Genomic DNA, 57,671 nt, shown 5'->3' on the forward strand with positions numbered 1-57,671 from the left:
GTGCGCACCACATTGGTCGATACCGCCACGCCGCGGATTTCCTCGATTTCGCCGCGGGTCAGCGGCCCTTTGTAGGCGATGATCGCCAGCGTTTCCATCACCGCCCGCGAATAGCGCGGCGGCTTTTCCGGCGCCAGCCGGTCGAGATAGGGCTGAAACTCGAGCCGGGCGCGAAAACGCCAGCCAGAAGCCAGCCGCACCAGCTCCACGCCTCGACCGACCCAATCGTCCTGGATTTCCTGCAATAGATCGTTGAGCAGCTCGGCCTTCAATTCCTCGGCGAACAGGCGTTTCAGGTCATGCAGCGACAGGGGTTCCTGCGCTACCAGCAGCGCAGTCTCAAGTACGGTCTTGATATGGCGGAGGTCGTGGATCAGCGGTTGCATAGTCGATTCAGGCAGCGGCGAGCCGGACATAGATCGGTGCATAGGGCTCGGCCTGATTGACCTCGATCAGGCCCTCTTTGACCAGCTCCAGCACCGCGATGAAGCTGATAACCAAAAGCGGCACGCCACGCCCACAATCGAACAGCTCGGCGAATTCGACGAAGCGGCCACCGGCGAGGCGCTTGAGTATCTCGCCCATCTGCTCGCGCACGGTCAGCTCATCGGGCCGCACCGTATGGTGGCGGTGGTGGCGGGCACGGGCCAGCAGGGACAGCCAGGCCGACTTGAGGTCGGCCGGACGGACCTTGGGCAGTTGCGGCGCCAGTTCGCGGTCGAACCATACCGCGACCCAACTGAAATCGCGGCCGGCATGGGGCAGCTGATCGAGTTCAAAGGCAGCGAGCTTGATCTGCTCGTATTCCATCAGGCGCCGCACCAGTTCGGCGCGCGGATCGACCCCGTCGCCCTCGACCAGTTCGACCGGCCGTGGCAGCAGCAGGCGCGATTTGATCTCGATCAGCAGGGCCGCCATCAACAGGTATTCGGCCGCCAGTTCGAGCCGCGACGAGCGCATCGCTTCAACGTATTCCATATATTGGGCCGTCACCTGGGCCATCGGAATATCGAGAATGTCGAAGTTCTGCCGCCGAATCAGATAGAGCAGCAGATCGAGCGGCCCCTCGAAACTCTCAAGCAGCACGCGCAGGGCATCGGGCGGGATATACAGATCCTGCGGCAGCTCCGTGACCGGCTCGCCGAACACCCGCGCCAGCGGCGTGGCGGTCTGCTCCACGCTCAGAACAGCCGGGTCACCATGGCGCCGACCAGCTCGGGCGCCAGCGGCACCAGCACCCGATGGCCATTGCCGGGTGCCACCTCGATCGGCACACCGTCGCGATTGCGCATCTGCACGATGGCCATCGTGCGGTTGCCGCCGGCGTGGACCAGCTCGATCTGGTCGCCCACCGCAAAGCGGTTCTTGACCTCGATCTCGGCCCAGCCGTCGCTGACGCTCAGCACATCGCCGACATACTGGCTGCGTTTGGCCTTGGAATGGCCATCGAGGTAATTCTGCTGTTCGTGGCTATGGTGGCGCTGGTAGAAACCATCGGTGTAGCCACGGTTGGCAAGGCTGTCGAGATCGGCCAGCAGGCTCGGGTCGAACGGCCGACCGGCCACGGCGTCGTCAATGGCTTTGCGGTACACCTGGGCGGTGCGCGCCACATAGTATTTGGACTTGGTACGGCCTTCGATCTTGAGCGAATCGACACCGATCCTGACCAGACGCTCGATATGCTCGACGGCGCGCAGGTCCTTGGAATTCATGATGTAAGTACCGTGCTCGTCTTCCATGATCGGCATCAGTTCGCCCGGACGGCTGGCCTCTTCGATCAGATAGACGCGGTCGGCCAAGGGATGGCGTGGCGTGTCGCCGGCGGCGGCAAAGTGCTTTTCGGCGCCTTCCATCGCGGCTTTGAAATCGAATTTGATGACCTGGGCATCGCCTGCATCGTCTTCAAAGCTGTCGTGGACCTTGTAGTCCCAGCGGCAGGCGTTGGTGCAGGTGCCCTGGTTGGGGTCGCGGTGGTTGAAGTAGCCCGACAGCAGGCAGCGGCCCGAGTAGGCGATGCACAGCGCGCCATGGACGAAGACTTCAATTTCCATATCGGGGCAGCGCTGGCGGATTTCCTCCACCTCATCGAGCGACAGCTCGCGCGACAGGATCACCCGGGTCAGGCCGAGCTTCTGCCAGAATTTCACCCCCATCCAGTTGACCGTGTTGGCCTGGACGCTCAGGTGGATCGGCACTTCGGGCCAGCGCTCGCGCACCATCATGATCAGGCCGGGGTCGGCCATGATCAGTGCGTCGGGCTTCATGGCGATCACCGGCTCCATATCGGCCAGATAGGTTTTGACCTTGGTGTTATGCGGCAGGATATTGCTGGCAACGAACAATTGCTTGCCGCGGGCATGGGCTTCTTCGATGCCGCGCTGCAGGTTCTCCAGCTTGAAATCATTGTTGCGGGCGCGCAGGGAATAGCGCGGTTGGCCTGCATAGACGGCATCGGCGCCGAAATCATAGGCGGCGCGCATCCGTTCGAGGTCGCCGGCAGGCAGCAGCAGTTCAGGGGCTTTCAAGGTCATCGCGGCGTTCCAAACAACGACGCCCCAGGCAAACGCCATGGGGCCGGCAAAGCCGCGATTCTACATCAATCCGCCCGCGCTCCCACGACGGGCGCCGAACGGCGCTTGACAAGCCGGGTCGATCCGGCGAGCATGCCGCCCGCATACGATCTTCGCTTCGTCATCGATATAAGGAGACCGCCGATGACTACCGCTACTTCCCTGTCCCTGTAAGCTCGCCCTCCGGTCCGTTGCGACCCTGTCGGGTCCGACCGCACGGCAGCCTATCATTCAAGACAGCCCCGTCCGCCCATCACTTGGGGCCGGACTGCCCGCGCCCTGGCGCGTCCGGCTGTCGTACTGTTTTCTTACCCGAGCCGTTTGCGCCCTGTGGCGTTCCGTGGATGCCGTGCGCCCAAACGGTCGGGTCATCAGGAATCTCCTGCTGTATGCCTATTCTCACTACCCTCAACAAGGGCCGGGTGCCGGTCAAGGTCTGGACCGCCGACATCGAAGCCCCGGCCATCGAACAACTGGTCAATGTGGCCAATCTGCCCATCATCCATGGCCATATCGCGGCCATGCCCGATGTGCATATGGGCATCGGCGCTACCGTGGGCTCGGTCATCCCAACCCGTGGCGCCATCATCCCCGCCGCCGTCGGTGTCGATATCGGCTGCGGCATGAATGCGGTCCGCACCACCCTGACCGCTTCCGACCTTCCCGACAATCTGCTGCGTATCCGCTCCGCCATCGAGGCGGCGGTGCCGGTCGGTTTCGAGGAACACGAATGGGACAAGGTGCGCGGCTCCGCCCACGCCCGCTCGGCCCGTCCGCTCGAAGCGAGACTCGCTGCCATCGTCGGGCGCCACCCCGGCATTGCCAAGATGCAACGGCATTTCGAGCGCACCTGGATTTGCCAGGCCGGCACGCTGGGTGGCGGCAACCACTTTATCGAGCTGTGTCTCGATGAATCCGACCGGGTCTGGGTGATGCTGCACTCGGGCAGTCGCGGTCTGGGCAATGTGATCGGCCGCTATTTCATCGCGGCGGCGAAAAAGGATATGGAGCGCAACCAGCGCCACCTGCCCGATGCCGATCTCGGCTATTTCTGCGAAGGATCGACACTGTTCGACGACTATGTGGAAGCCGTCGGCTGGGCCCAGGACTATGCCCTGCTCAACCGGCGCGAAATGATGCGTCTGGTGGTCGAGGCAATGCGGCGCTTTCTGCCGGCGTTCCAGCTCGATAGCGAAGCGATCAACTGCCACCACAACTATGTGGAACAGGAAACCCACTTCGGCGAGCAACTGTTCGTCACCCGCAAAGGCGCGATCTCGGCCCGCGAGGGTGAACTCGGCATCATTCCGGGGTCGATGGGCGCGAAGAGCTATATCGTGCGCGGACTGGGCAACCCGCAGTCCTACTGCTCCTGCTCACATGGTGCCGGCCGCAAGATGAGCCGTACCGAGGCCAAGCGCCGCTTCAACCGGCGCGATCTCGAAGAGCAGACCCGTGGCGTCGAATGCCGCAAGGATGGCGGGGTGCTCGATGAAATCCCGGGCGCCTACAAGGATATCGATCTGGTGATGGCCCAGCAGACCGATCTGGTGGAAGTCGTCCATACCTTGAAGCAGGTGGTGTGCATCAAGGGTTGACCGGATAGAGGTCTGGAATAGATATTTATTCATGTTTATTTCCAGCACCCTATCTAGCAGCCATTTTGCTTAATTTTTTATCCAATACCGGGGCGGCCTCTGAATGGGTCGCCTCGGCCGGAGCCCGCCATGGCCAACAAAACGCTGGGCACGCGCCAGAAACTGCCCGCCCGCCATCACGCCAGCAGCCGACCTGTCCAGACCCCTGTCAGCGCGCCCGACGACCCCCACCCATCGGCCGCTCCCGCACCGCCTCCCACCTCCCCCAGCCCCCTGCTGCGTCGCCTGCTCAAACCGCTGGCACGCTAGATTGCCCATTTTTTAGGCAGACGCAAAAATCCCTTTCTTTTCAAGACACTGATCAACTTATCAACAGGCGATACACATCATTGTCCCGCTTGGCGGTGCAAAACCGCGCCAAATCTGGATTTCCTTCTACAGACCTCGATTGCACAAAATTTAGGCAACCCGACAAATCTCTTTTCTTTCAGACACCTGCAAATTCTATCCACAGGCGATACACAGCCTTGTCAGGCGCTACTGTGGAATATTCACACGGGCTTCGCGCTCGATCTGAGCGTCCAGACCCACCATAGCGTCCTGCTAGCCAAGTCGGCACCATGCCTCTCCACCTTCAGGGTCCGGACACACTGACTCGGGATTGTCTGGCAATGCGCTAACTTCGCAGCAGCCGGCGCAGCCAGTCGAGCAGGACGGTTGGAAGCAGGTCCGGCTTGGGGAGCAGGGCGTAATGGTGGAGACCGAAGATGCCGGGCACATAGTTGGCTGCCTGGCGATCGACGGTCAGGCAGAACGGCTGGATGCCTTGCAGCTTGGCTTCGGTCACGGCCTGGCGGGTGTCTTCGATGCCGTAGCGTCCTTCGTACTCGTCGGCGTCATTGGGCTTGCCGTCCGATAGCATCAGCAGCAGTCGATGCTGGGCCGGCTGTTGCAGCAGCGCCGTGGTGGCATAGCGGATCGCAGCGCCGGCGCGGGTGTAATGTTCGGGCTCAAGTCGTGCGATCCGGCGCGAGATGGTGGCATCGAACGGCTCGCCGAAGCGCTTGACCACCCGCACCACCACACCATGCGCCCCTTCGCCCGAGAAGGCATGGATCGCATTACGCTCCGCCATCCCTTGCAAAGCGATCGATACCAGCAGCAGCGCTTCCCTTTCGACATCGATCACACGCTTATTGGCGGAAATCCAGCCATCGGTCGAGCCGCTGATATCGACCAGCAGCAGGATGGCCAGGTCTCTTCGCTGCTGGCGCAGGGTCTGATACAGCCCTTGCGGCATAGGCAGGCCGGCCTGGAAATCGGCGTAGGCCGCGATATAGGCATCGAGGTCCAGCTCATCGCCGTCGAGCTGCCGGTACAGCCGGGTTCGCTGCGCCCGCAGCATTTCAAAGCGGCGCCTGACCAGATTGACGGTGGTGCGGTACTGCCTGAGCGTGGCCTCGACCCAGGCAGGCTCGCCTTGTTCGGCCGTGCGGATATGGACCGTTGCGCCGTTTTCGCGATACGCCTGCACACGGTAATCCCACTCGGGATAGCGGATAAGCTGCTGGCCCGGCTCGGCCGGCGCGGTCAGCCGCTTGGTCTGAGGGTCCGGCGCATCGTCCGACAGCAGCACTTCCCTGGCCCGACCCGGCGTCGTCACCAGACGCGCCTCGGGCAGCTCGGACAGGGCGTCGGCAAACTCTTCGGCCGCCACGGCTTCATCGCGATCGGTCGGCCGTTGCAGACCGACCGGGTCTTCGGCCTGCTCATGCGGTTGGCCTGTCTGCACCATCCAGGTGCCTGGAGACTGGTCGTCCTCGTCATCCGACGCCTCCCGCACCTCAGGCCGCCGGCTCAGCCGGGCACTGCGTGGCGTGGCCGGGTCTGCTTCGTCCAACGGCCCGGACCCCTCGATATAGCGCACCGCCGCCGGCAAGGGACGGACTTCGCCGGTCCACAGATCGCGGTAGAGAAGCCGTCCGCTTGTCCGCACCACGCCCTGCCGCCGCAAATCCGCCGCCAGCGCCTGTGCCTGCGCCAGACATTGCGCGGAGGACAGCACGGTTAGCGCCTCCACCTGCTGCGTCAGCAAGGCACGCGCCAGGCGCTCGAGCGGGACCCGATAGTCAGGCAGCAGGGACAGCGGCGGACGCGCCGCCAGCGCTGTGGCGCGCATCGTTTGCAGCGCCTGCTTGATGCCCGGAAGCTGCCTGACCAGCGCCGCATCGGCTGCCTGCGCCTCCAGCAGCAGATAGACGGCACGCTCAAGTGGATCGGTCAAGCCATGCCAGCGTGGCACCCAGGCACGTGTGGCCCGCTGGGCCTGTTGCAGCGCCAGGACGCGGAATTGTTGCAGGCCGGATAGTTGCGCCGAAGTGGACAGCAGAGGCGGCAGCCAGATGCTGTGGCCATCGGTCGCCGGCAGGGCGGCGGTGGTGCGGGGGCCTTCGGCGCGGCGAAAGACCTTGCTCAGAAAAGTTGCCGGTGCCGGCGGCTGCGCCGCACGCAGCAGAAAACGCCGGCCGAACACGGCGCTGAGCAGCAGATCAAGCCGCTGGGCCGTATCGCGCAGCGCAGTCAGTTCGGGGCCGGGGGCATCCTTGCGCTGACGCCGCCATAGATCGCGCACAAAGATGGTGGCATGGCGAGCGACATCGGTAATGACCTCTTCGGCTTCCGCCACCCCAGCCTCCTACACGAATGTGGCATCGACCAGGTCGCGCATCGCCCCGACCAGGGACTCGTCGTCCGACAGTGGGGAAACGATGGCGGTGTAACACGCCTCTCGGACTTCCACCCCACTCGCGGCCAGCCGGGCAGCCGCAATCAGCAACCGGGTGCTGGGCACTTCGGCCAGGCCGCGATCCTGCAAGGCCCGCACACGCTGCGCCAGCGCCACCAGGGCTTGCGCCAGGGCATGATCGGCCCGGCCTTCGCGCTGCACGATAGCCGCTTCCTGCTCTGTGGCGGGAAAGGTGAAGTCGAGTGCCACGAAGCGCTGGCGCGTGCTGGGTTTCAAATCCTTGAGCAGGCGTTGATAGCCCGGATTGTAGGAAACCACGAGCTGAAAGCCCGGCGCCGCCTCGATCAGCTCGCCGGTCTTGTCGATGGGCAGCAGACGGCGATGGTCGGTGAGCGGGTGCAGCACCACCACGGTGTCTTGCCGCGCCTCGACGATTTCATCGAGATAACAGATCGCCCCTTCGCGTACCGCCCGGGTGAGCGGGCCATCCTGCCATTGCGTGCCGTCGAAGCGGACCAGAAAGCGCCCGATCAGATCGCTGGCACTGAGGTCGTCGTGGCACGACACCGTGATCAGCGGCCGCTTGAGCCGCCACGCCATATGCTCGACAAAGCGGGTCTTGCCGCAACCGGTCGGGCCTTTCAGCATCAGGGCCAGATTGCTGGCGTGGCATTGCTCGAAGATTTGAATCTCCTGCCCGACGGGCAGGTAGTAAGGCTCTGTGGTCGCGCCGTTCGATGGCTTGGTCACCCGCTCATGCCCCTGGCTGTCCGACCGCCCCGCCGACCGGCTCAACATCGCGAGTCAGTTCGAATTTGGGTGCATAACGGAAGAAGTCGATGATGAACAGGGCCACCCCGACGGCAAACAGCGCCCCGGTGACGATCAGCATCAGGAAATGCACCTGGATCTTCAGCTGCGCATCGAGATAACCCAGCCCAAGAATCCGCTCCAGATAGACCTGACCGATACCGGCGGTGGCAAACGACAGGGTCATGCCGAACATGCCGGTGATCTGTAGCCAGAAAGACCAGTAGCCCAGCGTCGTGCCCTGTTCGCGCCGGCCCGGGGCCATCGCGGGCAAGGCATAACTGATCATGGCCAGCACGATCATGGCGTAGGCGCCATAGAAAGCGGCATGGCCATGCATGGCGGTGATCAGCGTGCCGTGGGTCCATTTATTGACTGCAGGCCAGGTATGGGCCAGCCCGAGCAGCCCCGCGCCGAACAGCGTGTAGACGGCGCTGCCCACGGTCCAATGCAGTGCCAGCGTATTGGGATGGGCCATGCCTGAGCGGCGGATGGCCGAATAGGCATAGATGGCCATCCCCACCAGCGCCACCGGCTCCAGCGCACTGAAAATACCGCCGATGGGCAGCCAATAGCCCGGCACACCGATCCAGTAGTAATGGTGGGCCGTGCCCAGAATGCCGGCGATAAATACCAGACCGACAATTACATACAGCCATTTCTCCATCACTTCGCGGTCGGCACCCGACAGCCGAATCAGCAGATAAGCCAGAAAGCCGCCTTGTATCATCTCCCATACCCCTTCCACCCATAAATGGATGGTCCACCAGCGGTAGAAGATGGAGACGACATAATTCTTGTATTCGAATAAGGCCGGGAAAAACAGCACCGCTGCACCGCCCACTCCTAACAGCAGCACGCCTTCGGTGGTGGTAAAACGGCCGGATTTTTTAATGGTCATACCGATGTTGTAGAGAAATATCAACATCACCACCACGATGACCAATTTATGCGGCAATGGCTGCTCCAGCAGCTTGTTGCCGGTCCCGTAGCGAAATAGATAACCCACCACGGCCGTCACGCCCATGGTCACCCACAATCCCAACTGGATATAGGCCAGTTTGACGCTATGGAGTTCGGTGCGCGATTCGTCGGGCACCATCCAGTAAGTCGCCCCCATAAAGCCGGTCAGTACCCACACAATCAGCAGATTGGTATGGATGACCTTGGTGACATCGAACGGCAATAGATAGAGCAGCGGGTCCGGACCAAGATATTTGGTCGCCGACAGCAGACCAAAGACAATCTGCAGCCCAAAAAGCACCATGGCTACAGCGAAATACCAATACGCGACAGACTGAGATTTATATCTCATCGTGGCTCCTCGGTTATTTCAAGCTCATCAAATAAGCGGTGAGCTGTTCGATTTGTTCGGGTTTGAGCGACTGGCCATACGTGTTCGGCATGAAGGAAACCCCATCGGCCGAATACATGGCGCCCGGCACGATATGCGCGCTCGGTTCGAGAATGGCTTCGCGGATATAAGCCTGGGCGTCTTTCGCCTTACCCTTATAACCGGGTGTGGCAATCGCCTGGAGTGCCCGGCTGCCCACTCCGGCCAGCGAAGGACCGGCCATATTGACGCCGGGCGCCACTGAATGACAGGCATTGCAGGCCGGCGAGGTGGACCGGAACACCCGCTCGCCCAGCGCCATCGGATTCTCGCCCCCCGTGACCGGACGCGCCGCCGGCGGCGCCATCGCGCTGGCCGACTCGACCTTCTGCGAAGCCGTGGTGTCGGTGCCGGGGATCGTGGCCCCCGTCACCAGAATCGGCCGGGGCGGCCAGCCTTGATTGTCGACATTGCTGACCCAGGCGAGAAAGGCAATCAGATTCTTGATTTCCTGATCGCTCAAATCCTGTTTAGGCATCAGTCGCCTATGCCGCTGTTCATCGTAGAACTGGGCCGGATTTTTCATATAGGCCGTCAGGTATTGTTCACCGCGCAATTGGGTGATTTTGGTCAGATCGGGCGCATAATAGGCACCTTCACCAAATAAGGTGTGACAGTTGATGCAATTGAATTTATGCCAGACATCCTTGCCCGCCACGACTTCGGGCGTTAATTTGTCGGCGTTGGTCAGGGTGGGAAATTGCCGATGACTGTCAACGGTCAGCCCTAAAAATACCAGCGTTGCCACAGCCGTCGAGCCGATTGCAAAGAGTCTTGTTTGCCGTTTATTCATGACGCCCTTTCCTTCAGACGCCGATACCGGCCCAATAAGTGACCGACATATAAGCGGCGTAGATCACGGCCACGGCCATCAGCAGCACAATCAGGTAACTCAGGGTCTTGAGTGCTCCGAGCACACGCGCCTCCATTATGAATTTCTTGCCATGGAATAAACCGTAGTACAGAGTCTTGGCAATGTGAAGAAATCGACTGTTTTTCGTCTTTACCATCCCAGCCATAACATTACCGCAATCGGGAATATTAATTGCTCAGGAAGCAACGCTATCAATTGATGTCAGATTTTCCTCGAACCCGTCACAGCATCCTTTTTCCATATTGCCTCCGGTTAGGGCATTGCGTCGATTGATAAATATCCAGAAATAGATGAGCTTTCTTTTTTGTTGACCGGAGTCAAGTCGATGAAATCCAGCAGGTATCTCTATCCACCTTGAAAATATATTTAATATATGAATATTTAATATATAATCCGTCCAAACACACGAAAACTCCACTGTCCATCCCCATCCGCCGCCCCCTTCCCTATTCTGCCGCGAAGTTTGACCATTTTTTGTGCAAGCAAAAAAAGCCTTGCTCGATCAAAAAGATAAGAAAGTTATTCACAGGCCGTTCACATGACTATCCCGCTCGGCTGTGGAATCTTTGGGCTAAACGCAGAGAAACCGGCAAACAGCACCGGGTGGAACCAAAGGAACAGTGGATGGGTTGGAGGTGGAGGTGGAGGTGGAGGTGGAGGTGGAGGTGGAGGTGGAGGTGGAGGTGGAGGTGGAGGTGGAGGTGGAGGTGGAGGTGGAAATAATAGATTTTTTATTTATCTTGGGGATTACCACTTGTCTTGCACAGGGATTTCCTGAAATTTTCCATTTCCTCCTCCCTTCCCTTTCACCCCTCCTGCATCTCAAGCACCGCATCGCCTCGACGCGAACGCGCGGTGCCGAGCAATTCATAGAAGCGCTGGTATTCGGCCTCGGGCAGCTTATGCCCCACCCAGTTCAGATAGCAGGCAATCTCGTGGGCGCGCGTCACCGAGCCTTCCTGGCTGAAGAACAGCTTGTCGTGTACGGCAATGGCCCGGATCACAAAGCACGGCAAGGGTGCCTGCATCGGCCGAAAGCGATCGGAATGCACCCCGGGCACCGGGCTGTGCGGGCGGAATTCGCCCAGCATCAGACCGGCATTCATGAACAGCGGCTTGGTCACCGCATGGGCCAGATCGATGAATTGATAGTGCTGCTCGCTATCGAGGCCCTCGATAAAGATCGTCAGCGAGAACAGATCAGGCGAGGCACCGCTTTGGGCAGACAGCCGCTTGAAGGCGTCCGGCAACTGCAACAGCACCTGGATAAACGACTCGAACGACAGCCCGGTGGCATCGAGACTAGAGAAATACATGCCGCCCACATTATGCGAAGGCCGGGCAAACGGGCAGACTGCCCCTTTGCGACCCAGATCGGGATGGGCTTGCATGATGAAGCGCTCTATCCATTGCCAGCCTTCCTGGTACTGCATCGACCAGCGCTCCCGGGCCGCGGCCTCATTGGTCGCGACGGCCGACTCCTCCAACTCGGCAATCAGGCGGGCGATATCCGGTGCGCCCACCGGGGCACCAGGGCCCAAGGTCATTTCACACGACATGATTTATCTCTTTGTAAAAACGGATTTTTATTGGGTTGTCGAATCATGCACAGCAAGCAGCCCGGGCAGGAGCATGGCGCTCCGGGCCGGCAGGCAGGCGTCTCCGTGCCTCGGGGACGCCACCTCTGCCTATGTCGGATCACGCGCCATCTCCCCGACTCAGGCTTGTTTTTCCACGGCCCAGCTACGCGATTCCGCCAGCAGGCTGTACAGCAGCGACAGCGCCGCCACACCCAGCAGCGCCGCCAGCGCAAAGAACGCCTCACTGACCCCGATCCGCGCCAGCGTGCCGCCGACGATAAAGAAACCGACCGGCACGAGCAGCGTGCGGAAGGCCGAGTAGGCCAGCATGATCCGGCCGATCAGATGGGGCGGCGAGCTGTTCTGCATCAGGGTCTGTTCGAGCGGCCCGAGGTAGCCAACGCTGGCACCGATCAGGAACAGACCGATATAGGCGACGTAGCTGCCGGCCAGCGGAATCAGCACAAAGGCCGCCAGGGCCAGCAACACCGAGGCAAGCAGACTCTGCAGCGGCGGCAGCGGGCTGTTTTTCCAGGTGTAGAGCAGCGAAGCGAGGAAAGCGCCGACGCCGAAACAGGAAATCAGCGAGCCTACCCCCAGCGCACTGCCGCCTGCTTGCTTGACCATCACTGGCAGCAGCAGCACCAGCAGCGGCGTAATCACCATATTGATGATGGCGCTGATAAAGGTGACGGTACGCAGCACCGGATCGCGGCCGATTTCGCGGATACCGCCCAGATAGGTGGTCCGCAGCGTCTCGGTCTCGGCCTGTGGGGCCGGCGCGGGCTTTTTGCCGCGAGCAACGAACAGCAGCAGCAACACGGCGGACAGGACAAACGAGACCCCATCGATTGCCAGCGCACCGACCGCGCCAAAACCCGCGATCACTAGGCCGCCGATGGCGGGCCCGGCCAGATCGCCGAAATTGTGGAAGGTGCCGATCAGACCGTTGACCCGCTGATTGGTGACACCGTTGTCCTCGACCAGCTCGGGAATCATCGACGAGCCCGCCGCTTCCGAGAAACTGCTGACCACCGCGGCAAACGCCAGAATCAGCGCCACCATCAACGGAGTCAGCAGACCGCTCAGATAGAGCGAGATCAGGGCAAAGGTGGCACCGGCCAGCAGCAGATCGCAGCCGATATAGACGCGGCGCTTTTCATACCGGTCAAGGAAAGGCGTGCCGAAGATCGCGGCCAGCACCGCCGCGCACGACTGCACGGCAAACACGCCGGCCATCTTGTCGGGGCCGACCTGGGCCTCGAGCAGCAGCCAGGGAATGGCAATCGCCGCAATGGCGCTGCCCAGGATGGAAAGTATCTGGGCAGAGAGCATGGCCAGAATCGATGCGTTCAAGAGCGTCCTTTCCTGCCTCCACCGCGCAATCCGCGGGCGGAGTGATGAGATCGACAAGCGGTGGATTGGCTGCCACGGCAAACCAAAAAATCACCGGTTTTTTAAAGGGCCGCGAGGATAGCAGCGGCCCCCTGACCGGTACAGCCTGGGCACCGGCCCATCCCTTACTGGGCGCGGGTCGTCAGCTTGAATTCCACCCGACCCAGTGGCTCCAGACAGAGCTTGTTCTGCGTCGCCAATTCGCCCGGGGCGCACAGGGCGATCCGGTACTGGCAGACGAATTCGCTCAGCACCATGCCGATGCTCATCAGCGCCAGCCGCTCGCCGATACAGCGATGGTGGCCGCCGGCAAACGGGAAGAAACGGTACTGGGCATAGGCTTGCGCCACTTCCGCCGAGTCGGCGAAACGCGAGGGCAGGAAACGCTCCGGCTCCGCCCACTGCCGCTCGATCCGATGGGTGACGTAGGGGCTGACGCAGACGCGCGCACCGGCGGGAATCTCGATGCCGGGTTCCAACTCGACCTGTTCCATCATCTGCCGGTACATCGCCCAGCCCGAAGGATAGAGCCGCAAGGTTTCCAGAATCACTTCCGCCACCGGCGTATCGCGCCGCAGCGAGAACTCGCTTGCCGCCACGTCCGAGGTGGTGATCCAGCCGTGCAGGCGCTCCTGCTCTTGCGGATGGCGCGCCAGTTCATACAGCGCCCAGAAGATCGAAGCCCCGGCCGTCTCCAGACCGCTGCCCAGCAAGGACAGCACTTCGCCATTGAGATCGGCATGGCCGACCTCGTTGTCCTTCAGGGTCTGGGCCAGCTCCACCACCAGCGGCACATAGGCGCCCTCTGTGGCCACATGGCGGGCGACGACCGTGGCGATATGGTCGTGGATGGCCTGTTTCGCCCCGCTGAAGGTCGGGTCGGCCAGAATGCCCTCGACCCCTACCCCATTGAAGAAGCCGTCGGTCATCCCGCGATGCATCTCCGACACGGCCGCGACGATGGCAGGCGGCACATCGAGCCCGAACATGGCGATGGTGTTGATATAGACACAGCTCTTCTTGGCTGCCTCGAACAGACTTTCGCTATCGACGGCCTCGCCGCGGACAAACTGTTCGGCCAGATAGCGGCGCAGCGGTGCGGCGATCAGATGCGAGATTTCGCGGATCTTGGAATTGCTGTAGACCGGCTGGATCGCCTGGCGCGTCTCCTTATGCTGCGGCGAGGACGATACCGAAAACAGCCCATCGCCCATGATGTCGTTGAGCGGTTTGCGGTGGTTGCGGTGGCCGCTGGCGAAGATCGACTTCACATCGGCCGGCCGGGCGCACAGATAGAGCAAATTGGCGCCGCTGCGCAGCAATACCCGGTCGCCGCTGGTCTTGGCCAGATGCAGGAACAGCTCGTGCAGGCCGCGCTGGCGGACGGCTTTCAGGGCGTCGTTGCCGTCCAGTACCACTTCTTTAAATTCCATTGTTTCGATCCTCCTTGTCTGTCGGCGGGGTCCGGTGCCGCTTGCTGTGCCAGCCACGGGAAGGTGGCGCCCAGCGTGTCCCAGATCCGCGGCCATTGTTCGTTGAGATAGAAATGCCCGCCGGGCAGGCTGAGCAGCCGGGTCGGTCCGCGGGTCACGCTGCGCCAGCCAGCCAGGGCGGCAGGTGGGGCCAGTTCGTCATCCTGGCCTGCCAGCAGCAGCAGCGGCAGATCGAGCAGCGGTACCTCGGTCTCGTGATAAGCAGCCGCCGCGCGGCAGTCGGCGCGGTAGGCGCCGAGGAACAATTCCTCGAATTCAGGCAGTTCGAGCAGGGCCGGCTCGACCCCGCCCATCCGGCGCAATTCGGCAATCATCTGGGCCGGTTCGCGACACGCCACCTGGCGCATCCGGGCAAAGAACGGCGTCGGCGCCTGGGCACCCGACAGCACCAGCCCGGCCGGTGCCTTGCCTTGACGCTGCAAGGCGACACAGCAGTGATAGGCCAGTACCGCCCCCATGCTGTGACCGAAGAACAGCGCCTTATCAAGGCTGTCGAGCCCGGCCAGCGCCTCGCTCAACTGGCTGACCAGTTGCCAGAAATCCTCCCCGGCCGGCTCGGCCATCCGCGGCGGCCGCCCCGGCAGCGCGGCGACCTGGACCCGGGCGGCGTCAGCAGCGACCCGCGCCAGCGGTCCGAAGAAATAGGGATTGCCACCCGCTGGCGGAAAACACACCAGCACCGGCGCGTCCGGGCCGGGCCGCCCCAACGCCGGCAAGGGATAGAGCCAGTCGCTCATACCGTCACCTCCTCATCGATCTCCAGCCCCAGCGCCATCTCGGGCTCGGCCAGCCCTTGGCGCAAGGTGTCCACGAACAGTGCCACCACCCGGTCGGCATCGAGCAGCCCCAGCCGGACAAACAGCGTGCAGGCCACGCCATCGGGCTGTTCCGAAGCCACCAGATACAGATCGTTTTCCGCCGGACGGGCAATGCTGCTGCTGAGCGGCGTCATGGTCAGGCCCGCTTCCACGGGGGCTGCTTGACGCACGCTTTGCAGATAGTTGAACACCGCCCCCACCGGCGGCGTCGCGAATTGCTGTGTCAGCCGGTCGATCAACAGGGCATAGGGCAGATGGCGCAGCTGGTGCGCCACAGCCATGGTCTGACGCACCGACTGGAGCAGATCGGCAAAGCTCGGCCCCTTGCGCAGATCAGCGGCCAGCACGGCCATATTGACCGTGCGTGCCACCATGCCTTGCAGCAGCGGCTCGTCGCGGCACTTGAGCGGTGTGCCGACCAGGAAATGCCGCTGCCGCGACAAGCGCGCCAAGGTAAGTTGCCAGGCCGCCATCAGCACGATGAACGGCGTCACCCCGCTGCGCCGCGACAGCGCCACGATGCTGGCGAACGTGGCGGAATCGAGGCCAAAGCGTCGCCGCTCAGTCGCGGTGTCCGTCACTCGTGCGCCCAGCACCAATGGCTGCGCCCCGGCAAGCCCGCCCAGACACTGCTCGAGCATCTGCCCGGCGCGGCCTTGGTCCAGATAGGCGCGTTCCCAGGCGACGAAATCCTTCTGCTGCAAGGGCTGCGGCGGCAGCGGACTGCCGCTGCGCAGCGATTCATAGATCCGCGCCAGATCAGCCAGCACCTGGGCCGCACTGGCGCCGTCGTCGATCAACTTATGCAGCGACAGATAGAACACCGCCTCGTCCGGCCCCGCTTCGAGCAGGATGGCGCGGAACGGCTGCCCTGCAGCCAGATCGATCGGTCGGCGGAATTGCCGCTGACACCAGCCGTCGAGGTCAAAACCGGCCAGGCTGTCGAGCCTGACCCGCTCCAACTGGCCGGGCCTGGGCGCCAGCACCGTCTGCACCGCCGTGTCGCGCCCGCCGCCAAAGCGGGTCCGCAGCGCTTCATGGCGCTCGACGGTCAGATCGACCGCCCGGGACAGCAGCTCGGGATCGAACGGACCGTGCAAACGCCGCAGCGTCAGGCTCTGCTGGAGTTCCGGCAGCAGCGCATCCTGCACCCAGCGCCACATCCAGCGCTGGCGCCAGGACAGCGGCTGAGTGGGGTCAAGATCCGGTTGGGCGCGCAGTTGCGGGACGCATAGCGCCTGTTGCTCGCGCCGCAGCAGATAGTCGGCCAGACGGCGCACCGTGGGATGCTCGAACAGTACCCCGACCGACAGATCGAGCGAAAACTGCTGCTTGAGGTGTGCCACCACATGGATGGCCTGGAGCGAATTGCCGCCGAGCATAAAGAAGTCGTCATCGGGCCCCAGCGCCGCCACGCCCAGCGTCTTGAACCAGATCGCCTCGACCGCCTGCTCGAAGGCATTGCCCGTGCCGTCGCGGCGCGGTGCGGCCTCGGTCGCCAGCCGGGCCAGCCTCTTCTCGTCGAGCTTGCCGTTGGCGGTGGTCGGCAGTTCGGCATGGATGAACAGCGCCGACGGCACCATATAGCGCGGCAGCCGCGCTTCGAGCAGATCGAGCAGTTGCTGCACCGTGACGGTGGCAGCGGGATAAAGCGCCACATGGGCCGTCAGCGTTGCCGATTCGTGGCTGACCACCACGCCGGCGGCACGGACCTCGGGATGGCTGTTGAGCTGGGCGGCAATCTCGCCCGGCTCGATCCGATAGCCGCGCAGCTTGAGCTGGCCATCGAGCCGACCGGCATATTCGATCTGACCGTCGGGCAATACCCGGCCAAGGTCGCCCGTGCGATAGAGCCGCGCGCCGGGATGATCGCTGTGGGGATCGGGCAGGAAGCATTGGGCAGTCCTGGCAGGATCATCGAGATAGCCTCGCGCCACCCCCACCCCACCGATGCAGATCTCGCCCAATACCCCAGGCGGCACCAGCCGCAGTCGCCGGTCGCACAGATAGACCCGCTTGCCGGCAATCGGCCGGCCGATCGGCACCGTGCCGTGGACGGCATCGCGGTCGGAGCGCCACGAGGTGGCATCGATGGCCGTTTCGGTCGGTCCGTATTGATTGAACACCACGGCCTGAGTACGGGCCCGGACCGATTCCAGCAAGGGCACGCCCAGTGCCTCGCCGCCGCAGAACAGTATCCGCACCCCGGCCAAGGCATCGGCTTCGGTACTGGCCAGGAAAGCCGCCAGCATCGATGGCACGAAATCGACCACGGTGATGGCATGGTCGGCGATCAGGCGGGCCAGCCGGGCCGGGTCGCGGCAGTCGCCATCGCTGGCAATCGCCACGCTGGCGCCGGCGAGCAGCGGGCCGAACAGTTGCCAGAGCGAGGGATCGAAATAGAACGGGATGGTATGCAGTACCGCGTCGCCCTGGCCAAGCCCACAGGCGTCGAGCCGCCATTTGAGCTGATTGGCCAGGCTCGCCTGCTCGACCATCACCCCTTTGGGCATGCCGGTCGAGCCCGAGGTATAGATCACATAAGCCAGCGACTGCGGCCGTGCCAGTACGGGAACGGGCTGCCCGGGCAGCGCGGCAGCGCGCCAGTCGTCCTGTTCGATCAGCGCAATGCCGACAGCCAGCGCAGCCGCGCTGGCTGTCGCAAATACCCGGTCCACCAGCAGCAGCTCGGCGCCGCTGTCACGCAGCAAGGTTTCGAGCCGGGCCGCCGGGCTGTCCGGATCGAGCAGCACACAGGCCGCCCCCAGCGTCATCACGCCCAGCATCGCCACGGCCACGGCCTCGCCACGACCGAGCGCCAGGGCCACCCGGCTTTCCGGCTGCACACCCCGCCCGCGCAGATAGGCCGCAAAACTCTGTACCCGCGCTTCGAGCTGGCGATAGCTCAGCGGACCGTCGGCGCCGAGCAAGGCCGGCGCCTCAGGGCTGCGCCCAGCCTGCCGGTAGAACAGCTCGACCACCGTCTCCACCGCCGGCTCGCGCCCGGTCGGTGCGCCCACGGCCTGGCGCAGCAGCCAGTCGCGTTCCGCCGGCGGCAGCAGGCAGGCATTGTCGAGCCGCAGGTCGGGATGACGGCTCACCCAGTCGAGCAGAAAGGCAAAACGCTCCAGCAGACGCTCGCAGCTCGCGGCACAGAACAGATCGGTACGAAATACCAGCGTGGCGCGGACCCCGTCGGCCATCTCGTCCATCAGGAGCGTCAGGTCGAGCTGGGTCGAGCCGCTGTCGGCGAGCAAGGGCGTCCACACCAGCCCGCTCGCCCCGGCCAGCGCACGCGGCGCGTTCTGCCAGGCGAACATCAACTGGAACAGCGGCGTGTCGCTGCCCCGCTCCTGGCAGACCGACTCGACCACCCGGGCAAATGGATAGTCCTGCCGCTCCAACAAGGCCAAGGCCCGGCTCCGCACCGCCCGCAGCAGATCACGGAAGGTGGTGGCGCCGGCCAGGTCGGCCCGTACTGCCACCGGATTGATAAAGCAGCCGATCAGCCGCTCGGTTTCCGGATGGCGCCGGCCGGCGAATGGCACGCCGATCAGGAAATCCTCTTCACCGGTATGAAGTCCGACCAGCAACTGGAATACCGCCATCGTCGCCATAAAGGCGCTGGCATGCTCCTGCTCGGCCAGTTGGTACAGCGCCGCCAGTCCGGCTGCCGGGAAATGGCGCTGCACGCTGGCACCGCGATGGCCAGGCTTGCTGCTGCGTGGCCGGTCGGTCGGGAATTCGAGCCGCTGAGGCGCCCCCGCGAGGCTGGTGCGCCAGTAATCGGCCTGGGCCTGGGCCGCTTCGCCCGTCAAGGCGGCGCGCTGCCAGTGGGCATAGTCGGGATACTGGATAGACAGCGGCGTCAGCGCAGGCTCGGTGCCGGTCGCATAGGCCAGATAGCAGGACTTAAGCTCCGCCCCGAACAGGCCCATCGACCAGCCGTCGGCCAGGATATGGTGGACCACCAGCGTGAAGTAGTGCTCGTCGTCGGCGCAGGCCACCAGCCGCGCCCGCAACAGCGGACCGTGCGACAGATCACCGAACGGTCGCGCCGCCACCTCATCGAGCAGCGACCTGGCCCGCTGGGCACGCTGGGCGGCGGCTTCGCTGCGCAGGTCAAGGCAGTCGATCGGCAGCGTCACGCTGTCGAGCACCTGCTGACGCGGTACCTCGTCCACCAGCGCAAAAACGGTACGCAGCCCGGCATGGCGGCTCACCACGGCGTCAAGGGCGCGTTGCAGCAGCGCAGGATCAAGCGGGCCGTCGATCCGGCAGGCATAGGGAATATTCTGCGCCGCCGTCCCGGGCGCCAATTGCTCCTGCACCCAGATGCGTTCCTGCTGGAACGACAGTGGAACCGCCACCCCATTGGGCCGCACAGGAATACCCGGCCGGACAGCGCCTTCGCCACGCAAACGGCGGGCAATCAGCTCGCGCTGCGCGTCGGTCAGTTGCTTGCGCCCGGCGGGCGGCTTGGTGTCATGACTCATGCTATGCCTCGAAGCTCGTTTCCAACTGCGCCAGGATCAGCAGCTCGACCTGCTCGACCAGGGCAGCGACCGTGGGATATTCGTAGATCGCTGCCACCGACAAGGAGACGTCGAGCCGGTGCCGGATCAGCTCGACCAGCCGGATGCCCAGGAGCGAATCGCCGCCCAGATCGAAGAAGCTGTCGTGAATACCGACCTGCTCGATCTTGAGCAGCGAACCGAACAGCTCGGCAAATACGCTCTCGAGCTCGTTGCCCGGTGCCGTATAGGCCACGGCCAGATCGGGGCGGGCGTGGCGCCGGGCAGCGGGACGCGGAAGCGGCGTCGAGGATGTGGTCGCCGTCGGTTCGGGAGTCGGAGCGGACTCGTCACCGATCCAGAACCGTTTACGCGCAAAGGGATAACTGGGAAGACCTACCCGATGACGGCTGCCCGTGCCGTGACGGGCCGACCAATCGAGCGTCACGCCATGACACCACAGCCCGGCCAGCGCCTCGTGGAACAGCCGGTCTGACACGTCCTGCTCGCTGCGACGCGGCAAGGTGGCCAATTGCGGCAGCTGGCCCAGTGCCGGACCTTGCTGAGCCGTGAGCCGGCGCAGCGTGTCGCCCGGGCCGACCTCGACCAGCAGGTCCACCGCTGCCGCCTCAAGCGTCCGGCAACCGGTGCGGAACTGCACCGTCGAGCACAGTTGCCGGCCCCAGTAGTCGGGATCGGTCGCTTGGGCTGCGGTGATCCAGTCGCCGCTGACATTGGAGATAAACGGTATCGTCGGCGGCCGCAGCGTCAGTGTCGCCACACAGCGAGCCAGACTGTCGGCCGCCTCGGTCATCAGGGCCGAGTGGAAGGCATGGCGGCTTGGCAGCGGCTTGTAGAGATAGCCCTGGGCGTCGAGCACGGCAGCAAATGCCTCGACCGCCGCTTGCGGCCCCGCCACCACGGTCTGGCCCGGACTATTGTCCGCCGCCACCGCAAGCTGCGTATCGGTCAGCAGACCCAGCAGCTCGGCCACCGGTGCCTGTACCGCCAGCATCCGGCCAGGCTGGCTTTGCGCCATGGCCCGGCCCCGGGCGACGATCAGCCTGACGGCCTCGTCGAGTTCGAATACCCCAGCCACACAGGCGGCGCTGATTTCACCGAGGCTGTGGCCAAGCAGGGCGACCGGGCGGACGCCGAAGTCACGCAGTCGCTGCGCCAGCGCATATTCGACCGAGAAGAGCATCGCCTGGGCCAGCAGCGTATCGCCATCCACCCCCTCAGTCCCGAACAGCCGGGCGGACAGATCAAAGCCCAGCAGCGGACTGAACAGGGTCAGGCAGTTGTCGAGATGCTGGCGGAAACCGGCATCGCCTTGATAAAGACGGGCCGCCATCCCAGCGTATTCGGCGCCCTGGCCCGGGAACAGCCAGGCCACACGCGGCGCGTCAAGGGCCGTGATGGCGCTGTCCGCCTGTCCCAGCCGCTCGATGGCCTGGGCCAGATCGTCGGCCACCACGGCAAGCCGTTGCGGCAGGGCAATCAGGCCAAGCTGGGTGGTATAGGCCACGTCGGCTGGCGACAGCGCGGAGAAACGGCTCAGATGGTCGGCCAGCTCGCCGGCGCTTCGACTCAGATCGGCCGGGGTGCGGGCCGACAGGACAAAGGTATGCGGCCCCGTATCCGCTGTCGCCGGCGTCAGCAGCGGCGCCTGCTCCAGCACCACATGGGCATTGGTGCCGCCGATCCCGAAGGAGCTGACGCCCGCGCGGCGCAGCCCGCCCTTGGGCCACGGCCGCAGATGCGCATTGACCTCGAAGGGGCTGCGTTCGAGTTCCAGCGCCGGGTTGGCAGTCTTGAAATGCAGCGAAGGCGGAATCTCGCCGCGTTCAAGCAACAGCACCGTCTTGATCAATCCGACCACCCCGGCCGCCGCATCGAGATGGCCGATATTGGTCTTCACCGAACCAATCAGGCAGCTTGCCGGCGGCAAGGGACCGAAGGCGTCGCGCAGCGCGGCGATTTCGATCGGGTCGCCCAGCGGAGTACCGGTGCCGTGCGCCTCCACATAGCCAATGCTGTCGGGCGCCACCTCCCCCATGGCCAGCGCCGCACGGATCACGGCGGCCTGGCCCACGACGCTGGGCGCCGTAAAGCCGACCTTGTCGGCACCGTCGTTATTGACGGCCGAGCCGAGGATCACGGCGCGGATACGGTCGCCCGCCGCCAACGCATCTTCGAGCCGCTTGAGCACCACCACCCCGGCACCGCTGCCGCCCACCGTACCGCCCGCTTCGGCGTCAAAGGCGCGGCAATGGCCGTCGGGCGAACCGATGCCGCCCGGCTGATAGCGATAACCGGGTACCTGGGGCTGATTGATCCGCACCCCGCCTGCCAGCGCGATCTCGCATTCGCCGCCGATCAGCGCCTGACAGGCATAGTGGATCGCCACCAGCGAAGTCGAACAGGCCGACTGCACATTGAGCGCCGGGCCGCGCAGGTCGAGCTTATAGGCCACCCGGCTCGCCAGATAATCGTTGCTGTTGGCAATCGCCAGCTCGGTCGCGCCGATCTGGCCCTGTCGCACGGCCTCCAGCAGATACTTCCACAGATAAAGATTGGCGCCGGCCCCGGCATAGACGCCGCAACTGCCGCCACGCGCGGCCGGCCCCAGTGCCGCGTCATCGAGCGCCGTCCAGGCCAGTTCCAGAAACACCCGGTGCTGCGGATCGGTGATCTGCGCCTCATGCGGGCTCATGCGGAAGAATTCGGCATCGAAGCAATCGCTGTCCCTGAGCGTGCCGCCGCGCCGCACAAAGGCAGGGTCGGCCAGTTGCTCGGGCTTGATGCCATGCGCCAGCAGCTCCGCGTCGTCGGCCTCGCGCAGCCCCTCGCGGCCCTCGCGCAGCAGTTGCCAGAAGCCTTCCACATCGTCGGCCCCGGGCACCCGGCATGCCATGCCGACGACGGCGATTTCCAGGCCGGTATACGTTCTGTTGTCCATTCCCACCTCTTACCCGACGTTACCGCCGGCTTTATTGCGCTGTTGCCACTGGGTCGGCCGGCACGGTCGCCCTAGTGATGCCGAGATTTTTTTGAAATTATTCTTTATCTTCGCTTTTTGATTAGCATTTGTTTTTCACAAAATTTTATTTTTGCTCCCGAATCAATCCTTGCCCGCCCGGGCCTGGCGCAAGCGGGCCAATCGGTCGGCACGCGGCGCCTGCGCCACTGCGGCGGCAGGGGCGGCGGCCGGCTGGCTCAGCGACTGGGCCAGGCTGCGGATGGTCGGGTAGCGGAACAGCTCGACGATGCTCAACTCCACCCCGAGTGCCTCGCGGATACGCGAGCGCACCTTGATCAGGCTGAGCGAGCTGCCGCCGCTATCGAAGAAATTGTCATGGACTCCCACCTGCGCCACGCCCAGCACTTCGGCCCAGATCCGACCCAACAGCGTCTCGGTGGCATCCTCGGGCGCCACATAGGCCGCCTCGCGCGGCCGGCTGCCCTCGGGAGCCGGCAGGGCCTTGCGGTCCACCTTGCCGTTGGGCGTCAGCGGGAAGCGCTCCAGCACCACCCAGGCGGCCGGCACCATATAGCCGGGCAGCCGCTCGCGCAGCCGGCTTCGCAGCGCTTCCACCTCCAGCACACCGGCAGCCTGTGCCGTCAGATACGCCACCAGCCGCTGGCCGGTCTCATCGAGGATCAGCAGGGCTTCGCGCACGCCCGGACAGTCGAGCAGCGCGTGTTCGATCTCACCCAGTTCGATCCGAAAGCCGCGCAGCTTGATCTGGTGGTCAACCCGACCGAGGAATTCGATCTGGCCATCGGCCAGATAGCGGGCCAGGTCGCCGGTCCGATACATCCGGCCCTCGGCAAACGGGCAAGCCAGGAAACGCTCGGCGGTCAGCTCGGGCCGGCCCAGATAGCCCCGGGCGAGGCCCGCGCCGGCGATATGGATTTCACCGGGCACGCCGATCGGGACCGGCTGCAAGGCGCGGTCGAGCAGATAGATCCGGGTATTGGCAATCGGCCGGCCGATCGGCACGCTGGCGCGCCCGGCCAGCTCGCCCTGGAACACCGTGGCCCATACCGTGGCTTCGGTCGGTCCGTATTCATTGAACAGGCGACTGTGCGGCTGCGCCTGGCGCCAGCCCTGCCACAGCGCGGGCGTCACCGCCTCGCCGGCCACGATCACCGTATGCAGGTCGGGCAAGGCCGCCTCGCGGCAATCGGCCAGTTGCTGGAGCATGGTCGGCACGCACAGCAGGCTGCCGATCCGGTCGCGCTGTAGCGCACGCCAAAGCAGCACGGGGTCCTGCAACAGTTCGCGCTCGGCCACCACCAGACTGTCGCCGGCACACAGGCTGGCGAAAATCCCGGCAATCGAGCTGTCGAACGACACGGGCGACAACAGCAGGAAACGCCCGGCCGGGCCGTATACCCGCAAGCGCGTCAGCGTCGAGCCCAACAGACTGCGATGGCTGACCAGCACGCCCTTGGGCTGGCCGGTGGAGCCCGAGGTGTAGATGCAGTAGGCCAGATGATCGGGGGTGGTGCGGATCGGCAGATTGTCGTCCTGCGCAGCGAACGACTCAGCCTGATCGAGACACAGCACCTGGGCTGCGTGCTGCGGCAGACGGTCCAGCAACGACGACTGGGTCAGCAGCAAGGGCGCTGCGGCGTCCTTGAGCAGATAGGCCAGCCGCTCGGTCGGATAGTCCGGATCAAGCGGCACATAGGCCCCACCGGCCTTGAGTACCGCCAGCAGCGCAAGCACCATCTCCAGCGAGCGCTCAAGGCAGATGGCGACGAGCGTGTCGGGACCCACGCCCAAGCCGACCAGACGATGGGCCAGTTGATTGGCACGGCGGTTGAGTTCGGCAAAGCACCATTGCTGCGCGCCGAACCTCACGGCGATGGCTTCGGGCCTGGTGGTGACCTGACCTTCGAACAACTCGTGGATGCAGCGATCCAGCGGATAGTCCACCGCCGTATCGTTCCAGGCCGCCAACTGGGCCGCTTCGGCTGCGGTCAGCAGCGGCAGATCCTTGAGCGCGGTCTGCGGCGCGGCCACCACCGCTTCGAGCAGGGTACGGAAATGGCCAACCATCCGCGCCACCGTCGCCGCTTCAAACAGATCGGTGCTGTAGGCGAGCGAACCGAGCAGACAGCCTTCCTGTTCGAACAGACTCAGCGTCAGATCGAATTTGGCGCTGAGGTTGCCGCCCAGCCGGACAGGTTCGGCAGCAAGGTTGCCCAGACCCAGCGTGGTCTCTGCCGTGTTGTTCAGGCTCAGCATCACCTGGAACAGCGGCGTATGGCTGAGACTGCGCTCAGGTTGCAGCTCCTCCACCAGCTTCTCGAACGGCAGGTCCTGATGGGCGTCGGCATCGAGCACCGACTCCCGCACCTGTGCCAGCAGATCGATAAAACGCTGCTCGGGCTGCAAGCGGGTCCGCAGCACCAGGGTATTCACAAAAAAGCCGATCAGCCCTTCGATCTCGGCCCGCTGCCGGTTGGCCACCGGATAGCCGATCGAGATGTCGTCCTGCTGGCTGTAGCGATGCAGCAGCACGTTGAACACCGCAGCCAGCGTCATGAACAGCGTGGTCTGTGCCTGCCGGCTCAGTTGACGCAACCGGCCGCTCAGCTCGGCACTCAAGGCCAGCGGAACCGCGGCGCCCTGAAGTGTCCGGCTGGCCGGACGCGGCCGGTCGGTCGGCAGCTCAAGCACGGCCGGCGCGCCTTCGAGCCGGCGCTTCCAGTACTCGACCTGCCGGGCCAGCAGCGGACCTTGCAGCCAGTTGCGCTGCCAGACCGAGAAGTCGGCGTACTGGATCGGCAGCGGCGGCAACGAGGCCGTCTGGCCGCTGGTGTGGGCCTGGTAGAGCGCCGACAGCTCACGCTTCACGATCCCCATCGACCAGCCGTCGGAAACGATGTGGTGCATCGTGAGCAGCAGCAGATGCGTCGTCGCATCGAGCTTGACCAGATGGGCACGCAGCAGCGGCGCCTGGGTCAGATCGAACGGCCGGGCCGCTTCGAGACGGAGCCGATGGAGCGCTTCCGCTTCGGCGTCGGACTGGCCCGACAGATCGACCATTGAAGGAGTCAGCGTGAGCGAGGCGGCAATCTGCTGGAGCGGAACATCGCCCGCGAGGACGAAGTGGGTCCGCAACACCTCATGGCGGGCCAGCAGATCGTTGAGGCTTTGCGCGAGCGCCGAATAGTCGAGCCGGCCCTTGAGCCGCCAGGCGACCGGCATGTTGTAGAGCGGGGAGCCGGGTTCGTACTGTTCGAGAAACCACAGCCGTTGCTGGGCAAACGAACTGACGGGCGCGCTGTGACGAGAGGTCGGGGCAATGCGCGGCTGCTCGGCCCCTTGCGCCAGCGCGACCTGCCGCGCCAGTTCGGCCAGCGTCTGTGCGGCAAAGAAGCTGCGCAGCGGCAGCTCGATCTGGAAGGCCTGGCGTATCCGCGCCACCACCTGGGTCGCCAGCAGGGAATGGCCACCCAGCGCGAAGAAATTGTCGTGGCGGCCGACCTGCTCAAGTTTGAGCAGACCTTGCCACAGGCTTGCCAGCACCGTTTCGGTTTCGCCAAGCGGCGCTTCGAATTCGCTGCGGATCCGCGCGTCCTCGGCAGGGGCCGGCAATGCCTTGCGGTCCAGCTTGCCGTTGGGCGTGAGCGGAAACGCTTCGAGCACCATGAAGGCACTGGGCAGCATAGGGTCGGCCAGATGGGCGGCCAGCTGCGCGCGCAGTGCCGCCGGCGTCAGCGTCGCTTGCGGCTCCGCCAGCAGATAAGCGACCAGTTGCTGATCGCCGCCCGGCTCGCCCCGAGCCACCACCACCGCCTGGCGCACGCCGTCACAGGCCGCCAGCCGCGCTTCGATTTCGCCAAGTTCGATCCGATAGCCGCGAATCTTGACCTGGAAGTCGTTACGGCCGAGGTATTCGAGGGTGCCATCGGCGAGCCAGCGGCCAAGGTCGCCGGTCTTGTACAGTCGGGCAGCCGGGTCCCGATCGAACGGGTCGGGAATGAAGCGTTCGCGGCTCAGATCGGGCCGATTGAGATAACCGCGCGCCACGCCGGCGCCACCGATATGGATTTCTCCGGCCAGCCCAGGCGGCAGCGGCCGCAGCTCGGGGTCCAGGATATGGATGCGGGTGTTGGCAATCGGTCGGCCGATCGATACCGGACGGCCGGTCTGCTCGCCATCGAGCCGCAGACGGGTCGACCAGATGGTGGTCTCGGTCGGGCCGTACAGATTCCATACCGCCGCCAGCGCGGACTGCATCCGCCCGGCCAGCTCCGCATCGAGACGCTCGCCGCCGCACAGCCCCACCAGATCGGGAGCACCAGGCCAGCCGCTGTCGAGCAGCATGCGCCAGGTGGCCGGGGTGGCTTGCAGCACGGTGACGCGATGCTGCGCGATCAAATCGGCCAATTGCTGCGGATCGCCCGCCTGCGAACGGCTGGCCAGCACGATCCTGGCTCCGCTGATCAGCGGCAGATACAGTTCCAGCCCCGCAATATCGAACGACAGGGTGGTCACCGCCAGCAGCGTGTCCTGCGCCCCCAGCGCCGGCGCCTCGGCCATCGAGCAGAGGAAATTCACCAGCTGCCGCTGCCCGACCAGCACCCCCTTGGGCTTGCCGGTCGAACCCGAGGTATAGAGGCAATAGGCCAGATGCTCGGAACGGGCACGCGCGGCCAGGTTCTGGTCCGAGCCGGCAGTCAATGGCTCGTCCAGGCAGACCACCCGGGCCGAATGCGCGGGCAGCCGGGTCAGCAGCACCGATTGGGTCAGCAGCACGGCCGCTGCCGAATCATCGAGCATATGGGCCAGCCGCTCGCTGGGATACGCCGGATCGAGCGGCACATACGCCCCGCCCGCCTTCATGACCGCCAGCAGGCCCACCAGCATTTCGAGCGAGCGATCAAGACAGAGCGCCACCAGCGTATCGGGGCCGACGCCCAGTCCGACCAGATGATGGGCCAGCCGATTGGCGCGGCGATTGAGTTCGCTATAACTGAGCGTCTGCTCACCGAACAGCACCGCCACGGCATCGGGCCGCTCGGCGGCCTGCGCCTCGAATAGCTGATAGGTGCAGCGATCGTGCGGATAATCGCGCGCGGTCTCGTTCCAGGCCGCCAGTTGGCGCTGATCGGCCGCACTCAGCAGCGGCAGATCCTTGAGCGGCGTCTGCGGCGCGGCCACCACGGCTTCGAGCAGCAGACGGAAATGCCCGACCATCCGCTCGATCGTGGTGGCATCGAACAAAGCCGTGCTGTAGTTGAGCGAACCGACCAGCTGGCCGTCCCGCTCGCCCATACCCAGCGTCAGATCGAACTTGGCGCTGACACTGCCAAGCCGCACCGGCTCGGCCAGCGCCTCCCCCAGCACCAGGCCGGTCTCGGCCGTGTTGTTGAGGGTCAGCATCACCTGGAACAGCGGGGTATGGCTGAGGCTGCGCTCGGGTTGCAGCGCTTCCACCAGCTTCTCGAACGGCAGGTCCTGATGCGCATCGGCATCCAGTACCGCATCGCGCACCTGCCGCAGCAGCGCCATGAAGGTCTGCTCGGGCGTCAGACGGGTCCGCAGCACCAGGGTATTCACAAAAAAGCCGATCAGTCCTTCAAGCTCGGGGCGCTGACGGTTGGCGACCGGATAGCCGATGGACAGATCCTCCTGCTGGCTGTAGCGATACAGCAGCACCTTGAACACCGCCGCCAGCGTCATGAACAGCGTGGCCTGGGCCTGCTGGCTCAGTTGGCGTAGCTGGCCGCTCAACTCGGTACTGAGTTCGAAGGCGACACTGGCGCCTTCCTCACTGCGGTTGGCCTGATGCGGACGGTCGGTCGGCAGCGCCAACATGGCCGGAGCACCGGCGAGCCGGCGTTTCCAATAGTCCAGTTGCTGGGCCAGCAGCGGGCCTTGCAGCCAGTCGCGCTGCCAGAGCGAGAAGTCGGCGTATTGGAGCGGCAACGGCGGCAGATTGGCCGGCACACCGCTCAGACGCGCCTGATAGAGCGCCGACAGTTCCCGCTTCGCCACGCCCATCGACCAGCCGTCGGAGACGATGTGATGCATGGTAAGCAGCAGCAGATGCGTCGCCGGGGCCAGCTTGACCAGATGGACACGCAGCAGCGGTGCCCGGGTCAGATCGAACGGCCGGGCCGCTTCGAGGCGAAGCCGATCCAGCGCTGCCGCTTCGGCGTCGGGCTGGTCGGACAGATCGATCAGCGTCGGGCTCAGCGTCAGCGACTTGGCAATCTGCTGGACTGCCTGCTCGGCCTCGATCACGAAACCGGTCCGCAATATTTCGTGCCGGGCCAGCAGATCGTTGAGCGCCTGGCCCAGCGCCTGATAGTCGAGCTGGCCCTCGAGCCGCCAGGCAAGCGGCATGTTGTAGCGCGACAGGCCCGGCTGGTACTGCTCCAGGAACCAGAGCCGCTGCTGCGCCCACGACAGCGGCAAGGGCTGGTCGCGCCGCACGGGAGCGAGCGTCTGCCCCGCCACCGCCCCGCCCGACTCCTGACGCTGCCGCAGCTTTTGCAGCATCACGGCCCGCTTGAGTTGTTCCAAGGTGGCGTTATTGCTCAATTGACGCTCCTTCCAGCAGCGCGCGCAGCGCTTCTTCCGACAGGCCGGCCAGTTCCTGTTCCAGGGCCGCCAGCTCATCGGTGGAAAATTGTTGTAGTTGCAGCTCGGTCAGCCGCGCCGCCAACTGGCTCAGCACCGGCAGCTCGAACAGCTCGCGCAGCGACAGATTGACGCCCAGCCGTTCGCGCAGACGGCCCGCCAGTTGCGCCGCCAGCAGCGAATGGCCACCCAGGGCAAAGAAATGATCGTGACGGCCGACCCGCTCAAGCCGCAGCAATTCCTGCCACAGCGCGGCAATCGTCTGTTCGACCTCGCCTTCTGGCGCGGCGAACTCGCTGTGGATCAGCGCCGTCCGATCGGGCGCCGGCAGCGCCCGGCGGTCGAGTTTGCCGTTGGGCGTCAAGGGGAAGGCCGGCAGCACCACAAAGGCGCTTGGCAACATATGGTCGGCCAGACTGAGCGCGAGCCGGCGACGCAGCTCGGCCGTATCGAGGAGCTGGCCATCGGCCGCGATCAGATAGGCCACCAGCCGTTTATCCCCGTCGTCCTCGTGCGGCACGACGAGGGCTTCGGCCACTGCCGGACACGCCCGCAACGCCGCTTCGACCTCGCCCGGTTCGATCCGGAAACCGCGAATCTTGACCTGATGGTCGAGCCGGCCGAGGAATTCGATATTGCCATCGGGCAGATAGCGGCCCAGGTCGCCGCTGCGGTACAGGCGGCCGTATGGGGTGGTGATAAAGCGCTCGGCCGTCAGCTCGGGACGGTTGAGATAGCCGCGCGCCAGACCATCGCCGCCGATATGGATTTCGCCGACCACGCCCTGCGGGACCGGTTGCCGATGGCGATCGAGCAGATAGATCCGGGTATTGGCAATCGGCCGGCCAATCGGTGCGCTGGCGCCGGCAAAGTCGGGCGGAAAGCGATAGCAGGCCGCAAACGTGGTGCTCTCGGTCGGGCCATAGCCGTTGATCAGCGTGCAGTGCGGCAATCCGTCGAGCACGCGCCGGATCGCCCCCGCTGCCAGCACATCGCCACCGGCCAGCAGTTGCCGCACGCTGCGCAGCGCCGAAAGATGCGTGCGACTGAACTGCTCGAACAGCGCGGCAGTCAGCCACAGGATCGATACCTCATGGCGCTCGATGGCCTGGGCCAGCTCGTCGAACGAAGCCTTGCCCGGCGGCAGAATCGCCAGCCGCGCCCCATTGAGCAGACTGCCCCACAATTCCAGCGTCGATGCATCAAACGCCAGTGGTGCCGCCTGCAGAAATACCTGCGAGGCATCGAGCCGGGCATAGTCGACGTTCCTGACCAGTCGCACCACGCTGCGGTGCTCGATCAAGGTGGCCTTGGGCCGGCCGGTGGAGCCCGAAGTGAAGAGGCAATAGGCCAGATCGCGCGAGCGGACACGGCCGGGCAGATCGTCGAACGGATGGACCGCCCATCGGTCCGGCTCGTCCAGACAGAGCAGCCGGGCCGCCTGAGCGGGCAGGCAGGCACGCAGCTTCGCCTGGGTCAGGATCAGCGCCGCGCCCGTATCTTCGACCATGTAGGCCAGCCGCTCGGCGGGATAGTCCGGGTCAAGCGGCAGATAGGCGCCGCCTGCCTTGAGGATGGCCAGCAGGCCGACCACCATGTCGAGCGAGCGCTCGACGCAGAGACCGACCAGGGTGTCGCGGCCGACGCCCTGCGCGACCAGATGGTGGGCAAGCTGGTTGGCACGGCGATTGAGTTCGCCATAGCTCAGTTGCTGCTCGCCGATAAGCAGCGCCACCGCCTCCGGGTTCGCCCGCACCTGATCCTCGAATAGCTCGTGGATGCAACGCTCGGCCGGATACGCCACCGTCGTGTCATTCCAGGCTGCCAGCTGCTCGACCTCGGTCTTGCTGAGCAGCGGCAAATCCTTGAGAGGAGTAGTCGGATCCGCCACCACGGCAGCAAGCACGGTGCGGAAATGCCCGACCATCCGCTCAATCGTCGCGGCATCGAACAAGGCGGTGCTGTAGCTCAAGGAGCCGATCAGCTGGCCTTCATGCTCGACCAGCCCCAGGGTCAGATCGAACTTGGCCCGGTGGCTGCCGACCCGCAGCGGTTCAGCCTTGACCTCGCCTAGCGCCAAGGGCGCTTCGGCCGTGTTATTGAGGGTCAGCATCACCTGGAACAGCGGGGTATGGCCTGGATTGCGCTCGGGTTGCAGTTCCTCGACCAGCTTTTCGAACGGCAACTCCTGGTGGGCGTCGGCGTCGAGTACCGATTCGCGCACCCGCTCCAGCAAATCAATAAAGTGCCATTCAGGCTGCAAGCGAGTACGCAATACTAGCGTATTTACAAAAAAACCCACCAATTCTTCGATTTCGGCACGCTGCCGGTTGGCGACTGCATAACCGATGCAGATATCGTCTTGCTGGCTGTAGCGATGGAGCAGGACATTGAAGGCCGCCGCCAGCGTCATAAACAGCGTCGATTGGCACTGCCGGCTCAACTGGTGGAGCTGGGCGCTCAATTCGGTTCCCAGCTCGAACGGCACGGCCGCCCCTTGATGGCTGCGGATCGCCGGGCGTGGACGGTCGGTCGGCAGCGCCAGCACCGCCGGTGCACCGGCGAGCTGCCGCTTCCAGTAGTCGAGCCGTTTGGCCAGCAAGGTCCCTTGCAGCCGCTGGCGCTGCCAGAGCGCAAAGTCGGCATACTGGATCGGCAGCGGCGGCAACACCGCCGGCTGTCCGGCACAGCGCGCCCGATACAGCTCGGACCACTCGCGCTTGATCACCCCCATCGACCAGCCGTCGGAAACGATATGGTGCATCGTGAGCAGCAGCAGGTGGGTGGTCTGGCTCAGCTTGAACAGGTGGACACGCAGCAGCGGCGCTTGCGCGGGATCGAATGGCTGCGCGGCTGCCAGACCAAGCTGATGCAGCGCTTCAGTCTCGGCGTCCGGCTGGCCCGACAGATCGACCAGCACCGGACTCAGCGTCAGCGACCCTGCGATCTGCTGCAACGGCATCCCGTCGCCCGGAACGAAATACGTGCGCAATGCCTCATGGCGGGCCAGCAGATCGTTGAGGCTCTGCGTCAGCGCCCAATAGTCCACCACCCCGTCAAGCCGCCAGGCAGCCGACAGGTTGTAGAGCGGCGAGCCGGGTTCATATTGCTCCAGGAACCACAAGCGTTGCTGCGCAAACGAGGCTGGTAATGGCTGGTCGCGCGGCACGATGGCGATGACCTGCGACTGGGCGCCCTGGGCTTCGCTGATCTGCTGCGCCAGCTCGGCAAGGTTGGAGACGGTAAAGAACACCCGCAGCGGCAGCTCGATCTGGAAGGTCTGGCGAATACGCGCCATCACCTGGGTCGCCAGCAGCGAGTGACCGCCCAGTACAAAGAAGTTGTCGTGCAGACCGATCCGTTCGCACTGCAATACCTCGGCCCAGATTGCGGCCAGCAGGGTCTCCACTTCCGTCCGGGGTGCCAGATAGGCAAGGCCACTGTCGGCCTGAAGCGGCGTCATGCCCGTCAGCAGTTTGCGGTCGATCTTGCCATTGGGGTTGAGCGGGAAAGCGTCCAGGAACACCCAGCCCGACGGCACCATATGGTCAGGCAGACTCTGCCGCAGCGCTTGGCGCAAGGCTTCCGCGTCCACCGCCGCTTCCGTCTTGCCCACCACATAAGCCACCAGCCTTTGCTGCGTCGGCTCGACCATCACCACCGCTTCGCGCACGCCTTCACAGCCTTGCAGTGCGTTGTCGACCTCGCTCAGTTCGATGCGGAAACCGCGGATTTTCACCTGATGGTCGGTACGGCCCAGGAATTCGATCTCGCCATTGGGCAGGTAATAGCCCAGGTCGCCCGTTCGGTACATCCGGCTGCCCGGACCATCGAATGGTGAGGGCAGGAACTTCTCGGCGGTCAGGTCGGGACGGTTCAGATAACCCCGCGCCAGCCCTACCCCGGCGATATAGATCTCGCCCGTGACGCCGACCGGCACCCGGTTGAGCGAGGCATCGAGAATATGGATGCGCACATTCGGCACGGGCTTACCCAAGGGAACGCTGCCGGCAGCCGGGTCGGCCAGATGGCTGATTGCCACATCGGCGCATTCGGTCGGGCCGTAGGAATTGACCAGTGTGATGCCGCGTGCCGCCAACTGCGCCACCAGCCCAGGCTCGATCGGCTCGCCCCCGAGCACGACAGTGCGAATCGAACTGTCGGGAATCGCTGCCCGAAACGCCCGGTACGCCGACGGCGCACAGTTGATCCGGGTCGGCCGATGCCGCTGCCACGCCTCGCGCAGCCCATCGCTATCGGCCGTCGCCCCGACCGGCACGATCACCGTGGCGCCAAAGGCCAGCGTGCCGAGCAGGTTTTTCTGGGTCAGATCGAAACTGAGCGAACTTGCCAGCAACACCCGCTCGGACCCGGTGGTATTGACCCGGTCGGAGAAATACCAGCGCACCAGATTGACGAAACCCTGGTGCGTATTGATGGCGCCCTTGGGTTTGCCGGTCGAGCCCGAGGTGTAGATGCAGTAGGCCAGATTGTCGGGGTGGAGGCGGACCGCGAGATTGGCGTCCGAGCCGTCCCTCATCGGCTCATCCAGACAGATCACCCGCGCCGAATGCGCCGGCAGCCGTGCCTGCAACCACGACTGGGTCAGGATCAGCGGTGCAGCGGTGTCGTCGAGCATATAAGCCAGCCGCTCGGCCGGATAATCAGGGTCGAGCGGGACATAGGCGCCGCCGGCTTTCAGGATGGCCAGCAGGCCCACCACCATTTCCAGTGAGCGCTCGACGCAGATTGCCACCAAAGTGTCGGGACCGACGCCCAGATCGACCAGACGATGCGCCAGCCGGTTGGCCTGGCGATTGAGTTCGCCATAGCTCAGTTGCCGGTCGGCAAACACGACCGCCACTGCGTCGGGCTGCTGCGCGACCTGGGCCTCGAACAGTTGGTGGATGGATTGCTGCGGGTTTGGATAGGCCAGCGCAGTGTGATTCCAGGCCAACCGCTGCGCCAGCTCGGCTTCGCTCAGTAGCGGCAATTCCTTGATCCGACGCTGGGGCGCCGCCACCACTGCTTCAAGCAGGGTGCGGAAATGCCCGATCATCCGCTCGATCGTGGCCGCCTCGAACAAGGCCGTGCTGTAACTCAGCGCACCCGCCAGTTGCCCACTGTGCTCAGCCAGCCCCAGCATCAGGTCAAACTTGGCGCTGCCAGTGCCCAGCCGGACCGGCTCGGCCGTCACCTCGGCCAGCGTCAGCGCTTCCTCACCCGTGTTGTTCAAGGTCAGCATGACCTGGAACAGCGGGGTGTAGCTCAGGCTGCGTTCGGGTTGCAGTTCCTCGACCAGTTTCTCGAACGGCACATCCTGATGGGCATCGGCGTCGAGCACCGATTCCCGCACCTGTTGGAGAAGATCGATAAAGCGCTGCTCTGGGCTCAGCCGGGTGCGCAGCACCAGGGTATTCACAAAGAAACCGATCAGCCCTTCCACCTCGGCACGTTGGCGGTTGGCGACCGGGTAGCCGATGCACAGGTCGTCCTGCTGGCTATAGCGATGGAGCAGCACATTGAACACCGCCGCCAGCGTCATAAATGGCGTGGCTTGTGCCTGCTGGCTCAGTTGCCGCAGCCTGGCGCTCAGTTCGGCACTCAACTCGAACGGCACGCTAGCGCCTTCGGTGGTCCGGCTGGCCGGGCGCGGGTGATCGGTCGGCAGCGCCAGCACCGCCGGGGCGCCGGCGAGCCGGTGTTTCCAATAATCCACCTGCCGGGCCAGCACTGCACCTTGCAGCCAATGACGCTGCCAGCGCGCAAAGTCCGCGTACTGGATCGGCAATGGCGGCAGATCGGCCGGCATGCCGCTCAGACGCGCCTGATAGAGCGCCGACAGCTCACGCTTGAGCACCCCCATCGACCAACCGTCGGAGACGATGTGATGCATCGTGAGCAGCAACAGATGCGTCGCCGCATCCAGCTTGACCAGATGAGCACGCAGCAGCGGCGCCTGGCCAAGATCGAACGGCCGGGCCGCTTCGGCGCGTAATTGCCGCAGGGCTTCTGCTTCGGCGTCGGGCTGGTCGGACAGATCGATCAGCGTCGGATTCAACGTCAGCACGTCGGCGATCTGCTGCACCGCGCTTTCCCCGGCCTGGACAAAATGCGTCCGCAGCACTTCATGGCGGGCCAGCAGATCGTTGAGGCTTTGCGTCAGCGCCGGATGATCCAGCGCTCCCTTGAGCCGCCACACGGCCGGCAGGTTGTAGAGCGAGGAATCGGGTTCGTACTGCTCAAGAAACCACAGACGCTGCTGCGCAAACGAACAGGGCAAGTCGCCTTCGCGCGGCGCGACAGCGATGGGCTGTTGCTCAAGCCCTTGCGCCGAGGCGATCTGTTGCGCGAGTTCCGCCAGATTCTGCGCCGCAAAAAACACCCGCAAGGGCAATTCGACCTGGAAGGCCTGGCGGATGCGCGTCACCACCTGGGTCGCCAGCAAGGAATGCCCGCCCAGGGCGAAGAAATTGTCGTGCAGGCCAACCCGCTCGCACTGCAAGACCCCGGCCCAGATCGTCGCCAGCAAGGCTTCGGCTTCCGTCCGGGGGGCGACATATTCAGTACCGCTGTGGGCCTCGGTCAACGCGAGTGTCGCCAGCGCCTTACGGTCGATCTTGCCATTGGGGTTGAGCGGGAAAGCATCCAGGAACACCCAGCCCGACGGCACCATATGGTCAGGCAGACTCTGCCGCAGCGCTTGGCGCAAGGCTTCCGCGTCCACGGCCGTTCCCACCACATAGGCCACCAGTTGCTGCTGCGACCGATCGACCATCACCACCGCTTCGCGCACGCCTTCACAGCCTTGCAGTGCGTTGTCGACCTCGCTCAGTTCGATGCGGAAACCGCGGATTTTCACCTGATGGTCGGTACGGCCCAGGAATTCGATCTCGCCATTGGGCAGGTAATAGCCCAGGTCGCCCGTTCGGTACATCCGGCTGCCCGGACCATCGAATGGCGAGGGCAGGAACTTCTCGGCGGTCAGGTCGGGACGGTTCAGATAACCCCGCGCCAGCCCTACCCCGGCGATATAGATCTCGCCCGTGACGCCGACCGGCACCCGATTGAGCGAGGCATCGAGAATATGGATGCGCACATTCGGCACGGGCTTACCCAAGGGAACGCTGCCGGCAGCCGGGTCGGCCAGATGGCTGATTGCCACATCGGCGCATTCGGTCGGGCCGTAGGAATTGACCAGTGTGATGCCGCGTGCCGCCAACTGCGCCACCAGCCCAGGCTCGATCGGCTCGCCCCCGAGCACGACAGTGCGAATCGAACTGTCGGGAATCGCTGCCCGAAACGCCCGGTACGCCGATGGCGCACAGTTGATCCGGGTCGGCCGATGCCGCTGCCACGCCTCGCGCAGCCCATCGCTATCGGCCGTCGCCCCGACCGGCACGATCACCGTGGCGCCAAAGGACAGCGTGCCGAGCAGGTTTTTCTGGGTCAGATCGAAACTGAGCGAACTTGCCAGCAACACCCGCTCGGACCCGGTGGTATTGACCCGGTCGGAGAAATACCAGCGCACCAGATTGACGAAACCCTGGTGCGTATTGATGGCGCCCTTGGGTTTGCCGGTCGAGCCCGAGGTGTAGATGCAGTAGGCCAGATTGTCGGGGTGGAGGCGGACCGCGAGATTGGCGTCCGAGCCGTCCCTCATCGGCTCATCCAGACAGATCACCCGCGCCGAATGCGCCGGCAGCCGTGCCTGCAACCACGACTGGGTCAGGATCAGCGGCGCGGCGGTGTCGTCGAGCATATAAGCCAGCCGCTCGGCCGGATAATCAGGGTCGAGCGGGACATAGGCGCCGCCGGCTTTCAGGATGGCCAGCAGGCCCACCACCATTTCCAGTGAGCGCTCGACGCAGATTGCCACCAAAGTGTCGGGACCGACGCCCAGATCGACCAGACGATGCGCCAGCCGGTTGGCCTGGCGATTGAGTTCGCCATAGCTCAGTTGCCGGTCGGCAAACACGACCGCCACTGCGTCGGGCTGCTGCGCGACCTGGGCCTCGAACAGTTGGTGGATGGATTGCTGCGGGTTTAGCTGGGACAGCGCGGTGTGATTCCAGGCGACCAGTTGCGCCAGCTCGGCTTTATCGAGCAGCGGCAGATCCTTGATGCGCTGCTCGGGCGCCGAGATGGCCTGTTCCAGCAGACAGCGGAAATGGGAGAACAGCCGGTCGATGAACCAAGGCGCGAACAGCCGGCTGTCGTAGACGATAAAGCACTGCACGCCGCTGTCGCTTTCGACGAACTGCAGCGAGAAGTCGAATTTCGAGTAGCTGGTCTCGCGATAGACCCGCTCGACCTCGGTCCCGCTCAGGCCAAGCGGGCAGGCCGACGCCTTGAGGTAGTTGAAGGTGTTCTGGACCAGTGGCTCACGGCTGCGGTCCTGTTCCTGCACCAGATCGCGGGCCAGCAGCGCAAACGGATAGTCCTGCTGATCCATCGCCAGCAGCATGGCGCGACGGGTCTGGCCCAGCAGCGTCTCGAAGCTGGCAGCAGGGTCGATCGTGGCACGCAGCACCACCATATTGACGAACATCCCGACCGTCTCTTCGCTGCCGGGCGCCATCCGTCCGGCTACCGGCATGCCAAGACCGAAGTCGGTCTGGCCGGTATAGCGACAGAGCAGGCTTTGATAGGCCGCCAGCAAAACGGTGGCCAGCGTGCAGCGTTTGCTGACGCAGTATTGCTTGAGCCGAGTGAGGAGTTCAGCCGACATCGGCTGGCTGAAGGTATTGCCGGAGAAATCGCGCACGGCCGGCCGCGGAAACTGACGCGGCAACTCCAGTACCGTCGGCATGCCGGCCAGCCGCTTCAGCCAGTCACGCCGGCTCTGCGCGAGCAGGCGCTCGTGCCCGGGGCTTTTCTCCGCCTGGGCGAACTCGCCGTAATGACGCGCCACGGTGGCGGGCAGATCGCCGCGATAGGCCGCCGACAGGTCGCGCGCAATCAGCTCGATCGACCAGGCATCGGAAACCAGATGATGCTGCACCAGCACCAGATAGTGCAGCCCGCTGCCCTGACGATAGAGGATGGCCCGGATCGCCGGTTCATGCCTGAGATCGAACGGCCGCTCGATCTGCCATTGCGCCAGCTCAAGGATGGACAGTTCATCCGAGGTCTCGATCAGCTCGAACGGCGTCTCCACCGGCTCGATCACCCGCTGGAACGGGCCTTCGGGCGTTTCACCGAAAATCGAACACAGCACCGGGTGACGACGCATGACACGGTCGAGGGCCAGCCGCAGGCGGGGAATATCCAATTCCCCTTCGATGCGATAGATACTGCCCATATTGTAGGCACCCGATTCGGGCGCCCATTCGGTCAGAAACCACAGCGACTGCTGCGCATAACTCAGCGGATAAATGTCGTTTTTATTGTCTTTATAGCCGGATTGCACAATGAGACCCTCGTGAACTCAAACGCTTGCATGGCAGATATTTAACCATCAGGTTGTTATTGCTCCTGATGCCTTGCTCATACAATTAACGTAATGGCAATATTTTTTAATTGATGGCTTGACAAGCAATCGGCGCGGCAGGTTTACGCCTTCACCATGTTTTCTGTCGATTGCGCGGCGCGTTGCATGAATTTCACCTGGAATTCGCCTCGGCACAGCCGGTTGTAGATCAGGGTATTGAACCAGGCGTACCAGAACGGCAAGGGACGCAGAAAATCGACAAACAGCACGACCCGGGTTTCTTCGGTGTGATTCCAGGCCTTATGCACATAGCTATCGTCGAAGATCAGGCTTTTGCCATTGGCCCAGCCGCGTTGCTGCTCATCGACCACGATCGCGCAATCGCCCGCTGGAATCGATACACCCAGGTGATAGCGCAGCACGCCGTTATACGGACCGCGATGCGGCTTGATACTGGTGCCCGGTTGCAGAATCGACAGAAAAGCCGTCTTGAGGCCCGGAATTTTCTGGAGCGCCGCATGAGTGTGTGGCAGGAAATTTTCCTGGTGCGAAAGCCGCTGGCCATAGAGATACAGACATAAGGCACGCCAGCTATTGGTGTGCTTGACCGAGGAATTGCCGCCCGACAGCTCGGCCATGGTGGGGACTTCAACGCCCTCCTGATCGATCAGGCCAGCCAGCTCCGCCTTGATGGCCTCGCAGGACTGCTCGACCTGGCTGACCCAGGCAAACTGCTCGGGCTCGAGATACGCATCGCCCTGGACCCGGCTCAATTTTTTATTCAGCGTTTCCACCAATTTGAACAGTTTCTTGTTCACTTCCATCCCCCTGCCTGCCGGACGCCAAATCGATCGGCGTCGATATATTGGAATAGCCAGTCAGCCCGATCAGAGCTTGATTTCGAACATGACCCGCCCGATGGCCCGTGAGCGCTGGTCGGTGGTCTGCCGGCTGCTGCCGGCCTCGTCTGCATACTCGACAGCCACCCGGCTGGTCGGGTGAAGCAGATTGCTCAGACTCAGCCGCAGCCGGGTTTTCGGATCGATCTGCCACAGGGCGAACAGATCGAGCGCGCGCCGCGCCGATACCACCACGGTCTGGCTGCTGGACAGACGGTTATGCGAACTGGCCTGGAAATTGAAATTGCCGCCCACCCGCCAGGGCAGCTTGGCAAAGCGGTAATCCAGACCCAGATTGGCCGTCAGCGGTACCTGACGGTCGAGCCGGTTATCGGGTCCGGGAATGCTGCGCAGCCACGACCAGTTGCGTGACAGATTGGCCTTGATCTCCAGCTCGGTCTGGGTCTGGATCAGGTCCTTCAACTGGAATTTGCTCTCGAGCTCCACCCCGTAGACATCGGCCTTGCCGATATTGACCGGCAGCGTCACCCAGCGACCCTGATCGTGGTAGAGCTGACTGCCGATCACATCGTCGATCTGCCGGGCAAACAGCGATGCGCTGATAAAGCCCGTCTTGCCGAAATAGTGCTCGTAGGCCAGATCGGCGCCCCAGGCGAGTTCGGGCCGCAGATCGGGGTTGCCCTGGTTGTCCGTGGCCGTGGGCGAGTTATTGAGCGACAGGGCGCGGATATTCATCAGATTGCCGGTGGTGGGCGCCTTGTAGGTGCGCGACACGGCAAACCGCAGCTGATCCTTGGCTTGGCCGCTGACGCGCCACAGCACTTGCAGCGACGGGCTCCAGACCTGACTGCGATGGCGGATTGCCGGGCTGAAATCGCTGATGCTGCGGGTACGGATTTCCTCCCAGCGCACGCCCAGATAGGTGGACCAGGCCGGGGTGATATCCCATTCATCCTGTAGATAGAGCGCCGTGCGGCGCACCCGCGAGGTATAGCGCTCGCCGCTGGCAGTGCGGAGGGTTGGCCGTTGCGGGTCGTACAGATCGGGCGATTCGAGATCGATCTGTTCGCGCCGCTCCTTGCGCTGACTGGCTTCGAGTTCCCAACCGAGGCCCAGGCCATGCTGTTCGGCCAAGGGCACGGTGTACTTGCCGCCCGTGCTGATCGACTTGTCGTCGGCCTTCGAGCGGACCTGACGGTCGAGTGCCGGCCGGCCGTCGAGGCCGTCGGCCAGGCGCTGGCCGTCGATATCGCGCCGATGCAAGGTGCCGCCCAGCTTCAGATCGAGCTTGCTGTCGTTGGCGAACACGGTATTCCAGGCCAGGTCGCTGCGCAGCGTCTGGAGCAGCGTGCCCTGGCGCAGCGCATTGCCCAGATAGTCGAGCGGCTGGCCCGATTCGATCCGGCTGCGGTCCTGACCGATCAGGAAATCGCGGTAATGGTCGAGATAGGCCCGCACCACCAGTTGACTATCGTCATCGAGCCGCCAGGTGAGCCGAGGCGACAGATTGAAGGTATCGGCCCGGGTATTGCGCTCGCGTCCGGTCACACTGCGTGCCAGCAACTGGCCGCTACGGGAAAAGACCTCGTCCTCGACTTCGGAAGTGCGCAGCGAGCGGTTCTGCGCTGCCGTCAGCGCCACCAGATAGGACAGCGCACCGGCACGATCGGCCAGTTGGGCGGCGAGATGCGGCGAATAGCGCCGGCCTTCGCGGCTGATGCCGGCTTTGATTTCCCGCTCGGTCTTACGGACCACCGACTTCAATACGATATTGATCGTGCCGGCGATGGCGCGGGCGCCATGTTCAGCGGTGGCGGCGCGCAACACCTCGATCCGTTCGACCAGATCGGGGGCCAACGTATCGAGCGAAAAGCCGGCCGGGGCCGGGTCGCCATTGACCAGAATCTGGGTATAGCCGCCGCCCAGGCCGCGCATCCGCACCTCGCGGTTGCGCCCGGGCTCGCCGCTTAGGCTGATCCCGGGCAGCCGGTTCAGGACTTCGGCCATGCTGTGGTCGCCAAAGCTGAGGATTTCCTCGCGCCCGACCACGATCTTGCTGGCCGTCGAGCGCTGCCGCAGATCGTTGCGGCCCGAGACCTGAACCTTGTCGGCCGGCTGAGGGTGCTGGGCCGGGACCGGCGCCGCAGATGGCGCCGGCTGGGGGGTGGAGTCGGCCAGCGCAGGCGACCAGGCGGCAACCGCCCAGGCACCGGCCAGCATTGCGCCTAACTGCTTGGTACGAAAATCGAACAACATCTTGCTTCCCCACCCCTCACATGCTTCAGCCCGCCCACCACAACCCGTCACGCTGGTGGCTGTTCTTATTTACTGCCTATCTTGATCGGATGCCTTGCACAGCAACTATTCATCTCGATACAGAAAAAATCTGAAGATAAGAATCTGCCAGCAGTCCAAAAGCCTTTCCGATATTCACCGAATCGGCCTTTCAATCGCATCAATTCGTGGCCATCGCCCGCCGCAAGCTGGCCGGCGTCATATCGGTCCAGTTTTCCCGAATAAATTGCAGGCAGGTTTCCTTATCGCCCTGGCAATTCTGGGCCGACCAGCCGGCAGGAATCGTCTGATCGGCCGGCCAGATGGAATATTGTTCTTCGTGGTTCATCACGACGACGAATTGCTGTTCCATGATCATTTCTCTGTTTCAGGATGTATGAGGTTGAATGGCAACGGGTGGCGGCTGCATTCTCAGTCCGTTGAACAGGAACATCAGCAATGCCACCGAGACACACAGCAAGCCGCACAGGCTTGCCATCAGGCCCAGCGGGGCGGTCGGGCCGGTTCCCCATAAATAGCCGACCGGCAGACCGATTATTTTGCCCGTCAACAAAGGCTCGAGTACCGCTTGAATGAACGGCACCGAAATCAATACCGACAAGGGATTGAGGCCAAAGGCAATCATTCTGCGGACGGAAAATACCCGCCCCTGCATCGATAGCGGAACATGGGTTTGCCAGATGGTTTGGCTGGCGCCATTGACCGCAGCAAATCCGGCCGAATAGAAAAAGGCGCACAGGGCAAGTGGCATGGGACTGCGCATGATGCCAAAGCCGATCATGCTGATGCCGACCAATGCCCCACCCATCAACACGGCGCTTTCGCTGCGGATTTTATTGCCGATCACGGCATAAAATAATCCACCAGCAATCATTCCGCTGCCGCCCAAGGCCATGCAGATGCCCAGCAGATTTTCCGAGGAAAAGGACAACACATACGGGGCATACAGCACGGCAAATACCGAGCAACCCAGATTCATCACCACGAAATAGAGCAGCAGACGGCTCAGGCCGGCATGCGAGCGAATCCAGCGGAAACCGGACAGGCAGTCGTTCAGCAATGCCGCAAAGGGCGAGCTTGCTGCCTCGCTGACCGGCTTGGCGGTTTCCGGCGGAAAGCGCACCGCAAACAGCAGGGCGATGCACAGGCCATAGCTGACGATATCGAACAGCGCGATGCCCGAGATGCCGATCAGCTCGAACAGCAGTGCGCCCAGCATCGGGCTGAAAATGCTGATGCCGCCGTTGAGGGCTTCGGAAATCCCGTTGACGCCGGGACGCTGCGCCTTGTCGGTCAGGCTGCTGATCGCGGCCCAGGCAGCGGGCCAGCTGATTGCCCGGGTCAGACTCAGAAAGAACGAACTCACTGCCAGCAACAGCGGACTGAGTTCGCCCAACAGGCTGGCGAGCCCCAGCGCTGCGACGCTGAGGGCTGACACGACATCGCACAGCATCAGCAGCGATTTTTTCGGATAGCGATCGACCAGCACGCCCGCAATCGGCGAAAAGATCAGCCCGGGAATGGCATTGACCACCGCCAGCATGGCAAACATCGTGTAGGAGCCGGTCTGCTGGTAGAGCCAGACATTGAGGGCAAAGCCGGTCAAGGCCGATCCGAGCGAGCTGATGGCCCGGCCAAAGACCAGATACAGGACGTTGCGGGGCAGATCGCGCACAGAACGGAACATGGCGCCTAGCCAAGCCAGCCCGACACTGCGCCATCCGCTACGGCCAGCACAGGGTTCAGTCGCATTCGGCCGCCTCGGCTGCCAGCTTTTCTTCGATCAGCTCGGCAAAGGCCGCCGGGCTTTGCGCGTCGATGGTCTCGACAATCGACAGCGGCACCCCGAACGCCGAGCGGCTCTTCGCCACCAGTCGCATCAGATTGATCGAGTGAAAGCCCACATCGAAGAAGTCGCTATATGGGTCAAGCGGTACATCGGCCACGATCGAACGCATCAGTTCGAGCACCTGTTGCGCAGTCGGGCTCAGCGCGTCGGCCGCCATCACGGCCTGCGACGGTACTGGCGCTTCGGGCGCCGGCAGGGCCTGACGATCGACTTTGCCGTTGGCGTTGAGCGGCAGGACGTCGAGGAACACCCAGCTCGACGGCACCATATAGTCAGGCAGCTGCCGCCGCAGCGCCTGCCGCAAGGTTTCGGCGTCCACCCCCGCTGCCGCGACCACATAAGCCACCAGCCGCAATTGCACCGGATCGACCGTCACCACCGCTTCGCGCACTCCGTCACATGCACGCAGGCTGCTTTCGATTTCGCCCAGTTCGATCCGGAAGCCGCGCAATTTGACCTGATGATCGACCCGGCCAAGAAACTCGATATTGCCGTCGGGCAGGTAGCGACCCAGGTCACCGCTGCGATACATCCGCTCGCCCGCCGGGCCGAATGGGTCGGCCAGGAAACGGGCTTGCGTCAAGGCCGGCTGATTGAGATAGCCACGTGCCAGACCTGGACCGGCGATATAGATCTCAGCCGGGACGCCCACCGGTACGGGCTGCAGATCGGCATCGAGCAGATAGATCCGGGTATTGGCCAGCGGCCGGCCGATGGCCGTCTCGCGATGTGCCTCCCCTTGCGGCGCGACCCAGTAAGTCGCGTTGATCGCCGCCTCGGTCGGGCCATAACGGTTGTGGAAAGCCCCGCCACTCAAGGCCAGCGCCTTCTTGAACAGCCCGACCGGCAGGGTTTCGCCGCCACTGACCAGAAAGCGCAGCGAGTGACCCTGGCGCAGACGCGGGTTGTCCACCATCTGTTCGAGCACGGCCGGGGTGAAGTGGGCAAAGGTGATCTGGCTATCCACCATCCGATCGGCCAAACGCTCCAGATCGCGCACTTCCTGCTGCTGCGGCACGATCAGTCGGGCGCCATAACCGAGCGTCCAGAACAGCTCCCACACCGACACATCAAAGCCCAGCGAGGTCTTTTGCAGCAGACGGTCGGCGCCAGTCAGTCGATAGGTTTCCTGCATCCAGTGCAGACGGACCAGCACAGCCTGATGGCTCAGTTGGACACCTTTGGGACGGCCGGTCGAGCCGGAGGTGTACAGGCAGTAGGCGAGGTGCTCAGCTTGGACGCGGACCGTCAGGTTCGTGTCGGGCGCAGTGCTGGACAGCGTATCGAGACAGATCACCCGGGCCGAATGCTCGGGCAACCGCGCCAGCAGCCACGACTGGGTCAGCAGCAGCGGAGCGGCGCAATCTTCCAGCAGGTAGGCCAGCCGCTCGGCGGGATAGTCGGGGTCGAGCGGCACATAGGCGCCACCGGCCTTGAGGATGGCAAAGAGGCCGACCACCATTTCCAGCGAGCGCTCGACGCAGATGCCGACCAGGGTGTCGGCGCGCACGCCCAGCTCGACCAATTGATGGGCCAACTGGTTGGCGCGGCGGTTGAGTTCGCCATAGCTCAGCTGCTGCTCGCCAAAGACGACTGCGACGGCATCGGGACTTGCCGCGGCCTGTGCCTCGAACAGCTCGTGGATGGCGCAGCGCGGGTAATCCTTGGCCGTATCGTTCCAGGCGGTCAGCTGCCGGACTTCCGCCTCGCTCAGCATCGGCAACTGCTTGAGCTGCGCTTGCGGCTCGGCGATCACGGCTTCGAGCAGGGTCTGGTAATGGATGGCCATCCGCTCGATGGTGGCCGTATCGAACAGATCGGTGTTGTAGCCGAAGACCAGTTCCATCGCCTTGCCGGCCGAGCGGTTGCCCAGAATGCCGACGACGCTCAGATCGAACTTGGCCGAGCCGTTGGGCAGCCCCTCTTCGAGCTCAACCTCCAGCCCGCGGAAATCGAACGAGGCCGGCAGCGAATCGTGGAAGGAGAAGGACACATTGAACGGCGCCTCCCCTTTGAGACGCTGGGTCAGTTGCAGACGCTTGACGATTTCCGCCAGCGGCACACCGCTGTGGGCCAGCGCGAAGTCGGTTTCCTCGTTGAGGGCCTGCACCAGTTGCGGGAAGGACGGTGCCCGTTCCAGATCGAACGGAATCGGCACCATATTCACAAACATCCCGACCGTGCGCCGGTACAGCGGCGAACAGCGGTTGGCCAGGGCACCGCCGATCAGGAAGCGTTTCTGGTCGTTGTAGCGGGCGATCAGCACGCCGAACACCGCCAGCATCAGCACATAGCGCGAGACCCCGAGTCCGGCAGCGGTCGCATTGATCCGATCGAGCAGCGCATCGTCAACCGTATGGCGCAGTTGCGCCCCCCGGAAGCTGCGCTCAGGCGGCGCCGGACGGTAGGAGAACAGTTTCAGATGGTCGGTATGGCCAACCAGTCGGGCCGCCCAACGGTCGAGCTGCTGGCTGAAGTCGGGCGAAGCCAGCCAGGCCTTTTCCTGTAGACAGAATGTCCGGTAATCGGCCTCGACCGGTTCCAGTACCGCAGACTCACCGGTACAGGCAGCCGAATACAGTGCCGCCAGATCCCCGATCAGGATCCGCATCGACTGGCCGTCGTGGACATTGTGGTGTTCGGACTGCAACAGAATGTGTTCCTCGGCCGCCAGACGGATCAGCACCCAACGCACCAAGGGCGGCTCGGCGATATCGAAGCGGAAATCCAGCTCTTCACGCAGACAGGCGGCAAGCCGTTCAAGCCGCTGTGCCGCTTCGATGGCAGACAGATCGATCACCGGCACCTCGACCGTCAGCGACGGCAGCAATTCGCATTGCAGCGTCTCGCCTTCGGACAGGAAACGGGTCCGCAGCAGCGTATGCCGTTCGATCAACTGATTGACCGCCTGCCGCAGTGCCGCGATCTGCAAGGGTCCGCGCAGACGGAAGCGGGCATGGAAGCGGTAAGCGCGCCATGCCTCGCCCATCTGCTCGAGAAACCAGACCTGTTCCTGGGCATAGGAGAACGGATGACGCCCGGCCTGTGCTGCCGGGGTCGTGACCGGTGCCACCGGCTGCTGCGCCAGCACGGCCTCGACGGCCGGGACATAGTCGGCCAGCGTGATATTGGAAAGTGGCAAGGGAATGCGACGGCTACAGCCATAGCGCCGGGCAATCCGAAAGGAAATCTCGATCGCCTGCATCGAACTGCCGCCCAGGCTGCGGAAGCCATCGGCCATGCCGACCCGGCCAAGTTGCAGCACCTCGGCCCAGATCGTGGCCAGTTGCTGCGCAAGCTCGGTGCGCGGTGCCACATAGTCGGTCAGCGTGGCCGCCGGTGCCGGCAGGGCCTTGCGGTCGAGCTTGCCATTGACGCCCAGCGGCAGCTCACCGAGCAACACCATCGAGGCCGGCACCATATATTCCGGCAGCAGGCGGCCCAGTTGTTCGCTCAGGCCAGCCACGCTCAGCGTCACCCCATCCTGGGCCACGACATAAGCCACCAACCGTTTTGTGCCCTGCGCGCCGTCCCAGACCGCCACGGCCGCATCGCGCACGCCGGTGCAGGTGGACAGCGCTTGTTCGATCTCGCCCAGTTCGATCCGGTAGCCGTTGAGCTTGATCTGGTCGTCCTTGCGGCCGCAGAAGACAAGATGGCCATCAGGCAACTGCCGGCCCAGGTCGCCGGTACGGTACATCCGCGTGCCGGCCGGGCCGAACGGATCAGGCAGAAAGCGCTCGGCAGTCAGATCAGGCCGCCCCAGATAACCTTCGGCCAGACAGGCACCGGCCACATAGATTTCACCGATTTCACCGCCATCGACCGCTTGCAGGTCCGGCCCCAGCAGATAGACCCTGGCCCCGTCGATGGCCTGCCCCAGCGGCGCCGGACGCGCATGGTCGGTGATATCGAGATAAGCCGTACAGAAAACTGTTGTTTCTGTTGGTCCATAGCCATTGATAATGCAAAGTTCTGGCAGAATATTTTTCAATCGAGCCAGATCAGCCTCGCGCAGCGGCTCCACCCCAACAAGCAGCGAGCGCAGCGACAGGCGGCCGACCAGTTCATCGGGCAGCTCCGCCAGCTTGCGCATCAAGAATGGCGGCAGGTAGGCAAACTCGATCGCCTGGGCAGTCAGCCAATCGAGCAGACCCAGCGGATCGGCCTTGACGGCCTCGGCGACGATATGGACCGCCCCACCGAGCGCCAGCGGCACAAACAGCTCGAATACCGATACATCGAAGCCGAAGCTGGTCCACAGCGACGCATTGAACGGCTGCCCGCCCGCCGGCGTCACCCGGGTCAGCCAGTAGCCGATCAGATTGGCCACGCTATGATGGGCAACCAGCACGCCTTTGGGGGTGCCGGTCGAGCCCGAGGTATAGATGCAATAGGCGGCTTCCGGGTGGCGCCGCGCAGCGGGACGTGCCGTCACCGACCAGTCGCCGCATAGGCAGACCGGCGCACCACAGTCCGCCAACCGTCCCGCAGCCTCCTCGCTACAGACCACCAGCACCGCAGCGCTGTCCTTGACCATCAGGCCCAGCCGCGCATCGGGCAGATTCAGATCGAGCGGCAGATAGACGGCGCCCGACTTGAGCACCCCGAGAATCGCCACCACCATATCGACCGAACGGCCGCACGCCAGCGCCACGATGTCGCCGGCCTGCACACCCGTGCGCACCAGGCCGGCGGCGAATTGATCGGCCTGTTGGTTCAATTGCGCATAGTTCAGCGCCTGGCCGTCGGCGACGACGGCCAGGGCTTCAGGCAGGCGGGCGGCGCTGGCTTCGAACCATTGGTCGAGGCGCCGGCTGGCCAGGGACGGGTTGGTGGACGGTGCGGCAATCAAAGAGGTGGGCTGCATGGCAAGAGGGCTTTTCTGCAAAACATCGATCCAGGGAATATGACGGCACGCTCAGACAGAACGCCCCAGCTTCAGGCGGCCATCACTGCCGCGCCGGATATGGCGCACGCAAGGCCGGCCGTTTTCCAGCCGCAAATAGCGCAGCTCGTTTTCTGCGGCAAATACCTTGCTGCTCAGATCGGCCATTACATATTTCAATCGGCCCGGCGCGACCAGCAAATCGATAATCCATAATTGCCGTCCTTCGTTGAATTCACTCGGATGCAATTGAATACGGCCTTCCTGCCGGATTCGCGCCACCACGTCATCGGCCAGGAATGCCCACACCACATAACCGACCGGCGAGCCGTCGATATCGAAATACAGTTTCATCATGTCGTGGCGAATCGCCGGGCGAATCATTTCGCGCACATGATTGACCGTATTGGCCTGATGGCTTTCAAAGCCGCTCATGATGTGGCAGACATAGCCCACCTTGAGAAAATGCTCCGCCAGGCCACCCGGGCCATCGAATACCCGGTAGAGACTTTCCCGCTTGCTCAACGATGTGTATTCCACAATTCCACGACCTTTTTCTTCTGCGCCAAGGGAATGATCGATTCAGGCAGCTCGGCCACGATGCCTGCCAGACTGCCGCCTTGCAGGCCATCGAGCCGATCGGCCCGTGCCGGCCGACCGAGCGGGTGGCTCAGATCGAGCACATCGATGGGATCGGCCAGCAACCAGGCGGCACGTGCGACGATCTGCTCGACAAAGCCGGCCAGATCCCCGTCTTCGGCCACCAGCGCGTCGATCCGGGCATCGAGCGTCGGCCGGTACAGTTCGCTGAACATCACGTTGGCCCGCAGTGAATTGAGGAGGCGGAATTCGTCGGGCGAGCGGGCACCTTGGGCCAGCGCCAGCGCGCGGTAGGACTCGATCAGACGGTGATAGGCCGCGGCAAAGCGCGCCCGCAGACGGTGATCGGCCAGATCGGCTTGCAGCGTGGCGTCGATCTGGGCCGGGCTGTGACAGGCGGTGGCCAGCACCAGCACGGTATTGAGGTGGTAGTGGCCCATCTTGGCCGGCATTTCCCAATAACCATTGGGTGCCAGCCGGAAAGGCTCGCCATTGCCGGCGGCCGTGATCTGACGGAAACAGCGGAAGGCCTCCTCGCATAGCGCCGGGTCGAGCTGCTGCAAGGCCGCTTCGGGAATGCCGCTGAGCTTGAGGAATTCGATCCGATGGCGTCGCTCCAGCTCGCGGTGGTAGCACTCGTCGAGCTGTTCGTGCGATATCAGATCGGCGGCGATGGGACGAGGCAGGTATTTGCCAAGGAAGAAGCGCCACTCGGCCAGCATGTGGGCCAGCCAGCCATGGCGCGACCATAGCAGCGGCTGTTGGACACCAGTCAGCATCTTGCCGTAGTCCGACACCGTGCTCATCTTGTCGTAGTCGATCCAGCCGCCATCGAGGCAGATATTGGAAGCGTTGAGCGAGCCATGGACGATGCGCTTGGCCGCGGCTGCGGCCATCTGGGCGGCCAGACGGCGGCACAGGGTTTCAAGGCAGTGGTTCAGGGTCGCCGCATCGGCCGCATCGGGCACCGGCTCGCCCAGCGCAGCGGCAAAGCCGCGGCCCAGCAGGCCGATGGCCGAGCGGGTCCGGCTGATCTCGTCGGGATAGTCGCGGCGGACTTCCTCGCTGGGCGCGAAATGCACCGCGCGCATATAGTGCGCCGGCCGCAGGCTGGCCTCGCGCACGATCAATACCCGGCGCGCCCGCCGCTCGCCCTCGTTGCCCTTGTAGGGAATGTCGGTGCCGGTCGCGATCAGACCATGGACCCGGGTGCCGCCATGGGGCAGGGCCAGATGGCACACCTCGCCCCAGATCGCCTCACGCAGCCCCGCTTCGAGCGCGGCACCGCCATAGGTATTCCAGAAACCGGTCCGGGTGCCGGCCAGCGGATTTCTGCCCACGCCCTTGACCTGCACGGTCCCATCGAGTCCACAGCGCACGCCACCGCCGTTGGAGCCCAGGCCTTCGCCACCGTAGCGCTCACCCCAGTAGCACTTGCTGCGCGTGCTGTCGTAGATGCTGGCGGCTTCCCCTTCCATCGGCAGGCAGTAAGCGTGTTGCAACAGATCGACCGCCGGTGACAGCCGCTCGTTACGCCAGACCACCACCGGCTGGGCCAGCGCCTGCGGATAAAACGGCACGAAGGAGGAATCGGGCAATAAATCTTTCATGGTATGAATCTGCAGTCCGCAACAATTTTTCTCACCGGCGCCGGCCGGTTTTCGGTCATTAAGAAATGGCGGACAAAGATCAGCCCTCCCCCTCGATTAACGAGGCCGGGATTCACCACACCGCATTTTCTGTTTCAAATGGATTTATCAGCGAACCGATTTTGACTGGGGCGCCTGTTGTAAAGCGCCTGCCGGGCTGTTGTTCTCGATTGTCTGCCCGGATCGGTGCGGGAATGTCGACCCGCAAAAATTAAGCGGGCGGATTGTATCACGCTTCAACAATTCTCCCGCAAGCCTTCAGAAACGATTGTTGCACGTGAAAAATTGCCAGGTCATTACCGGCTTTCTATGCCAGCAGCGTTTTATCCACCTTGCCGCAGAATTTAAATTGATCATATGTTCAGCATATACGGACAGCACTGCATCTGATTACATATAGATTCGGGATTTTTATTGAACAATTGAACAATCAAAATAAAAGCTCCGTGTAAGAAAACACCAAATAAACATTTCCTCCCATTGCCTCTCGATTGCACAAAAAATAAGCAATTCTATTTTCCCATTCCCAATCAACCGCTTGCAGCAACCATCCACAGCTCGTCCCCAGCCTTGCTACCGTCGCTTGGGGATTAGGCGCCCCGCACCACCGCACCACTTGTCGAGCTACGGCGAAGCAGTTAAGCTTCGATCACATCAAAGTGATATCACTTTGATGGCTATGATGAGAAAGCATCTTTTAACGAAATCAGGAGAATCGCCATGCAGACCCCTACCCCGGAAATCTCGTATACCAGTCACAACGGCTATCTGGCGCTGCTCTCAAGCCTGCTCGTACCGCTGCTGGTGACCGGTGCGGTGCTCTTGCTGGCGGGCACCGACGGCCTGCTGATTGCCCCGGTGCTGTTTGGTATCTCGCTGCTCATCGGTGGCGGCGGGCTGTATATGCTGCAGCCCAACCAGGCGGCCGTGCTGACCCTGTTCGGTGACTATCGCGGCACCGACCGCAGCCAGGGGCTGCGCTGGGCCAACCCTTTTCTGATCAAGAACAAGATTTCGCTGCGGGCGCGCAACTTCGTCTGCGATAAGCTCAAGGTCAACGACAAGCGCGGCAACCCGATCGAGATCGCCGCCGCCGTGGTCTGGCGGGTCAATGACACGGCCCAGGCCACCTTCGGAGTGGATGACTATGAACAGTATGTCCATCTGCAAAGCGAAACCGCGCTGCGCCAACTGGCCAGTTGCTATGCCTATGATCATCTGGACGAAGATGAACAAAGCCGCGAGCTGACGCTGCGTAACGGCGGCGAAGCGCTGGCGCAGCTGCTGCGGCGCGAATTGGAACAGCGGCTGCAACCGGCGGGCGTCACCATCGAAGACGCCAAGCTGACCCATCTGGCCTATGCACTCGAAATCGCCGGTGCCATGCTACGGCGCCAGCAGGCCGAAGCGGTGCTGGCGGCCCGGCGCAAGATCGTCGAAGGCGCGGTCGGGATGGTCGAGGCGGCCCTGCACGGCCTGTCGGAAAAAGGTTTGCTCGAACTCGACGACGAACGCCGCGCGGCCATGGTGACCAATCTGCTGGTGGTACTGGTCAGCGAGAAGGACGCTACCCCCGTGATCAATAGCGGCACGCTTTACAACTGATATGGCAAGTCCCGGCAAGAAAGCCTTTGCGCTCCGGATCGATCCGGCACTGTGGCAGGCACTCGAAGCCCTGGCCGCCCGCGAGCTGCGCAGCGTCAACGGTCAGATCGAATACCTGCTGCGCGAGGCGCTGACACGCCGTGGCATCGACGTGCCCGCCTCGCGCAGGCGGGCAACGGAGAGTGAAGTCTCGACCGATGAACCGCCCGCCGGCTAAGGCCGCCCGGGCCTGGCAACAGCGTCCAGGCCCGCCCCAACAGCGCGCCTTAAGGCATTTCCAGCCAGTCCGGCCTCAGTGCATCCGGACCTTCCAATCCAGACGCGACAACCTCGCTTCCAACGGAAAGGCTCTGGCGGCAAAGCAACGTAACGCCTCATTGTCGCTGCAGGCCCAGCAGTCGGGTCCCGTCTGGTCGTCTGGACACCCGAGGGACAGGGAGCGGAGCCGTGACTTCCTTTTTTCTTCGAGGATCGGCCGGGCAGAACCGCTCTGTGCCCGTGCCGTCCCCTTGGGCCGACCACCTGCAACCAAGCCGCGTGTACACTCGCGGCTTTCATGCGTTTCAGTACAAAACAGGAGAGAGAGCGATGCAGGTTTCCAAGCTGACGTGGGCACTTGGTCTGGCCCTCGGCACGCTGATGCCGTGGGCGGCCGAACAGCCGGGCTACTTCCGTTTCCCGTCGATTGCCGGCGATCAGGTGGTGTTTACCGCCGAAGGCGATCTATGGACCGTCCCGGTCAGCGGCGGTCGCGCCAACCGGCTTACCACCCATCCTGCCCAGGAAACCCACGCCGCCCTGTCGCCCGATGGCCGCTGGGTGGCTTTCTCGGCCAATTACGAAGGCACGCTCGAAGCCTATGTGATGCCAAGCAGCGGCGGCCAGCCCAAACGGCTCAGCTTTGAAGGCGCCCGTGCCCAAGTGGTGGGCTGGAGCAGCCAGGGCGAGGTGCTGTTCTCGACCCGCGCCCCGGCCGGTCAGGCCGATCAGCGCGTCGTGGTGGCGGTCGAGCCGCACCGCATGAAGCGGCGCGTCCTGCCGCTGCTCGACGCCAACGAAGCCAGCTTCGACCCCGACGGCAAGACCGTCTTCTTTACCCGCTACGGCCTCCATCTCACCAATGACAACGCCCGCCGCTACCGTGGCGGCGCCGCCGCCCAGCTATGGCGCTTCGAACTCGACGGCAAGGCCGAGGCGGTGCGCTACCACCCCGATTTCGACGGTTCGAGCAAACGGCCGATGTGGTGGCAGGACCGGCTCTATTTCATCAGCGATCGCGACGGCATCGACAATCTGTGGTCGATGCGCCGCGATGGCAGCGATCTGAAACAACACACCCGCCATCAGGATTTCGCGGTACGCAATGCCGCGCTGAGCCAGGGGCGGATCGTCTATCAATGGGGTGCCGATCTGCGCCGCTACGATATTGCCGACGACCAGGACCGCCCCATCGCCATCAGCCTGACCTCGGATTTCGAGCAGATGCGCGAGCGCTGGATCAAACAGCCGCTCGACTATCTGACCGAAGTCGATTTCTCCGCCAAGGGCGAAAGCGTGCTGCTGACTGCCCGAGGCCGGCTGGTGCTGGCCAGCAATGGTCCGCAGCGCCGGGTCGAGATCGCCCTGCCGCCGGGCAGCCGCGCCCGCGCCGGGGTGCTCAGCCCCGATGGCAAATGGGTCTACGCCATTTGCGACGCCAGCGGTGAAACCGAGGTATGGCGCTTCCCGGCCGACGGCAGCCCCGGTGGCAGGCAACTGACCCACGATGGCGTCAGCCAGCGCCTGTCGCTCAACCCTTCGCCCGACGGTAAATGGCTGGCCCATAACGATAAGCGCGGCCGGCTGTGGCTGCTCGATCTCGCCACAGGCAAGAATGAACAGATCGACGACGCCACCGTCGGCGGCGACACCGAATACAGCGCCGTGGTCTGGTCGCCCGACAGCCGCGCCATCGCCTTTACCCGGGTCGACAGCGACAGCCAGCGCGACCAGGTGCTGCTCTATTCGCTCGACCAGCGCCGGCTGGTGCCACTGAGCAGCGACCGCTACCAGTCGAGTTCACCCGCCTTCACCCCGGACGGCCGCTGGCTGTACTTCATTTCCGAGCGCCATTTCCAGGCCAGCCAGCGCGGCCCGTGGGGCGATCGCAATATGGGTCCGTATTTCGACCGGCGCGGCAAGCTCTACGCCATCGCCTTGCAACCGGGCCATCGTTTCCCGTTCCAGCCCAAGGACGAGCTGGCGACCGATGATGCCGACGACAAGTCCGACAGCAAGAAAAACGGTGCCAATGGAAATAAAGAGGACAATAAAACTGCAAATAACGGTGCAGAAAACAAAGATAAAAACAAGAAAACCCCCCCCATCGCTTGGGAAGGTCTGAGCGAGCGGCTCTATGAGGTGCCCTTGGCCTCGGGCAATTACCAAGGTCTGCTGACCGATGGCAAGCGGCTGTATTTCCTCGAACAGGAAGGTGGCTACGACAGCAAGACCGCGCTCAAGACCCTGGCCATCGATGCCAACAGCCCGCAGCCTGAGCTGTTCAGCAATGAAGTGCGCAGTGCGGCGCTGTCGGCCGATGGCAAGAAGCTGTTCTTTGCCAAGAGCGGCAAACAGAACGGTTGGGGCGATATGTATATCGTCGATGCCGCCGCCAAGCTGCCGACCGACTTTGCCAAGTCGCAGCTGCGGGTCAGCGACTGGGCGCTGGCGATCCAGCCGCCGCAGGAATGGCGCCAGATCTTTGGTGACGCCTGGCGCATGCAGCGCGATTATCTGTTCGATCCGGCCATGCGCGGGGTGGACTGGAAAGCCGTGCGGCAACGCTACCAGCCGCTGCTGTCGCGCCTCACCGACCGGGCCGAACTCGACGATCTGCTGACCCAGATGGTCAGCGAATTGGGAACGCTGCATTCCCAGGTCGGCGGGGCCGATCTGCGCCGTGGCAACGACCATGTCGGCGCCGCCAGCCTGGGCGCCCGGCTTGAGCGGGTGGCCGATGGCTACAAGGTGGTGCATATCTATCGCAGCGATCCCGAACTGCCGACCGAGCGCTCGCCGCTGGCCCGCACCGGCGTGGCAATCCGCGAGGGCGATGTGATCGTGGCGGTCAACGGCCGCCCGACCCACGATGTGCGCGATATCGGCGATCTGCTGTTCAATCAGGCCGGGCAACAGGTGCTGCTCGACGCCCGGCGCGGCAACGAGACCATCCGTTCGGTGGTGACACCAGTCGATCTGAACCAGACGGCCAATCTGAGCTACAGCGACTGGGAACAGAGCCGGCGCGAACGGGTGCAGCAGCGCAGCCAGGGCAAGATCGGCTACCTGCATCTGCGCGCCATGGGCCGCGACGATATTGCCGCCTTCGCACGGGATTTCTACGCCAACTTCCAACGCGACGGCCTGATTATCGATGTGCGCAGCAATAACGGCGGCAATATCGACAGCTGGGTGATCGAGAAGCTGCTGCGCCGCTCCTGGGCCTTCTGGAGCCCGCCTTACGGCAAGCCCTACGGCAATATGCAACAGACCTTCCGCGGGCATCTGGTGGTGTTGATCGACGGCATGACCTATTCCGACGGCGAAACCTTTGCCGCCGGGATCAAGGCACTGAAGCTCGGGCCACTGGTCGGCCAGCGCACCGCCGGCGCCGGGGTATGGCTGTCCGACCGCAACCGTCTGGCCGACCGCGGCATCATGCGGGCGGCCGAAACCCCGCAGTTCGATGCCGAAGGCACCTGGATGATCGAAGGCGTCGGGGTCAAGCCCGATATCGAAGTCGATAATCCGCCCTATGCAAGCTTCCAGGGCGAGGACCGCCAGCTCGACGCCGCGATCGAACTGCTGCAAAAGAAACTCAAGGAGCAGCCGGTAACGCCCTTCAAGGCCAAGCCCATCCCGCCGCTGGTGCGCTAGCTCGGCACCTGGCGCCTTTCCAGACAATTCGGCGTCAGCGTGTCTGGCCCTGAGCGTGCCGGTACCCAGCGCTCAACCAGAGCTGGCGCTGACGCCGATTTGAACGGAAATGCGGTGGTGAGGCCGGCAGCGCTTTTCAGATGGATGAGGTCGGTGGACGCGCCACGTCCGGGACGGACCCATCGGCGCAGAACGATTTTGCCAGTCCAGCAAAAGCACGATCGCCGGTGCGTCCGCCGCACTTGCCGAGCCGCCTCGCAGCCGAGGTCGGCTCAGCGCCGCTTCCTGGGTTGCGGCGCGTTGTGGGACGCGCAGCGACGCGGCACAATGGCGCCCCATGACTACCGCGCTCGTTCGTTGCTCCTGGGCCAATCCCAATAATCCGCGCTATCTCGACTACCACGACCACGAGTGGGGCGTGCCCTGCCACGATGAGACGCGCCTGTTCGAGATGCTCAATCTCGAAGGCGCCCAGGCCGGGCTCAGTTGGGAGACCATTCTCAATAAACGTGAACACTACCGCAGCGCCTTCGCCGACTGGGACGCCGAACAGATCGTCCGCTTCGACGAAGCGCGCGTGGCCGAGCTGCTCGCCAACCCGGGCATTGTGCGCAACCGGCTCAAGGTCGCCGCCACCATCAACAACGCCCGCGCCTACCTGGCGCTGCGCGAACGCGGCGACAGCCTCGATGGCTGGCTCTGGCGTCATGTCGATGGGGTGCCGCTGCTCAATCGCTTCGAACGCGGCCAGGGCACACCGACCCGGACCGAGCTGTCCGATACGGTGTCGAAAGGGTTGAGCCGGCTGGGCTTTAAGTTTGTCGGCACCACCATCATCTATGCCTATCTTCAGGCAATCGGCGTGGTCAACGACCATCTGACCGACTGTTTCTGCCATCCCGACCAGCAAGGTTGATCCATGACCACACCGCTTCTTCCCGCCGTTGAAATCGAAACCGGTCCGCAGCCGAGCTGGGCCGTGATCTGGCTCCATGGCCTGGGCGCCGACGGCCACGACTTCGCTTCGATCGTGCCCGATCTGGAATTGCCGGCCAGTCCGGGCGTGCGCTTTGTCTTTCCCCATGCGCCGGTGATCCCCGTCACCTGCAACCAGGGCTATGAAATGCCGGCCTGGTACGACATCCTGCATTTCGACCGGCTCGAGCGCCATGC

General features: G+C 63.8%; 30 protein-coding genes (2 of these 30 running past the window's edge). 7 read left to right on the forward strand and 23 right to left on the reverse strand.

Going from position 1 to position 57,671, the window contains the following annotated elements:
* The 3 genes in view from scpB to trhP are tightly spaced (at most 7 nt apart) and all read right to left on the reverse strand, a layout consistent with a single transcriptional unit that may run on beyond the window.
* Nucleotides 1-386: the 5' portion of an SMC-Scp complex subunit ScpB gene (scpB, locus tag ACFOW7_RS07270; protein WP_378162607.1), read on the reverse strand. It extends 184 nt beyond the left edge of the window; only the first 386 of its 570 coding nucleotides appear in the window; the start codon lies at nucleotides 384-386; the stop codon falls past the left edge of the window.
* Nucleotides 387-393: 7 nt separating this feature from the next.
* Nucleotides 394-1,179 (reverse strand): segregation and condensation protein A, encoded by a 786-nt coding sequence (locus ACFOW7_RS07275; protein WP_378162609.1) that lies wholly within the window; start codon nucleotides 1,177-1,179, stop codon nucleotides 394-396.
* 2 nt (nucleotides 1,180-1,181) lie between these two features.
* Nucleotides 1,182-2,525, reverse strand: a complete 1,344-nt coding sequence (gene trhP, locus ACFOW7_RS07280) for a prephenate-dependent tRNA uridine(34) hydroxylase TrhP (protein ID WP_378167986.1) — start codon at nucleotides 2,523-2,525, stop codon at nucleotides 1,182-1,184.
* A 434-nt stretch (nucleotides 2,526-2,959) separates the two neighbouring features.
* Here trhP and ACFOW7_RS07285 point away from each other — a divergent pair, with 434 nt between their 5' ends.
* The gene (locus tag ACFOW7_RS07285; protein ID WP_378162611.1) at nucleotides 2,960-4,168 is read left to right on the forward strand and encodes an RtcB family protein; all 1,209 of its coding nucleotides are present in this window, start codon (nucleotides 2,960-2,962) and stop codon (nucleotides 4,166-4,168) included.
* A gap of 129 nt (nucleotides 4,169-4,297) precedes the next feature.
* The gene (locus tag ACFOW7_RS07290) at nucleotides 4,298-4,477 is read left to right on the forward strand and encodes a hypothetical protein (RefSeq protein WP_378162613.1); all 180 of its coding nucleotides are present in this window, start codon (nucleotides 4,298-4,300) and stop codon (nucleotides 4,475-4,477) included.
* A 367-nt stretch (nucleotides 4,478-4,844) separates the two neighbouring features.
* Here the strand turns inward: ACFOW7_RS07290 and ACFOW7_RS07295 are convergent, their stop codons facing one another.
* The 20 genes from ACFOW7_RS07295 to ACFOW7_RS07390 all read right to left on the reverse strand — a co-directional run bounded on the left by ACFOW7_RS07295 (nucleotide 4,845) and on the right by ACFOW7_RS07390 (nucleotide 50,936).
* A complete protein-coding gene (locus ACFOW7_RS07295; protein ID WP_378162615.1) occupies nucleotides 4,845-6,854 on the reverse strand; it encodes a nitric oxide reductase activation protein NorD in 2,010 nt (669 codons plus the stop codon).
* A 9-nt stretch (nucleotides 6,855-6,863) separates the two neighbouring features.
* A complete protein-coding gene (locus ACFOW7_RS07300; protein ID WP_378162617.1) occupies nucleotides 6,864-7,664 on the reverse strand; it encodes an AAA family ATPase in 801 nt (266 codons plus the stop codon).
* 4 nt (nucleotides 7,665-7,668) lie between these two features.
* The gene (locus tag ACFOW7_RS07305; RefSeq protein ID WP_378162629.1) at nucleotides 7,669-9,039 is read right to left on the reverse strand and encodes a cbb3-type cytochrome c oxidase subunit I; all 1,371 of its coding nucleotides are present in this window, start codon (nucleotides 9,037-9,039) and stop codon (nucleotides 7,669-7,671) included.
* Nucleotides 9,040-9,052: 13 nt separating this feature from the next.
* The gene (locus tag ACFOW7_RS07310; RefSeq protein WP_378162631.1) at nucleotides 9,053-9,910 is read right to left on the reverse strand and encodes a c-type cytochrome; all 858 of its coding nucleotides are present in this window, start codon (nucleotides 9,908-9,910) and stop codon (nucleotides 9,053-9,055) included.
* A gap of 13 nt (nucleotides 9,911-9,923) precedes the next feature.
* On the reverse strand, nucleotides 9,924-10,046 hold the full coding sequence (locus ACFOW7_RS07315; RefSeq protein ID WP_378162634.1) for a hypothetical protein: 123 nt from the start codon (nucleotides 10,044-10,046) through the stop codon (nucleotides 9,924-9,926).
* 751 nt (nucleotides 10,047-10,797) lie between these two features.
* A complete protein-coding gene (locus ACFOW7_RS07320; protein ID WP_378162637.1) occupies nucleotides 10,798-11,550 on the reverse strand; it encodes a DUF6875 domain-containing protein in 753 nt (250 codons plus the stop codon).
* A gap of 159 nt (nucleotides 11,551-11,709) precedes the next feature.
* On the reverse strand, nucleotides 11,710-12,927 hold the full coding sequence (locus ACFOW7_RS07325) for an MFS transporter (RefSeq protein ID WP_378162639.1): 1,218 nt from the start codon (nucleotides 12,925-12,927) through the stop codon (nucleotides 11,710-11,712).
* A 164-nt stretch (nucleotides 12,928-13,091) separates the two neighbouring features.
* The gene (locus tag ACFOW7_RS07330) at nucleotides 13,092-14,399 is read right to left on the reverse strand and encodes a cytochrome P450 (RefSeq protein WP_378162641.1); all 1,308 of its coding nucleotides are present in this window, start codon (nucleotides 14,397-14,399) and stop codon (nucleotides 13,092-13,094) included.
* Nucleotides 14,357-15,196: a thioesterase II family protein gene (locus ACFOW7_RS07335; RefSeq protein WP_378162643.1), complete on the reverse strand. Its 840-nt coding sequence runs from the start codon at nucleotides 15,194-15,196 to the stop codon at nucleotides 14,357-14,359. Before ACFOW7_RS07335 ends, ACFOW7_RS07330 begins: the two co-directional genes overlap by 43 nt.
* Nucleotides 15,193-19,773, reverse strand: a complete 4,581-nt coding sequence (locus ACFOW7_RS07340; RefSeq protein WP_378162645.1) for an amino acid adenylation domain-containing protein — start codon at nucleotides 19,771-19,773, stop codon at nucleotides 15,193-15,195. Before ACFOW7_RS07340 ends, ACFOW7_RS07335 begins: the two co-directional genes overlap by 4 nt.
* A 1-nt stretch (nucleotide 19,774) precedes the next feature.
* Entirely contained in the window at nucleotides 19,775-22,753 is a 2,979-nt protein-coding gene (locus tag ACFOW7_RS07345) for a type I polyketide synthase (protein WP_378162647.1), read from the reverse strand.
* Nucleotides 22,754-22,915: 162 nt separating this feature from the next.
* Nucleotides 22,916-29,362: an amino acid adenylation domain-containing protein gene (locus tag ACFOW7_RS07350; RefSeq protein WP_378162649.1), complete on the reverse strand. Its 6,447-nt coding sequence runs from the start codon at nucleotides 29,360-29,362 to the stop codon at nucleotides 22,916-22,918.
* Nucleotides 29,352-38,813 carry a non-ribosomal peptide synthetase gene (locus tag ACFOW7_RS07355; protein WP_378162651.1) on the reverse strand — a complete coding sequence of 3,154 codons (9,462 nt, stop codon included), beginning with the start codon at nucleotides 38,811-38,813 and terminating at the stop codon, nucleotides 29,352-29,354. The genes ACFOW7_RS07350 and ACFOW7_RS07355 overlap by 11 nt, the downstream gene beginning before the upstream one ends.
* Nucleotides 38,814-38,956: 143 nt before the next feature.
* Nucleotides 38,957-39,652: an aspartyl/asparaginyl beta-hydroxylase domain-containing protein gene (locus ACFOW7_RS07360; RefSeq protein WP_378162653.1), complete on the reverse strand. Its 696-nt coding sequence runs from the start codon at nucleotides 39,650-39,652 to the stop codon at nucleotides 38,957-38,959.
* A gap of 69 nt (nucleotides 39,653-39,721) precedes the next feature.
* The gene (locus ACFOW7_RS07365; RefSeq protein ID WP_378162655.1) at nucleotides 39,722-41,950 is read right to left on the reverse strand and encodes a TonB-dependent receptor plug domain-containing protein; all 2,229 of its coding nucleotides are present in this window, start codon (nucleotides 41,948-41,950) and stop codon (nucleotides 39,722-39,724) included.
* Between the two features lie 199 nt (nucleotides 41,951-42,149).
* Nucleotides 42,150-42,341: an MbtH family protein gene (locus ACFOW7_RS07370; RefSeq protein ID WP_378162657.1), complete on the reverse strand. Its 192-nt coding sequence runs from the start codon at nucleotides 42,339-42,341 to the stop codon at nucleotides 42,150-42,152.
* Between the two features lie 15 nt (nucleotides 42,342-42,356).
* On the reverse strand, nucleotides 42,357-43,676 hold the full coding sequence (locus ACFOW7_RS07375; RefSeq protein WP_378162659.1) for an MFS transporter: 1,320 nt from the start codon (nucleotides 43,674-43,676) through the stop codon (nucleotides 42,357-42,359).
* Between the two features lie 55 nt (nucleotides 43,677-43,731).
* The gene (locus tag ACFOW7_RS07380; RefSeq protein WP_378162661.1) at nucleotides 43,732-48,708 is read right to left on the reverse strand and encodes an amino acid adenylation domain-containing protein; all 4,977 of its coding nucleotides are present in this window, start codon (nucleotides 48,706-48,708) and stop codon (nucleotides 43,732-43,734) included.
* A 51-nt stretch (nucleotides 48,709-48,759) separates the two neighbouring features.
* A complete protein-coding gene (locus ACFOW7_RS07385; RefSeq protein WP_378162663.1) occupies nucleotides 48,760-49,251 on the reverse strand; it encodes a toxin-activating lysine-acyltransferase in 492 nt (163 codons plus the stop codon).
* A complete protein-coding gene (locus ACFOW7_RS07390) occupies nucleotides 49,248-50,936 on the reverse strand; it encodes a hypothetical protein (protein ID WP_378162665.1) in 1,689 nt (562 codons plus the stop codon). The genes ACFOW7_RS07385 and ACFOW7_RS07390 overlap by 4 nt, the downstream gene beginning before the upstream one ends.
* Before the next feature lie 759 nt (nucleotides 50,937-51,695).
* Between ACFOW7_RS07390 and ACFOW7_RS07395 the strand changes: the two genes are divergently transcribed.
* From ACFOW7_RS07395 to ACFOW7_RS07415, 5 genes are all read left to right on the forward strand, one after another.
* Nucleotides 51,696-52,580: an SPFH domain-containing protein gene (locus tag ACFOW7_RS07395; RefSeq protein WP_378162667.1), complete on the forward strand. Its 885-nt coding sequence runs from the start codon at nucleotides 51,696-51,698 to the stop codon at nucleotides 52,578-52,580.
* A 1-nt stretch (nucleotide 52,581) separates the two neighbouring features.
* On the forward strand, nucleotides 52,582-52,797 hold the full coding sequence (locus tag ACFOW7_RS07400; RefSeq protein ID WP_378162669.1) for a hypothetical protein: 216 nt from the start codon (nucleotides 52,582-52,584) through the stop codon (nucleotides 52,795-52,797).
* Nucleotides 52,798-53,168: 371 nt separating this feature from the next.
* Nucleotides 53,169-56,498 carry a S41 family peptidase gene (locus tag ACFOW7_RS07405; RefSeq protein ID WP_378162671.1) on the forward strand — a complete coding sequence of 1,110 codons (3,330 nt, stop codon included), beginning with the start codon at nucleotides 53,169-53,171 and terminating at the stop codon, nucleotides 56,496-56,498.
* A 337-nt stretch (nucleotides 56,499-56,835) separates the two neighbouring features.
* On the forward strand, nucleotides 56,836-57,414 hold the full coding sequence (locus ACFOW7_RS07410; protein WP_378162673.1) for a DNA-3-methyladenine glycosylase I: 579 nt from the start codon (nucleotides 56,836-56,838) through the stop codon (nucleotides 57,412-57,414).
* 3 nt (nucleotides 57,415-57,417) lie between these two features.
* Nucleotides 57,418-57,671 carry the 5' portion of an alpha/beta hydrolase gene (locus ACFOW7_RS07415; protein WP_378162674.1) on the forward strand. 421 nt of this gene lie beyond the right edge of the window, so only the first 254 of its 675 coding nucleotides appear in the window; it begins with the start codon at nucleotides 57,418-57,420; its stop codon lies off the right edge, out of view.

It is taken from the genome of Chitinimonas lacunae, assembly GCF_042650885.1.
Taxonomy (GTDB): Bacteria; Pseudomonadota; Gammaproteobacteria; order Burkholderiales; family Chitinimonadaceae; genus Chitinimonas_A; species Chitinimonas_A lacunae.

Bases quoted from the DNA above. Each gene is read 5' to 3' on its own strand.
- ACFOW7_RS07405 (WP_378162671.1), top strand. From the start codon at position 53,169: ATGCAGGTTTCCAAGCTGACGTGGGCACTTGGTCTGGCCCTCGGCACG.
- ACFOW7_RS07290 (WP_378162613.1), top strand. From the start codon at position 4,298: ATGGCCAACAAAACGCTGGGCACGCGCCAGAAACTGCCCGCCCGCCAT.
- ACFOW7_RS07330 (WP_378162641.1), bottom strand. From the start codon at position 14,399: ATGGAATTTAAAGAAGTGGTACTGGACGGCAACGACGCCCTGAAAGCC.
- ACFOW7_RS07310 (WP_378162631.1), bottom strand. From the start codon at position 9,910: ATGAATAAACGGCAAACAAGACTCTTTGCAATCGGCTCGACGGCTGTG.
- ACFOW7_RS07395 (WP_378162667.1), top strand. From the start codon at position 51,696: ATGCAGACCCCTACCCCGGAAATCTCGTATACCAGTCACAACGGCTAT.
- ACFOW7_RS07340 (WP_378162645.1), bottom strand. From the start codon at position 19,773: ATGAGTCATGACACCAAGCCGCCCGCCGGGCGCAAGCAACTGACCGAC.
- ACFOW7_RS07305 (WP_378162629.1), bottom strand. From the start codon at position 9,039: ATGAGATATAAATCTCAGTCTGTCGCGTATTGGTATTTCGCTGTAGCC.
- ACFOW7_RS07345 (WP_378162647.1), bottom strand. From the start codon at position 22,753: ATGGACAACAGAACGTATACCGGCCTGGAAATCGCCGTCGTCGGCATG.
- ACFOW7_RS07375 (WP_378162659.1), bottom strand. From the start codon at position 43,676: ATGTTCCGTTCTGTGCGCGATCTGCCCCGCAACGTCCTGTATCTGGTC.
- ACFOW7_RS07380 (WP_378162661.1), bottom strand. From the start codon at position 48,708: ATGCAGCCCACCTCTTTGATTGCCGCACCGTCCACCAACCCGTCCCTG.
- ACFOW7_RS07335 (WP_378162643.1), bottom strand. From the start codon at position 15,196: ATGAGCGACTGGCTCTATCCCTTGCCGGCGTTGGGGCGGCCCGGCCCG.
- ACFOW7_RS07320 (WP_378162637.1), bottom strand. From the start codon at position 11,550: ATGTCGTGTGAAATGACCTTGGGCCCTGGTGCCCCGGTGGGCGCACCG.
- ACFOW7_RS07370 (WP_378162657.1), bottom strand. From the start codon at position 42,341: ATGGAACAGCAATTCGTCGTCGTGATGAACCACGAAGAACAATATTCC.
- ACFOW7_RS07285 (WP_378162611.1), top strand. From the start codon at position 2,960: ATGCCTATTCTCACTACCCTCAACAAGGGCCGGGTGCCGGTCAAGGTC.
- ACFOW7_RS07390 (WP_378162665.1), bottom strand. From the start codon at position 50,936: ATGAAAGATTTATTGCCCGATTCCTCCTTCGTGCCGTTTTATCCGCAG.
- ACFOW7_RS07400 (WP_378162669.1), top strand. From the start codon at position 52,582: ATGGCAAGTCCCGGCAAGAAAGCCTTTGCGCTCCGGATCGATCCGGCA.
- ACFOW7_RS07315 (WP_378162634.1), bottom strand. From the start codon at position 10,046: ATGGAGGCGCGTGTGCTCGGAGCACTCAAGACCCTGAGTTACCTGATT.
- ACFOW7_RS07410 (WP_378162673.1), top strand. From the start codon at position 56,836: ATGACTACCGCGCTCGTTCGTTGCTCCTGGGCCAATCCCAATAATCCG.
- ACFOW7_RS07365 (WP_378162655.1), bottom strand. From the start codon at position 41,950: ATGTTGTTCGATTTTCGTACCAAGCAGTTAGGCGCAATGCTGGCCGGT.